Here is a 43,836-nt window from a genome sequence, read left to right as displayed (position 1 = left end):
CTCCCCCGTCTTGCTGCCCCCCGTTTCTCTGCCCGCCCGATCCGCCGTCCCGCCCGGGCGCTGCTGTTGTCGCTGACAGCCCTTGCCGGTCCGGCATTCGCTCAGGACGCGTCCGAACCCTTCGTGCTGGACGAAATCGTTCTGGTCACCTCGGCCTCGTCGATCGCCACGACCATTCAGGACGCGCCCGCCTCGATCACCGTCATAGACCAGTCGGCCATCGAGGCCAGCGGCGCGCGCAATCTGAACGACGTGCTGCGCACCGTGCCGGGCCTGAACCTGACGCGCGGCAATGACGGCACCTCCGGCGTCTCGTTCCGGGGCCTGTCCAGCAGCCGCACCCTGACGCTGATCGATGGCAAGCGGGTCAGCACCCGCAACACCTTTGCGCGCCATTATCAGGGCGACCTGCAGATCGTGCCGCTGGACGCCATCGAACGGATCGAGGTCGTGCGCGGCCCGATGTCCACGCTTTACGGATCCGATGCGATGGGCGGGGTGATCAACATCATCACCAAGAAATCCAGCGACGTCTGGTCCGGATCGGTCACCACCGATTTCGGGATCGGCGATGCGAACACGACCGCCGACAGCCGCTCGATCTCGGCCTATCTGTCTGGGCCGCTTGGCGAAAACCTGAATCTGGCGGCCTGGGCCAAGCTGGCCCAGACCGACACGCCCGACGCGCCCTATGCCATCTCATCCGTGCGCGGGGTCGATACGCCGCTTTACGCCTCGAACGGGGTGCGCACCCGGACGCTTGGCGCCCGCCTGACATGGACGCCGGACGACGCGATGGAATGGGGGGTCGAGGCGCAGAGTTCGGTCGACGATTATCTGGCCCCCGACAATGGCCCGGATGAAAACGAGGTGACCAAGCACAGCCTTGCCCTGACCCATGAATGGGACCTGGGGGCGGGGCAGCTGTCCAGCTATCTGCGCCATGAAACCTCGGGCAACAAGACGCGCAACGGCGACACGGGGGGCTGGAACCCGGCCATCGATTACGACACCACGGTGCTGGAATCGCGCTTTACCAGCCAGACGGCTTTGGGCGAACGCCATGTCGATTATACCCTTGGCGGCCTGATCTCGCATGAGAAGCTGAACGATCCCAACACCACGGCGGGCGCGCTGATCGAAGGTTCGGCCACGACTGCCGCGCTTTACGGCGAAGCCCGGATCGAGCTGAACCCCGATCTGTCGCTGACCGGCGGTCTGCGCGTCGATCACCACGAGGATTTCGGCACCAATGTGACGCCGCGCCTTTACGCCAATTACCGCCTCAGCGATGCGCTGATGCTCAAGGCCGGATATTCGCAGGCCTTCGTCGCCCCCGATCTGCGCAACCTGAACCCGAACTATCAGATGGGGTCGCGCGGGAATGGCTGCAAACCCTATCAGGGCCCCTGCACCATCATCGGCAATCCCGATCTTCAACCCGAAACCTCGGACAATTACGAGATCGGCCTGAACTATCAGGGCAACCGCACCAGCTGGGAGGTGACGGCCTTTTACAACGATGTCGACAACATGCTCAGCGCCCGGCGCACGGGCCTGACCACGCCCGAAGGCACGCCGATCTTCCAGCGCGACAATTTCGACTATGGCAAGACCGCCGGGATCGAGGCGGGGTTCGAGACCGCGCTGACCGACGATCTGATCTGGTCCACCTCGGCCACCCATATCGCCAAGTCGGAATTCAAGTATGGCGATTTCGACACCGCCTATCCGATGGCCACCACGCCCGAATGGAACGTCACCACGGGGCTGGCCTGGCAGGCCGCAGCCCGGCTGAACCTGTCGGGTCAAATCACCTATGTCGGCAAGCAGGCGGGCTATGTGATCGAGGACGGGCTGGTCGTGGGCGGTGACGAACAGGCCTCGGTCCCGGCGGGCCAGAACAGTGACGCCTATTATCTGGTGGATGTCGCGGCGGCATATGACCTGTCGGACAGCGCGACGCTGAACCTCGGCATCGACAATCTTTTTGACCGGCAGCCGGATGCGGATGTCGATTACCGCGAGGATGGCCGCCTGTTCAAGATCGGCCTGACCACCCGCTTCTGACACGGACGGGCGGCAAGTCGCGCAGGACGTGGACATTGCCGCCCGCACACCCCCAAATGGGCGGACCGAAACCAAGGCCGGAGCCGCCCATGACCCATTGCATCCTGATAGGCGCCCCCGTGGACGAGGGGCAGCGCCGCCCCGGCTGTCTGATGGGCCCAGCCGCCTATCGCACCGCCGGTCTGGCCGCCACGCTGACAGCCCTTGGCCACAGTGTCGAGGATCGGGGCGACGTGACCCCCGCGCCCCCGGGCACCGAACGTTGCGCCAACCCGGCGGTTCATCACCTGCCCGAAACCATCGCCTGGACCCGGGCCCTGACGGAGGCCACCCGCGCCGCCCTGCCCCATGGCATGCCCATCATCATGGGCGGCGACCATTCGCTGGCCTTGGGCACCGTCGCGGGCGTCGCCGCCCATGCGCAGGCGCAGGGCCGGGCGCAATTCGTCATCTGGCTGGACGCGCATAGCGATTTCCACACCGTCGCCAGCACCACCTCGGGCAATCTGCATGGCACGCCCATGGCCTATGCCAGCGGTCTGCCCGGCTTCGATCCCTTCCCGCCCTTCCCCGCCCCGATCCCCGGCGAAAACATCTGCATGTTCGGCATCCGCAGCGTCGATCCCGCCGAACTGGCGCTGATGCAACCGACCGAGATCACCGTGAACGACATGCGCGTGCTTGACGAACAGGGCATCGTGGCGCCCTTGCGCGCCTTCCTCGACCGGGTCCGCGCCGCGGACGGGCTGCTGCATGTCAGTCTGGACGTGGATTTCCTCGACCCCTCGATCGCGCCCGCCGTCGGCACCACCGTCCCCGGCGGCGCCACCTTCCGCGAGGCGCATCTGGTCATGGAACTGCTGCACGAATCGAACCTCGTGACCTCGCTGGACCTCGTCGAACTGAACCCCTTCCTCGACGAACGGGGCCGCACCGCGAAACTGATGGTCGATCTGGTCGGCAGCCTGATGGGCCGCAAGGTCTTCGACCGTCCTACCCGCAGCTACGGATAAGGGCGGACCCACCGGCCCGCCCCTTTCACTCTGAAACCACCGGGACAATAACGCCGCCCCTTCTTCTTCATAAAAATATCCCGCGGGGGTCCGGGGGCGCGAAGCCCCCGGCTGCCTCACCAGACCTTGGCTTCGCGGTCATAGAACCGCTGCCCCGCCGCCTTCACGAAAGCTGCCGGATCCAGCTTGGTGACGCCCGCATCGGGCACCACGCCCGCCGCCGCCAGCAGCTTGGCCGAGGCATCATCCGCCCCGATCGCCTTGAGATGCGCGAAGGCATCCGAGACGAAATCCACCGCCGGCTTGAATTTGGCCATTCTGGCCGCATCCTCGGCGCCCAGAACCAGCGCCACGGCGTCGAACAGGACCGAGGGCGATCCGGCCAGCTGCGCCTCGGCGCGACCGCGTTCCTTGGCGATCAGGACGACCGATCCGCCATCGGCCTCGACCGCGGCCTTCAGCGCGTCGACCTTGGCCGCATCACCGCCTTCGCCGACCAGAATGCCGACCTTGCGGCCCGACAGCGTGTGCTTGGCGCGCTTCATGATCGACAGCGCGTCCGAGGGCGCCATGTCGATGGGTTCGCGCATCGGGGTGGCGGCATCGGGCAGATCCTCGGCCAGACCTTCGGCCACGGTTTCGGCCAGATCCTCGTCGATGACCCGCAGATGGCCCAGCACGCGCTGGATCACATGGCCCAGACCCACCTTGGACAGCTCGAAGGTGATCGCGTCCGCGATATGGGTCTGCTCGGTCTCGGTCTGGCTGCGATAGAACAGCCGCGCCTGACTGTAGTGGTCGCCGAACAGCTCGGCCCGCACGCGCAGCTTTTCGTCAGGCTGGTTGCCCAGTTCGGTCATGGATGCGACCGTCGCAAAGCCCTGTTCGCTGGCGCGGGGACCGGGATCCTCGCCGACCTCATGCAGGCTGTTGGGCTCGTAATTGGCGCGTCCCTTGGGAACGGCCATCTGCATCATCCCGTCGCGCTGGAAATTGTGCATCGGGCATTTCGGCGCATTGATCGGGATCTGATGGAAATTCGTCGTCCCAAGCCGCGATTTCTGCGTGTCCAGATAGCTGAACAGCCGCCCCTGCAGCAGCGGGTCGTCCGAAAAATCGATGCCGGGCACGATATTGGTGGGCAGGAAGGCCGCCTGTTCGGTCTCGGCAAAGAAATTGTCCGGATTGCGATCCAGCACCAGACGACCGATCACGCGGACGGGGATATCCTCTTCCGGGATCAGCTTGGTCGCGTCCAGCACGTCATAGGGCTGCTTGGCCGCCCATTCGGCGTCAAAAGTCTGGATGCCCAGATCCCATTCGGGGAAATCGCCAGCCTCGATGGCCTCCCACAGATCCTGCCGGTGGTAATCCTGATTGGCCCCGGCGGTCTTGACGGCCTCGTTCCAGACCTGACTTTGCAGGCCCAGCTTGGGCTTCCAGTGGAATTTGACAAAGGTCGATTTGCCTTGGGCATTCACCAGCCGGAAGGTGTGGACGCCAAAGCCCTCGATCATGCGCAGGCTGCGCGGGATGCCGCGATCCGACATCGCCCACATGACCATATGCATGGATTCGGGCATCAGCGACACGAAATCCCAGAACGTGTCATGCGCGCTGCCGGCCTGAGGATAGCCCTTGTCGGACTCCATCTTGACCGAATGGATCAGGTCGGGAAACTTGATCGCATCCTGAATGAAGAAGACAGGGATATTGTTGCCGACCAGATCCCAGTTGCCTTCCTCGGTATAGAACTTGACCGCGAATCCGCGCACGTCGCGGGGCGTGTCCACGCTGCCCGCGCCACCGGCGACGGTGGAAAAGCGCGTGAAGACCGGCACCCGGGCGCCGACCTTGGAAAACAGCCCCGCCCGGGTCAGTTCGGGAATCGCCTCGGTGCATTCGAAATAACCGTGCGCGCCCGAGCCGCGGGCATGGACGATCCGCTCCGGGATCCGCTCGTGGTCAAAATGGAAAATCTTTTCGCGCAGAACGAAATCTTCCAGCAAAGTCGGCCCGCGGGCCCCCGCCTTCAGGCTGTTCTGATTGTCGGAAATGGGAACACCGTGATTGGTGGTCAGGGCATCTCCGCCCGTCTGATGGGTTTCCCCACCCTTGCCGCGTGTCTCGCTGATATGGGCCATGACGACCTCCTGTTGCTGGCGCGTTGCCCCCCAACGGGGCGCTGGCCCGCAAGTTCCGGCTATGAATTGTTCATCGGCTTGCCCTGACGCGTCCGGCCTGCGATATGCAAAGGGTTGGTGATGCGGACGTGGCGAAATCGGTAGACGCAGCAGACTTTGACAATTGGAGTGCCCGTCGGGAAACCGGCGGTGCAGAACCGCTCAAATTCGGGGAAAGCTGTGGGTTCGCCCGTGCCGATCCCGAGCCAAGCCCCTGTTTTCGGGGGAAGGTGTAGAGACTAGACGGGCGGCGCCTAAACCCTTTTGCGGGGGCATGGCGAAGGGATAGTCCAGACCACGAACGGGGCCCTGCCCCGGCGGCGAAAGTCGAAGTGGTACGAAAATCTGTTTTCTTCGGAAGTGCGGGTTCAAGTCCCGCCGTCCGCACCAACACCCCCTTGGGCGTCTCAGCGACGCCCGCCCGACAGCTGCGCGGCCTGCGGCAGGGCGCGCAGGCGCAGCATCGCCCAGACCCCCAGCACCGGGCCGGGCAACAGCGCCAGAAACACCCACCGCCAGCTGCCCAGAAGATCCGCAACCTGCGGCAGCAGCCAGATCGCCACCACCGTCAGCGCAAAGCCGAACGCCAGCTGCAGGGTCAGCGCGGTGCCCACAAGGTGCGGGTCCGACAGTTCGGACACGGCGGCCGAAAATTGCGCGCTGTCGCCGACGATGCTGATCCCCCAGACCAGCGCGATCAGGCCCAGCAGCCATGCCGGGCCGCCCCATGCCAGCCCGATCAGCCCCGCGCAGGCCCCCGAGACCGCCATCATCCCCGCCGTGGTCAGGCAGCGCCCGATGCGGTCCGACAGCCAACCGCCAAGCGCGCAGCCCAAAAGCCCGCTGGCGATCACCACGAATGTCAGGATCGAGGCATCGCCCAAGGGCAGCGCCCCCGCCTGCCCCGCCGCCAGCGCATAGGCCAGAAACCATGCCCACATGGCGTAAAGCTCCCACATGTGGCCCAGATAGCCCCATGTCGCCAGACGCAGGGGTTTGTCGCGCAGCACGCGCAGGGTCTGGCGCGGATCGAACCGGGCGCGGGCAAAGCCGTGCGGACCCTCGGTCACCGCGCCCGCAAAGATCGCGGCCGAGATCAGCGCCCCAAGGCTGGCGCCCGCGACCACCCATCGCCAGTCCAGATCGCCCCCCAGACCCCGCAGCAGATGCGGCAGGGCCGAGCCAAGCGTCAGTGCGCCGACCAGCAGCCCCATCGCCAGCCCCCGGCCCGCGACGAACCATGTCGCCATCAGCTTCAGCGCCGGGGGATAGACCCCCGCCAGCGCCACGCCCGTCGCCAGCCGCGCCAGCAGCAGGCCGCCAAAGCCCGGTTCCAGCAGCACGCAGGCATTGGCCATCGCCGCCAGCAGGGCGGCGATGGTGATCAGCCGCGTCACCGGCATGATATCGGGCAGATTGACCACCGAGGCCGCCAGCGCGCCCAGCACAAAGCCGATCTGAACCGCATTGGTCAGCCATGCCGCCTGCGATCCCGACAGATCCCAGTGCCCGGCCAGATCGGGACCGATGGCGGTGGTGGAAAACCAGCAGGCCATGGCGCCGATGACGCCGGCGCAGATCAGCGCCAGCGCCCTCCAGCGGCCCGTGGCGGGCTGGGTCAGGTCTCGACCTGCTGCGGCTCGCGCGGGGGGCGGCCGATGATGTCGCGCAGGGCGTCCAGCTCGATGAAATTGTCGGCCTGCCGGCGCAGATCATCGGCGATCATCGGCGGCTGGCTGCGGATGGTCGAGACGACCGACACCCGCACCCCCTGCCGCTGCAGAGCCGCCACCAGCGGACGGAAATCGCCATCGCCCGAAAACAGCACCGCATGATCCAGATGCGGCGCCAACTCCATCGCGTCGACGGCCAGTTCGATATCCATGTTGCCCTTGATCTTGCGGCGACCCAGAGCATCGGTGTATTCGCGCGCCGGTTTGGTGACGACGCAGAACCCATTGTAATGCAGCCAGTCCACCAGCGGGCGGATCGGCGAATATTCATCGCCTTCGATCAGGGCGGTATAGTAATAGGCGCGGGTCAGCTTGCCGCGACGGTCGAATTCCTGTCGAAGCAGCTTATAGTCTATGTCGAACCCCAGAGATCTGGCCGCCGCATAAAGATTGGCCCCGTCTATGAAGATCGCCAATCGGTCGTCTTTGTAAAACATCGGTGTTGCCTTTGGTGAAAGGGCTCTGCGGTGCGGCTGCGGATCAGGGTGAGGGGCCTGAAGCGCGTCGGACCATGATGAGAACCTGTAGGAAATGAGGGAAGCGTGGTTAACCTGTCTTTTGGTATCGTTGCTTTGGGGGCCAACCTGCCCCTGTCGCAGCAGGATCCGGTATCGACCCTGCATTCGATCAGCAGCATTCTGCATACCGCACCGGGCATTTCAATCATGTCGATCAGCCGCATCTGGCGAACCCCCGCCGTCCCGGCAGGATCGGGGCCGGATTACGCCAATGCGGTTGCGCTGATAGAAACCGAACTGTCTTCTTTGGAACTTTTGGCGCTGCTGCATCGGATCGAAGCAGATCATGGCCGCGATCGCAGCGGGGATCGCTGGTCGGCGCGGGTGCTGGATCTGGACCTGATCGCGCTGGACGATCTGGTTCTGCCGGATGCGGACCACCTGCGGGACTGGATGGCGCTGCCCCCCGACCTGCAGCAGGTCCGCACGCCCGACCGGCTGATCCTGCCGCATCCGCGCCTGCAGGACCGCGCCTTCGTGCTGGCCCCTCTGGCCGAGATCGCGCCGGGCTGGTGCCACCCGCTGACCGGGCGCAGCGTCGCGCAGATGCTGGCCGATCTGGGACCACAGGCGCTGGACGGAATGACCCCTGTCGCATGGGGGGAACGGCCCGGTGCGGCTTGACAAGCGGCCCGATGCCGGTCAGGTGTCCTTTTTCGCCCCGAATGTCCGATTCGCAACTGCACAGGTAGATCCATGGCCCGCGTAACGGTTGAAGACTGCGTCGACAAAGTTCCCAACCGCTTTGACCTGGTGATGCTCGCCTCGCATCGCGCCCGCGAGATCACGGCCGGCTCTGCGCCGACCGTGGACCGCGACAATGACAAGAACCCGGTGGTCGCCCTGCGCGAAATCGCCGAAGAAACCCAGCCCGTCGATGATCTGCGCGAGCGGATGATCGAATCGACCCAGACCCAGATCGAGGTCGACGAGCCCGAAGAGGACGCCATGGCCCTGCTGCTGGGCGCCGAGGTGGACCGTCCCAAGCCCGCCGACGAGGAATCCGAGGAACGGATGCTGCGCATGATGCTGGAAGCCAACCAGCGCGCCTGATACGGTCCTGACATGCACGACAAAAGGTCTTCGGCAGCATCATGATTGACGTCGAAGACCTTCTGGCATTGGTCCGGAATTACAACCCGCGCAGCAATGCCGCCCTGATCCGCGACGCCTATGAATATGGCATGCGGATGCACGAGGGGCAGTTCCGCCATTCGGGCGAACCCTATTTCACCCATCCCATCGCCGTCGCCGCCATCCTGACCGAGATGCGGCTGGATGACGCGACCATCGTCACTGCCCTGCTGCACGATACGATCGAGGATACGCGGTCCACCAAGGACGAGGTCACGGCGATGTTTTCCGCCGAGATCGCCGAGCTGGTGGACGGGGTCACCAAGCTGACCAATCTGGAACTGTCCAGCGCCCAGTCCAAGCAGGCCGAGAATTTCCGCAAGCTGTTCATGGCCATGTCGCGCGACATGCGGGTCATTCTGGTCAAGCTGGCCGACCGGCTGCACAACATGCGCACGATCCGGTCGATGCGCCCCGAAAAGCAGGTCCGCAAAGCACGCGAGACGATGGACATCTATGCCCCGCTGGCGGGGCGGATGGGCATGCAATGGATGCGCGAAGAGCTGGAGGATCTGGCCTTCAAGGTCATCAACCCCGAGGCGCGCAGCTCCATCATCCGGCGTTTCGTCAGCCTGCAGCGCGAAAGCGGCGACATCATCGGCAAGATCACCGCCGATATCCGCACCGAGCTGGAAAAAGAGGGGATCGAGGCCGATGTCTTTGGCCGCGCCAAAAAGCCCTTCAGCGTCTGGCGCAAGATGCAGGAAAAGCAGCTGGCCTTTTCACGCCTGTCCGACATCTATGGGTTCCGCATCATCACCCGGTCGGAAATGGACAGCTATCGCGCGCTTGGGGTGATCCATCACCGCTGGCGCGCTGTGCCGGGCCGGTTCAAGGATTACATCAGCCAGCCGAAATCGAACGGCTATCGGTCCATCCATACCACCGTGTCGGGCCGCGATGGCAAGCTGGTCGAGGTGCAGATCCGCACCCGTCAGATGCACGAGGTCGCCGAGGCGGGCGTGGCCGCGCATTGGGCCTATCGCGACGGGGTGCGCACCCGGAACCCGTTCGCCGTCGATCCCGCCGAATGGATCGCCCAGCTGACCGACCGTTTCGACACCGAGGATCACAACGAATTCCTCGAACATGTCAAAATGGAGATGTATCAGGATCAGGTCTTCTGTTTCACCCCCAAGGGCGATGTGATGCAGATGCCGCGCGGCGCGACGCCCATCGATTTCGCCTATGCGATCCACACGAGGCTGGGCAATTCCTGCGTCGGCGCCAAGATCGACGGCATTCGCGTGCCGCTGTGGACCCGGCTGAAGAACGGCCAGTCGGTGGACATCATCGCAGCCTCGGGGCAGCGCCCGCAGGCGACGTGGCTGGACATCGTGGTCACGGGCCGCGCCAAGGCCGCGATCCGGCGCAGCTTGCGCGAGGAGGACCGCGACCGCTTCATGCGGCTTGGACGCGAGCTGGTGCGGGTCAGTTTCGAACATGTGGGCCGCAAGGTCACCGACAAGGCGCTGCGCACGGCGGCCCGGCAGATGGGCATCCCCTCGGCCGAAGAATTGCTGGCCCGGATCGGCAGCGCCGAAAATTCGGCCAAAGAGGTTCTGGGCATCCTGTATCCTGAACTGGTCGATCACCATGACGAGATCGACGGCCAGCGCCCCTTTGCCGGGCTGGAGGCGGATGCGAATTTCAAGCGTGCGCCCTGTTGCAACCCGCTGCCCGGCGAACGGATCATCGGCATCACCTATCGTGGCGCGGGCGTGGTCATTCATGCCATCGATTGCCCGGTTCTGGCCGAATTCGAAGAGAGCCCCGACCGGTGGGTCGATCTGCAATGGCGCGAGGGTCGCCACCCGGCGGCCTATTCGACCGTGCTCAATCTGACGATCCGGCATGATGCCGGGGTGCTGGGACGCATCTGCACCTTGATCGGGGCGCAAGGGGCGAATATCTCCAACCTCGAGTTCATTGCGCGCAAGCCCGACTTTTACCGTATCGAGGTCGAGGTCGAATTGCGCGATCATGAACATCTGCACAACCTGCTGACCGCGCTTGAGGCGGAAAGCGATGTGGCGCAGGTCTCGCGCGTGCGCGACCCGGCGCTGAAACCTTAAGGCGGCACAGACGCAGCCTTTGACGGATCGGACGATCTTCGTGTTCAAACGCCGCAAACCTCGCAGCTATGGCCAGATCGCCAGCGACATGATCTATCCGCGCGGCGGCTGGCGGCGGGCCGGGGCCTATGTGGCCCATCGGCTGCGTCGCCTGCCCGATCAGCCGCATCGCATCGCCCGCGGCGTGGCGGCAGGCATCATGGTGAATTTCACGCCGCTGTTCGGGTTTCATTTCCTGTCGGCGGCGGCGGTGGCCTGGATCATCCGCGGCAATATCCTGGCCGCCCTGCTGGCGACATTCGTCGGCAATCCGGTGACGCTGCCGTTTATCGCGCTGATCTCGGTCGGTCTGGGACGCGAGATCCTGGGGCTGGAGGGCGATCTGTCGCCGCAATTCATCTTTCACGAATTCTCCAAGGCCACCGGAGAGCTGTGGCACAATGCCCGCGCCATCTTTGGCCATGGCGAGATGCATTGGTACAATCTGGGCGATTTCGCGACCCAGGTCTTTTGGCCCTATATGGTGGGCGGAATCATTCTGGGCACCGTGGCGGGGATCATCACGCATTATCTGACGGTGCCGATCTTTCTGGCCTATCAGCGACGGCGCGAAAAGAAGATGGCCGACCGGATCGCCCGCGCCTCGGCACTGGCGGCGGAAAGAGCGGCGGCGCGCGGCGCGACCCTGTCCGGCGCCGAGGGGGGCGCTGCCCCCCGTCCTGCGGACTCCCCCCGGGATATTTAGGGACCGTTGCAGGGGGCCTTTCTTTGCGGGTCAGTATCCGCGGGCGCGGTCGACCAGATGGCGGACGGGCTGGCCCGCCATGGCGCGGCGCAGGTTGTCGGCCGCGACCGGGGCAGCGGTGGCGGGGCGCGTCTCGGCGGCGATATGGGGGGTGACGGTGATGCCGGGATGGGCCCAGAAGGGGTGATCGGCGGGCAAGGGCTCGGCCCGGAAGACATCCAGAACGGCATGGGCGGGGCGGCCCTGATCCAGCGCCCTCAGCAGGGCCTGATCGTCGATCAGGGTGCCGCGACCGGGGTTGATGATCCATGACCCCTTCGGCAGGCGCGACAGGCCGCGCGCGTCCAGAAGGTTGCGGGTGTCGGGCGTGTCGGGCAGCAGGCAGATCAGGATCTGGGTTGTGTCCAGCACCTGATCCAGCGCGGTGACCGGTTGCACGGTCACACCGGGCACGGGCCTGCCCGAGGCGCTGATGCCGGTGACGGAGAAGCCGATGGCGGTCAGCATGGCGGCGGTGGCGCGCCCCAACTCTCCCATCCCCAGAACGGTCACCGGGCGGGCGGGCGCCAGCGGCGGGATCTGACCGTGGCGCCAGACGCCGTCCTGCGCATAGCGGTCCATGCCCAGATGCGCGCGCATCGCCCAGCCCGTGCAATATTCGGCCATGCCCTGCGCCAGCCCCGGATCGACCATGCGTGCCAGAGGCTGGGTCAGGGTCGGGTTCGTCACGATCCGTTCGACCCCGGCCCAGAGGCTTTGGACCAGCCGGACATTGCGATAGGGGGTGAAATCGGTGATGTCGCCGCCCGGCGCATAGATGATCGCATCGAAGCGGGCCGGATCGCCGTCGCGCGACAGCCTCATTCCCGGCAGAGCGGCCTGCAGGGCGGGGGCCCATGCGTCCCATGCGCCCTCGCTGGCGGAAAAGCGGACGGTCAGCGGCAGATCAGGCATGGCGGGGTCGGGCATGTGGAGGTCACCTTGGTCTGTGGACATGGGCGGATTGCACCAGGCCAAAGCCCAGCATCAGGATCATCAGCGAGGTGCCGCCATAGCTGACCAGCGGCAGCGGCGATCCCTTGGCGGGCAACAGCCCCATGACCGTCGCCATATTGATGGCGAAATACAAAAAGAACGCCCCCGAGATGCCGATGGTGATCAGGCTGGCAAAGCGGTCGCGATTGGTCAGCGCGGAATAAAGGCAAAAGCCCAGGATCAGCATATACAGCGCCAGCAGGGACGAGGCGCCGATGAAGCCGAATTCCTCGGACAGGACGGTAAAGATGAAATCGGTGTGCTTTTCAGGCAGGAAATTCAGCCGCGATTGCGTGCCCTGCATGAAGCCCCGCCCCGACATTCCGCCCGAACCAAGCGCGATCTGGCTTTGGATGATGTTGTAGCCCGCACCCAAGGGGTCGGATGTCGGATCGAGGAAGGTGTCGATGCGCCGGAACTGATAGTCGCGCAGCAATTGCCAGTCGGTGCCCCGGCTGCGCAGCACCGCCACGACCAGACCCACGGCGGCGGCGATCACCACGCCGAAATACCACAGCGACACCCCTGCCGCGAACATCACCACCCCGCCGCCCGCGACCAGCATGATCGAGGTGCCCAGATCGGGCTGGATCAGCACCAGCGCGGTCGGCGCCAGAATCAGCAGCACCGGCAGGATCACCCACAAGGGCCGCGACACCCGGTCCAGCGGCAGCCAGTCGTAATAGGCCGCCAGCAGCAGAACCAGCGCGATCTTCATCAGCTCGGACGGTTGCAGGCGGATTGGGCCGAAGTCGATCCAGCGCTGCGCGCCCATGCCGATGGTGCCGAACAGATCCACCGCGATCAGCAGCAGAAAGCAGACCGCATAGGCCGCGACCGAGATCCCGCGCCAGAACCACATCGGCACGAAGGCCAGCCCCAGCATCAGGACCATGCCGATGGCAAAACGGACCATCTGGGGTTCCGCCCAGGTGTCCATCCGACCACCGGCCACCGAATACAGCATCAGAAACCCGATGCAGGCCACTGCCGTGATCAAAAGGACCAGCGGCCAGTTGATATACAGGATCTTGCGAAAACCGGTCGGAACCTGGGCTGTCTGATAATCCAGATAGGACATGGCTCAGGCCCTGCTGCGGCCGGGGCGCGGAGCCTCGGGGGTGTACAACTGCATGGCCTGATGACGTTCTTCCATCGCGTCGCGCTGGTCCGAGGGGACGGCGTCCAGCGGCGGCACCCCGCCATTCAGCGCAAACAGCAGGATGTCGCGGGCAACGGGCGCCGCCACCGCCGAGCCGCCGCCGCCATGTTCCACAACCAGCGAAACGGCGTATTTCGGCGCGTCGTAGGGGGCATAGGCCACAAACAGCGCATGGTCGCGCCGAGCCCAGGGCAACTGGTCGTTCGAGATGACGCCGCGCGCGCGTTCGGCCACGGTGATGTTGCGCACCTGACTGGTGCCGGTCTTGCCCGCCATGCGCCAATCCTCGCGCAGGATGCGGGCGCGCCGCGCGGTGCCGCGGGCGCTGTTCATCACCGCATCCATCCCCAACCGCGCGACGCGCAGCGAGCTTTCGGAAATGTCCAGCACGGCTGCCTCGGGGACCGGTTGGCGGACCCCGTCGATGGATCGGATCAGCTGCGGCGCGATTGCCCGCCCCGAGGCGATCCGCGCCGTCATCACCGCCAGCTGCAAGGGCGAGGCCAGCACATAGCCCTGCCCGATCGAGGCGTTCAGGCTGTCGCCCACCTGCCAGCTTTCGCCATAACGTGCCTGTTTCCATGCGCGGTCGGGCGCGATGCCTTCGGCCACTGCCGACATGGGCAGATCGTGGCGCACGCCCAGACCCAGCTTGCGGGCCATGATCGCGATGCGGTCGATGCCCACCCGCTGCGCCAGTTCATAGAAATAGACGTCGCAGCTTTCTTCCAAGCTTTTGATCGCATTGACCGATCCATGCCCGCCCCGGCTCCAGCAGTGAAAGCGGCGGTTGCCAAGGGTGGTATAGCCGGGGCAATAGAAATTGGTTCCCGCGTCGATCACGCCGGACTCCAGCCCGGCCATCAGCGTGACCATCTTGAAGGTCGAGCCGGGGGGATAGACGCCCTGCACGGTCTTGTCGGCCAGCGGGCGATGGTCGTGATCCATCAGCGCGCGGTATTCGGGACTGCTGATCCCGCGCACGAATTTGTTTGGATCAAAGCTGGGCGACGAACAGATCGAGACCAGATCGCCGGTCTGGCAATCCATCACCACGGCGGCGGCGCTTTCAGAGCCCATCCGCTGCGCGGCATAGTTCTGCAGGGCCGCGTCCAGGGTCAGCTGGACGGTGGCGCCCTGTTCGCCCTGCTGGCGCGACAGCTGGCGCATCTCGCGGCCGGCGCTGTTCACCTCGACCCGGCGGGCGCCGGCCTTGCCGCGCAGCACCGTCTCCAGCCGGCCCTCGACGCCGATCTTGCCCAGCTGGAAATCCGGCAGGCGCAGCACCGGATCGGGATCCTCGATCCGCGACAGGTCGTAATCGCTGACCGGGCCGACATAGCCCATGACATGGGCGAAATCGCCCGCCCGCGGATAGGCCCGCGACAGGGCCGATTCGGGCGTCACGCCGGGCAGGGACGGCGCATTGACGGCGATGGCGCTGAACTGTTCCCAGCTCAGGCGGTCGGCCAGCACGATCGGGGTGATGGCGCTGCGGCGGGAAAATTCATCGACCAGCTCGGCGATGCGATCCTCGGTCGTGGGGATCAGATAGGACAGGCGGCGCAGGACGGGTTCGACATCGCCGCCCGCCTCTTCGCGGGTCAGGGTGACGCGGTAATTCTGTTCGTTGCCTGCGATGATGATGCCGTTGCGGTCCAGAATCAGCCCGCGCGAGGGCGGCAGCAGGCGGATCTTGATCGAATTGCCATCCGCCAGCGTGCGGTATTCCTCGGCATGATCCAGCTGCATCGACCGCATCTTCAGCGCCAGGGTGGTGACGGTGGCGATCTGGATGCCCGCCAGCATCAGCCCGCGCCGGGTGATCTGGCGGGTGCTGTCGATGATCTCGCGTTGGGATTTCTTCATGCCATCCGCCCTCGTGTCTATGTCGTCTCGCCATGCCCGCTGCGGCGCAGCCCGATCAGCCAGCGCGCCCCGAACACGACCAGCGGATAGGCCGCCACCGTCGCCAGATATTGCAGGATCACCTGACCAAGGGCCGCCACCGGCAGCATGAACAGGATCTGAGCCAGCCGGTATCCCAGCATCATCACCCCGATCAGGATACCCGTGCGCAGCCATTCAACCATGAATGGCTGGTCGCGCCAACGGGGCTCGCGCAGGCGTGCGGCCTCGGACCCGATCAGCACGATGGCGGCCCACAGGCCCAGAGGGCGCATCAGCAGCACATCCTCGATCAGCACGGCCAGCACGATGACGGGGGCGGCAAGCTGATCGGGGCGGCGCAGCACCCATGCAAAGATCAGCGCCAGCCCCAGATCGGGTCCGGGCCAGCCCATGATGCCTTCGGACAGAGGCAACAGGCGCAGGAACAAAAGCACCCAGACCGAGGCCAGAAAGGCGAGCGTTCCCAGCACGAAGCTGCGGCTTGGGGCCTGAATCACGGCGCGGTTCCCGGGTTCAGCGGATCGGTGGCGCGGGCCGCATCGACGGGCGATTGCGGCAGCTGCGGCCCGATGAATCCGGCCCGCCCGCCGCGAATCACCGCCTGACTGTCCACCACATCCTCGGCCGGGTGGGATCGCAGCACGCGCAGAAATTCCAGCCGTTCGTAATCGGCGGCCATGCGCAGGCGCAGGCGCCCGTCGCTGCCCTGCGCGACCTGTCCGACCAGCAGTCCCGGCGGGAACACCCCGCCATCGCCCGAACTGACCACCCGGTCGCCCGGTCGCACATTGTCGCCCTGTTCGACGAAATCCAGCAGCGGCAGGGGCGTGTTGTCGCCCGTCAGCAGCGCCCGTTCCCCGGTCGGCTGCACCGTCACCGGCAGGCGCGAGGAGGGATCGGTCATCAGCACGACCCGGCTGGTGCGCTGGCCCACGCCGGAAATCCGGCCCACCAGCCCCAGCCCGTCCATCGTGGCCCAACCCTCGACGATGCCGTCCTGCGCGCCCACGTTCAGCAGCACCGACTGACGAAAGGCCGAGCCGCTGTCGACCATCACCACGCCCGTGACGCTAGTCAGGGCCGGATCGATGCGGACATTGTTCTGGGCCAGCAGCTTGGAATTTTCCTGCTCCAGCTGGACGGCGGCCTCTTTCCAGGCGGACATGCGCTGCAATTCGCGGCGCAGTTCCTGATTTTGCTCATAAAGGCGGGCATAGCTTTGAAACCCCGCGACCATCTGCGTCAGCCGCGTCGCGGGCACCAGAGCCCATTCGAACCGTGGCACGATGCGGTCGATCATCGCGGTGCGCATCTGTTCGGCGCGGGGGCTGTCGATGCGCCAGAACAGGAACAGCCCAAGCAGCAGCAGCGCCAGAACAGCGATCAGCACGCGCCGGACGGGCGTGGCGAAATCTGGACCCTTCTGCGCCATTCAGCGCCTCCTGCCGTCAGGCCGGATCAGCTGTCATAGTCGATGACGTGCCGCAGCTGCTTTTCGAATTCCAGCGCCTTGCCGGTGCCAAGCGCCACGCAGCTCATCGGCTGGTCGGCCAGACTGATCGACAGGCCGGTCTGTTCGCGCAGCGCCAGATCCAGCTCGCCCAGCATGGCGCCGCCACCGGTCAGCATCACGCCCCGGTCGACGATATCGGCCGCCAGATCGGGCGGCGTCGCCTCCAGCGCGACCATCACGGCCTCGCAGATGGCCTGAACCGGCTCGGACAGCGCCTCGGCCACCATCGCCTGAGAAATTTCGATTTCCTTGGGAATGCCGTTCAGCAGATCGCGGCCGCGCACCATCAGCGTGGCACCCCGCCCGTCATCGGGCATCCGCGCGGTGCCGATGCTGGTCTTGATGCGTTCGGCGGTCGATTCGCCGATCAGCATGTTCTGATTGCGGCGCAGATAGTTGATGATCGCCTCGTCCATGCGGTCGCCGCCGATGCGGACGGACCGCGCATAAACCACGTCGCCCAGGGACAGCACTGCCACCTCGGTCGTGCCGCCGCCGATATCGACGACCATGCTGCCGGTCGGTTCGGTGATGGGCATGCCCGCGCCGATGGCCGCCGCGATCGGTTCCGCGATCAGGCCCGCTTTGCGCGCACCTGCCGACAGGACCGACTGGCGGATCGCGCGTTTTTCGACCGGCGTCGCGCCATGGGGCACACAGACGATGATCTTGGGCTTGGAAAAGGTCGTGCGCTTGAACACTTTCTTGATGAAATGCTTGATCATCTGTTCGGCGCTGTCGAAATCGGCGATGACGCCTTCGCGCATGGGCCGGATGGCCTCGATGGACCCGGGCGTGCGGCCCAGCATCAGTTTCGCATCCTCGCCCACGGCCAGAACGACGCGCTTGCCGTCCTTGACGTGATAGGCCACGACCGAGGGCTCGTTCAGGATGATGCCCTTGCCCTTGACATAGATCAGCGTGTTCGCCGTCCCAAGATCAATTGCGATGTCGGTCGAAAACAAACCGCCGAATGCCATGCCCTGTATCCTTTCGCGCCGGTTACCCCGGCCTGCCCTGTTCTGATGTCAGCCAAGGGGGCCTGGCCCCCGCCGCCCCTACAGGCGTGGCCCCGTATAGAGCCACGCCGCCCACCCGAAAAGCCCCGATGCGCGCCCGGCGCCGCGAAAGCGGCATCTTGCGCGTCCTGCGGGCGCCAGATCGGCCGCACTAAACCTGGGGGTTCAGTGCGAATACATGGTGATTTGCCGGGCATCGCTGTTCTGCCCGGTCATCGCGCGGCGCAGGATCAGCCGGTTCAGCGCCCCCACATAGGCCTTGACCGATGCCAGAATCGTGTCCGTGTCGGCGGCCTGACCGGTGACGATGCGGCCCTCTTCCTCCATCCGGACGCTGACGGTGGCCTGCGCGTCGGTGCCCTCGGTCACGGCATGGACCTGATACAGCAGCAGCCGCGCCTCGTGCGGAAAGATCTGGCGCACGGCGTTGAAGCAGGCATCGACCGGACCGTCGCCGGTCGTCTCGGCGCGCATTTCCTGACCGCCCACGGTCATGGTCAGATCGGCGGATTGCCCGTCGCTGCCGCAGATGACGCGCAGATGCGTGACCTGCAGATGATCTTCGGCAGTATTGGCGGCGGCGTCCAGCACCAGCGCGATGATGTCGTCGTCATAGACCTCTTTCTTGCGGTCGGCCAAAGCCTTGAAGCGCACGAAGATGTCCTTCAGCTGGTTGTCGCCCACCTCGTATCCCAGATCGGCCAGCTTGGCGCGCAGCGCGGCGCGGCCCGAATGCTTGCCCATGGCGATGTTGTTTTCGGTCAGGCCGATATCGGCGGGGCGCATGATCTCGAAAGTCTCGACGTTTTTCAGCACGCCATCCTGATGGATGCCCGATTCATGCAGAAAGGCGTTCTTGCCGACGATGGCCTTGTTGAACTGGACCGGAAACCCCGACACGGCGGCCACGCGGCGCGAGATGCCCATGATCTTGGTGGTGTCGATGCCTGTCTGATAGGGCAGGATGTCGTTCCTGACCCGCATCGCCATCACCACCTCTTCCAGGGCGGTGTTGCCGGCGCGTTCGCCAAGGCCGTTGATCGTACATTCGATCTGCCGCGCCCCCGCCTCGACGGCGGCCAAGCTGTTGGCGGTCGCCATGCCCAGATCGTTGTGGCAATGCGTCGCAAAGATGATGTCGTCCGCGCCCGGCACCCGTTCCAGCAGCATGCGGATCAGGGCGGCGGATTCGCGCGGCGCGGTGTAACCCACCGTGTCGGGGATGTTGATCGTGGTGGCACCCGCCTTGATGGCGATTTCGACCACCCGGCACAGGTAATCATGTTCCGTCCGCGTCGCGTCCATCGGCGACCATTGCACATTGTCGCACAGGTTGCGGGCATGGGTCACGGTCTGGTGGATGCGGTCTGCCATCTGGTCCATGTCCAGATTGGGGATCGCCCGGTGCAGCGGCGAGGTGCCGATGAAGGTGTGGATGCGGGGGCGTTTTGCGTGCTTCACCGCCTCCCAGCAGCGGTCGATATCGGGGATCTGGGCGCGGGCGAGGCCGCAGATCACGCTGGTCTTCGCCAGCCGGGCGATTTCGGACACGGCGGCGAAATCACCTTCCGAGGCGATGGGAAAGCCCGCCTCGATGATGTCCACGCCCATCTCGTCCAGCATCTGGGCGATTTCCAGCTTTTCGGCATGGGACATGGTGGCGCCGGGCGATTGTTCGCCGTCGCGCAGGGTGGTGTCGAAAATCACGACGCGGTTCTGATCGGTCATCTGTGCAGTCTTTCTTACGAGGCCGTGGGAAAAGGTTCTCCGGGCGCTGACCTGACTGAGCGGTGGCCCGGAAGACCCGCTCAGCGCAGCGTAAGAAGCAGCAGCAGCAGCAGACCACGGGACGGCACGGCCGGACGCGCGCCATGGGGCACGGTCGGGGCAACGGCAAAGGGCATCATCCGGGTCATGGGGCGAATATGCCTCCGCGCGCGACGCTTGAAAAGCCCTGATCTTCACCGCCCGCGAACGAGGCAGTTCGGACGCAGTCCTGCGCCCCGTCATTGTAACGACACATTTTTGCTGGCCCCACCCGCCAAGCCTGCCTATCCTTTCAGCACGACAACCAGAAACGACAACCAACAGATGAGGGAACGATGTCACGCAAGATCGTCGTGGGCTTCGACGGCAGCGATGCCTCGAAACGCGCCCTGGACTTTGCCATCACCCGCGCGCAGGCGCAGGGGGACAATATCCTGATCGCCCATGTGCTGGAGTGGTCGCCCTACAGCTTTCTGACCGCCGCCGAGGTCGAGGAACGCCACCGCCGCCGCAAAGAGGAATTGCAGCGTGCCGAAGCCGCCATCCTGACCCCCATGGTCAAGCGCGTCGAGGATGCGGGCATCCCCTGCACCACCACGCTGCGCTATGGCCATATCGCCGAAACGCTGTGCCGCATCGCGAAAGACGAAGGCGCGGCGATGATCTTTATCGGCCGGATGGGCAATTCCGGCTTTGCCTCGCGCATCTTCGGATCGGTCGCCGCCACGCTGGCGCAGGTCGCGCCGGTGCCCGTGGTGATCGTGCCATGATCCGCGCCGCAACAGGGACAAGACATATGAACAAAGCATCACTTGCGGCGCTGGCCGCGCTGATCGCCAGCCCCGCCGCCGCGCAGGGCATCGACGAGACGATCAACCAGATCTTTGCCAGTTCGACCGGATGGTTCGTCACGCTGATCTTTTCCAACTTTCCGGGCACGACATTTCCCTGGATCGTCGGCTGGCTGGTGATCGCAGCGACCATCTTTACCATCTATTTCGGCTTCATTCAGATCCGCGCCTTTGGCCATGCCCTTGCGCTGGTGCGCGGCGATTATTCGGACCCCAATGACGCGGGCGAGGTCAGCCACTTTCAGGCGCTGACCACCGCCCTGTCGGGCACGGTGGGTCTGGGCAATATCGCGGGCGTCGCGGTGGCCATCGGCATCGGCGGCCCCGGCGCGACCTTCTGGATGATCGTGGCGGGCTTGCTGGGCATGGCCTCCAAGTTCACCGAATGCACGCTTGGCGTCAAATACCGCAATGAATATGCCGACGGCACGGTGTCGGGCGGCCCGATGTATTACATGACCAAGGGTTTTGCCGAACGCGGCCTGCCGGGCGGCAAGTTCATGGCGGTGCTGTTCTCGATCTTCTGCATTCTGGGATCCTTTGGCGGCGGAAACATGTTCCAGGCCAATCAGGCCCATGCCCAGATCACCAATGTCGTGGGCCCCTATCCCGGCTGGATCACCGGCCTTGTGATGGCGATCATCGTCTTTCTGGTCATCGTCGGCGGTCTGAAATCCATCGCCAGCGTGACCGAAAAGATCGTGCCCTTCATGGCTGCGGTCTATGTCGGCACGGCGCTGATCATCATCGGCATGAACTATGACATGATCGGGACCGCCTTCGGCCAGATCTTTGCGGGCGCCTTTACCAATGACGGCGTCGTCGGCGGGGCCATCGGCGCGCTGATCCAGGGCTTTCGCCGCGCGGCCTTTTCCAACGAGGCAGGCGTCGGATCCGCCGCCATCGCCCACAGCGCCGTCCGCACCAAAGAGCCGGTGACAGAGGGCGTGGTATCCCTGCTGGAGCCGTTCATCGACACCGTGGTGATCTGCACCATGACGGCACTGGTCATCATCATCACCGGCCAGCTGATTCAGGATCCGACCACCGGCCTGTTCCTGATCAACGAGGCAGGCGACGGCATCCAGACCGTGACCGGCAACAGTGGCGTGGCCCTGACCTCGGACGCGTTCAGCAGCGCCTTTGGCTGGTTCCGCTATATCCTTGTGCTGGCCGTGGTGCTGTTCGCCTTTTCGACGATGATCTCGTGGAGCTATTACGGCCTCAAGGCCTGGACGTTCCTGTTCGGCGAGGGTCAGACCAAGGAACTGATCTTCAAGGTCATCTTCTGCCTGTTCGTCGTCATCGGCGCCTCGGCCGGGCTGGGCCCCGTCATCGACTTTTCGGATGCGGCGATCTTTGCCATGGCGGTGGTCAACATCCTGGCGCTGTATCTGCTGATGCCGATCGTCAAGGTCGAGATGAACCGCTATCTGTCCCGCCTGAAATCCGGCGAGATCCGCAAGTTCGAATAGACCGGACGGACCCACGCGACAGGGGCGGGCGCGATGATCGCGCCCGCCCCTTTTTGCGTCTTATCGATTGGACAGGATCAGGCCCGGCGCCGGGGCAGCGGGATCAGCTGTTGCGCCGCCCCCGCGAACAGCAGCCACAGAGAGGTTACGACCAGCCCCAGTGTCGCCCAGCTTTCGGGATGGAAATCCACCAGCGCCGCCCAAACCGCAAAGACCACCCATGCCAGCGACATGGGCAGCGACACGAGCCGCCACCGCTCGGTCCGGACGGGGTGGATGAATTTGATGTTGGTGAACATCGCGATGCTCAGCGCGATGACGATCAGCAGGATGACCGTCCAATGCGGCTCGACCGCGAACAGGACCAGCACGACCATGTTCCAGCAGCCGGGAAAGCCCGCAAAGGAATTGTCGCGCGTCTTCATCCGGGTGTCGGCGAAATAGACGACGCTGGCGAACACGATGACGATGATCGCGAACCAGCCCGTCCAGCCCGACAGCAGCCCCGACTGGAACAGCGCAAAGGCGGGGATGAACACATAGGTCAGATAATCGATGATCAGGTCCATCAGCACGCCGTCATAGGCGGGCCAGTTGCGCTTGACCTCGTATCGCCGGGCCAGAGGGCCGTCGATGCCATCGACGACAAAGGCCACGACCAGCCACAGGAACATCATCGCCCAATCGGCTTGAACGGCGGCCAGCATGGCCAGCATGGCAAGGACCGCACCGGTGGCGGTCAGAAGATGGACGGCAAGGGCCTTGTGACGCAACTGCATGGCGGGTTTGTCGCAGGTTGATGACGGCTTCGCAACCGCACTTGGCCCCGTTTAGCGCAGGATCGGCGGACGATCCGGGCGGGAAGCCGGCTCTTCAGGCACGGGTGCGGACAGATCGAACAGCAGCGCACCGGGGGGCGGAGCGGTCTGGGCAAAGGTGATATCGACCCCGCCGGGCTGGGCGGGCAGAAAGGCCAGCGCCTCGGACAGGGCCTTGGCGATGGCGGGCTGGCGATCGACCGGCGCGCCCGCGATCATCACCGCATGGCCCGCGCCCTGAACCCCGACCAGCGCCGCCCCGGCCACCATCCCGCGCAGATCGGCCAGACGTTCGGCCAGCGGCGCGGCCAGCGCATCGGCCACGTCGCGGTCGGGGGCGGAGAGCTGCAGATGCGCCTCGTCCGCCTCGGGGGCAGCCTGCAGGGCGCCGGTCAGCCAGTCCAGCATGGTCGCATCCAGCAGCATCTCGGACGGGTGGCCGGGATTGACCAGCAACCCCGCACCGTCCGATTTCAACAGCCCCGCCAGAATCCGTCCCGGCAGGGCGGCATAGGCCACCGGCTTGCCAAAGAAATCGGCCAGCCGATCCTCGGCATCGCAGGCCAGCGCCGTGCGGACGCCGTCCAGATCAAAGATCTGCAGCTCGACCTCGTCATGGACCGGCTCGCGCAGCAGGGCGACGGACAGCTGGGTATCGGCCAGCCGCGACAGCATCCGCGCGCGCTGCGGCGCATCGGCATCGTGGAAGGGGACCGGGGCAAGATCGTCCAGCGCGCTCATGTCGGGGGGCCTTTCGGGGCAGGATGCGTCCTTGCGTAATGGTCGCACCCGCCCCACGCAAGCGTGATTGCCCCTGACGCGCGCGCCGCCCCATATTGGCGCCATGATGAAACGTCGCACCCTGATCCTGACCGCCGCCGCCACGCTGCCTTTGCTGGCCGCCCCCCGTCTGGCGCAAGCCAGCCTGCAGCCCCTGCTGACCCAGGCCCGGCAAATGGCACCCCTGCGCGCCATCACGCTGTGGCGCGATGATGGCGCGCAGGGGGTCGAATTGGCCGCCCAAGGCTATCACGGGTTCACCCCCGACAGCTCCACGAACATCAAGTCGGCCTCGAAATCGGTGGTCTCGGCCCTGACCGGCATCGCCATCGCGCAAGGTCTGCTGGAGGGCGCGGACCAGCCGATCGCCCCCTTGCTCAGCGGCGATCTGCCCGGCAACCCCGATCCCCGGCTGAACCGCATCACGCTTGGCAATCTGTTGTCGATGCAGGCTGGGCTGGAACGGCAGTCGGGCCAGAATTATGGCCGTTGGGTCAGCAGCCCCAACTGGGTGCGCAGCGCGCTGGCCGCGCCCTTCACGCAGGATCCGGGGACGCGGATGCAATATTCCACCGCCTCGACCCATCTGGTCGCGGCGATCCTGACCCGGGTGACGGGCAGGCCCTTGCTGGATGTGGCGGGCGACTGGCTGGGGCCGGTCCCCGGGTTCCGCATCACCGGATGGGACCGCGATCCGCAGGGCATCTATCTGGGCGGCAATCAGATGGCGATGACCACGCGATCCCTGCTGGCCTTTGGTGCCATGTATGCGCGCGGCGGACAGGCCGGCGGGCGCCAGATCGTGCCCGAGCGTTGGATCGAGGAAAGCTGGCAGTGCCGCACCGCCAGCATCTTCAGCGGGCAGGGCTATGGCTATGGCTGGTTTCTGGGCCAGATGAACGGGCGCGACGTGCGCTATGGCTGGGGCTATGGCGGGCAGATGGTCTATGTCTTTCCCGCGACGCGGCGGCTGCCCGCGATGGCCATGGCGATGACCTCAAACCCGGACCTGCCGTCGGGGCGGACCGGGCATCGCGACGATCTGCACCGGCTGGCAGCCGAGCTGGCAGCCGCAGCCTGAAAAGCGCCGTCTGACAGGCGCGGTACAAAGCGTCAGGGGATGCGGCCCGACGGTCGCATCCTCTTGTTTCAGGCGTCAATCGATCAGCTCGCCCGCCTGGAAGTTCCCCAGATTGCCCAGCAGCTGCCCGATCAGAGAGATTTCGGTCACGCTGCCTTCGGTCACGCGGCGCGACAGGGCGACGACGCGGCCCTGCTCGAGACCAAAGGTCTCGACATTGCTGACCACGCCCGAGGGCGCGAACGAGATGGCGACGACCGTACGGTCAATTTCCTGCGGAGCGGCGGCGCCCATGCGGCGCCAGCGCGATCCGACATAGTACCATCCCGACCCGGTCAGCAGCCCCTGTGCCGAGGGGCGCCCGATCAGCGCGGGAAGATCGTCGATGGTCGTCTGGCCGGGCACCACCTGCGCCAGTTCCAGCGCGGGCGGCACATAGCCGTGATTGCGATAGATGGGTGCACAGGCGGCAAGCCCGAGGACAGCCAGAAACGCCAGTGTCATCAGGGTTCTGATGGCGGTCATGGGCGGGTTCCCTCCTTGGGGCGGTTGACGCGGCCCGCCCTGCCTAGCAAACTCGGGCACCCTGCTCAAGAATATCAATCCGATGCCGGGCGGCTGCTTTCGGGCCGCCCCCCGCCCTTCTTTCATGCGCCAGACCGATCGAGGCCCCGATGACCGCTCCTGACAAGCACCCGCAGCGTTTGCGCACCGCGCATCTGAACCCCAATGCGGTGACCCCCTTTCACCTGCGCCCGGCCGAGGATGTCCGCACCGCCATGGCGGCCGAACTGGGCATCGACGCGCTGTCCAAGCTGGATTTTCAAGGCAAGCTGCGCGGCCATGGCACGGATGGTTGGCTGCTGACCGGCACGCTGACCGCCCGCGTGACCCAGCCCTGCGTGGTCACGCTGAAACCGGTGCGCACCGATATTTCCGAACCCGTGCGCATTCAGTTCACCCCCTGCCTGTCCACCCCCGAGGGCGAAGAGGTCGAGATGCAGGACGAGACGCTGGAACCTCTGGGCGCCTTCATCGACCTCAGCGCCATCATGGTCGAGGCGCTGTCGTTGGCCCTGCCGGAATATCCCCGCGCCAAGGGCGCCGCGCTGACGACCTCAGCCCCTGCGCCCGAGGCGTCCGAAGATGGCGACACCCGCCGCCCCTTTGCCGGGCTGGACAAGCTGCTGGGCGGAGGTCCGCGCGAATCCTGACAGACGCCGCCCCGGCGGCGCTGACAGAATCGGGGCTGCGGCGGACATTGCCGGGCATAAAACCGCCCCGGCCCTTGCATCCATGCCGCAACAGGGCGAAAATCATGGCATATCGGAAGGCCGCCGGGTGCAATCGGGGCCTTCGGGGCTTGCGGGCCAAGGATGGATCGCGTATCTGCGCGGTTCATTTACGAATTCAAATCCAGGGTGCATCTGCGTCGCGGCGCAGCACCCCTCCAAATCAGGTGGTGACATGGCTGTCCCTCAGAATCGCGTAACCCGGTCCAAGCGCAACATGCGCCGTGCGCATGATGCGCTGGTCGCGGGCAACCCGAACGAATGCTCGAACTGCGGCGAGCTGAAGCGTCCGCACCACGTCTGCCCGTCCTGCGGCCATTACGCGGACCGCGAAGTGATCGCGCAGGCGAAAGAGATCGACCTGGACGACGACGCGGCCTGATCCCGGCTCGCAGCGTCCCGTGATGACCGTCTCCTCCGCGAGCACACCGGCACCGCGCGTCCCCGATCAAGGGGGCAGCGTGGTGATATCGGTTGACGCCATGGGGGGTGACCGTGGCCCTTCGGTCGTGGTCGCCGGCATGGCCGAAAGCGCCGAAAAGAACCCCGAGATCCGCTTTATCGTCCATGGCGACGAAGCGCAGCTGACGGGTTTGATCGCGCGCCGCAAGGTGCTGGCCGGACGATGCGACATCCGCCATGCGGGGGGCGTCGTCACCATGCACGACAAGCCCAGCCAGATCATCCGCAAGGGCGAAGGCACGTCCATGTGGTCCGCCATCGAATCGGTCCGTCAGGCCGAGGCGCAGGTGGCCGTGTCCTGCGGCAATACCGGCGCGCTGATGGCGCTGTCGATGCTGCGCCTGCGCAAGCTGCCGGGCGTGAACCGTCCCGCCATCGCCTGCCTGTGGCCCTCGCGCGGTCCGCAGGGGTTCAACATCATGCTGGATGTGGGCGCCGATATCCGCGCTGACGCGCATGATCTGCTGCAATATGCGCTGATGGGCGCGTCCTATGCCCGCAACGGCATGGGGATCGAGCTGCCGCGCGTCGGCCTGCTGAATGTGGGCACCGAGGAACACAAGGGCCGCGCCGAGCTGCGTCAGGCCCATGAGATGATCGAACAGGCCGCCCCCGGCAGCTATACCTATGTGGGCTTTGTAGAGGGGGGCGATCTGCCCTCGGACCGCGTGGATGTGATCGTCACCGACGGCTTCACCGGCAATGTCGCCCTGAAGACCGGCGAGGGCACCGCCCGGCTGGTCGGCGATTTCCTGAAAGAGGCGTTCTCGAATTCGATCATGTCAAAATTCGCGGCACTGGTGGCGATGACCTCGTTGAAGCGGCTGCAAAAGCGCATCGACCCGCGCCGGGTGAATGGCGGCATCTTTCTGGGCCTGAACGGCACGGTCGTGAAATCGCATGGCTCGGCCGACGCGACCGGCGTGTCGGCGGCCATCAAGCTGGCCTTCACCCTGGCCAAATCCGGCTTTCAGGACCGTCTGGCCGCCCGCGTGGCGCAAGGCACGGCGGCAGCATCCGCAACCACAGGCGGAACAGGAGAGCCCTCGTGACCCGACGTTCCGTCATCCGTGGCACCGGCCATTACCTGCCCGACCGCGTCGTCGAGAACAGCTGGTTCGAGGGGCGTCTGGACACCACCGACGAATGGATCCGGTCACGCACCGGGATCGAGCGGCGCCACTTCGCCGCCGAAGGGCAGATGACCAGCGACCTGGGCCTGCGCGCCGCCCAAGCCGCGCTGCAGCGGGCCGGGATGGTGGCGGACGATATCGACGGCATCGTGCTGGCGACATCGACCCCCGATTTCACCTTTCCAGCCGTGGCGACGATGGTTCAGGCGGGTCTGGGGATGACGCGCGGCTTTGCCTATGACGTGCAGGCGGTTTGCGCGGGGTTCGTCTTTGCGCTGGCCAATGCCGATGCAATGATCCGCGCCGGACAGGCCGACCGCATTCTGGTGATCGGGGCCGAGACGTTTTCCCGTATCATGGACTGGACCGACCGGGGCACCTGCGTGCTGTTCGGCGACGGGGCCGGTGCCGTGGTGCTGGAGGCGCAAGAGGGCGCGGGCACCAGCGACGATCGCGGCATCCTGTCCAGCGATCTGAACAGCGACGGCAAGTATCGCGACCTGCTGTATGTCGATGGCGGCGTGTCCTCGACCGGGACTGCGGGACAGCTGCGCATGCAGGGCAATCTGGTCTTTCGCCATGCGGTCGAGAAGCTGGCCCGCACTGCCCATACCGCGCTGGACAAGGCCGGACTGACCGGCGCGGATGTCGACTGGCTGGTTCCGCATCAGGCCAATCTGCGCATCATCACCGCGACCGCCCAGAAGATGGGCCTGCCCCTGGACAAGGTCGTGCTGACCGTGGCCGATCACGGCAACACCTCGGCGGCATCGATCCCGCTGGCGCTGTCTGTGGCGGATGGTCAGGGGCGGTTCACCCCCGGACAGGTTCTGGTGGCCGAGGCGATCGGCGGCGGGCTGAGCTGGGGTGCGGTCGTTCTGCGCTGGTGACGGCTGCGGGCGACCTAGGGGGCGCGCTGCCCCAACCCTCGACTTCGCCGCTGAAAAGATCCATCGGACCTTTTTCCGGTGCCGCTCAGCCCCGGAATATTTTCGCCAGAATGAAAGACCGGGTTATTTGAGCAGCGCGTCCTTGCTGGCGCGGCGGTTCGGGCCGGTTGCGGGGCGTCGCGTGCGGTCGTGACCGGATTGGCAGGCCACGCACAGCTTGACGCCGGGCTGGGCCAGGCGCCGCGCTTGCGGGATCGGTTCGTCGCATTCGGCGCAATGGGTGGCGCTGTCGCCTTGGGCCGCGCGGCGGGCGGCGGTCTGGCGGGCGCGGGCGATCGCCTCGGCCGTGGAAATCTCGATCTGGTCGTTGACCGCATCGTCGCGGGCCCATCCGCCTGCCATGGCATTCTCCTGTTCCTGTCCTGACCAAGATGGGGGTGCCGCAGAGCTTTGCAATGACCGGCCCCAAGGGGGGACGGGCGCGATCCCGCCGGAATGTCGGGACAAGTGTCGGGCGGGGAACGATTTCCCGCCCTTCTCGTTGACAGGCAACAGAAATCAAATCATCCTTCCAGCAGCGAAGAGGAACCACCATGGGCGACAAGACCTTGACCCGGATGGACTTGGCAGAAGCGGTTTTCCGCGATGTCGGTCTGTCCCGCCATGAATCGGCGCAACTGGTGGAAAGTGTTCTTGACCATATTTCGGACGCGCTTGTCCGGGGCGAACAGGTCAAGATTTCATCCTTTGGCACGTTTTCGGTGCGCGACAAAAACGAACGCATCGGTCGCAATCCCAAGACCGGGGAAGAAGTCCCGATCACCCCACGTCGTGTGCTGTCCTTCCGCCCCTCGCATCTGATGAAAGATCGCGTGGCGGACGGCAACAAGCGATAAGGCCGCAACCCGGGCATGGCCAAGGGCGCAGAGGCATTCCGGTCGATCGGAGAGGTGGCCAAGCTGATCGGCGTGGCACCGCATGTCCTGCGCTATTGGGAAACCCAGTTCACCGCCCTGAAACCGATGAAGCGTCCCGATGGGCGGCGCTATTACCGCCCCGCCGATGTCGATCTGGCGGCGGGCATCTGTGCGATGCTGCGCGATGACGGGCTGACCATCCGGGGCGCGCGCAAGCTGATTGCCGATGACCGGGGCGAGGCCGTGCGCAGGCGCGGCGTCGCGCATCTGGAAGGCCGGATGGCGACCCATTCTGACGCGGGCGATCAGGACGCGATGTTCAGCCCGCCCGTGTCGGATGTCGCATCCGAGGGTTCGCCGCAGATCGTGCCGTCACAGGCCGATGCACCGCTGGCACAGGCCGATGCTGCCCCGCATACCGCCCCTGCCCCGCATCCCAGCATGGCTCCGGTCGCCCCGCTGGCGCTTTTTCCCGAAACCGGACCGGCGCCGCAGACGATCGTCTGGCTGGCCCGGCTGACCGATCTGGCGCAGCATCTGCGCCAGATCACCCCTGCCGATCCGCGCTGGTCGCGGGTCCGGCCCGCAGCGCTTCGCCTTGGACAGGCGATGTTGCGGCTTGTGTGACGGGTCATTGCGATTTGACGCAGATTTCCGCCGCCCGGCCCTTGTGCTTGTCCGCCGGATCGCACTATAGGGTGCTCGTCGGGCCGTGGCGCAGCCTGGTTAGCGCGTCCGTCTGGGGGACGGAAGGCCGAGAGTTCGAATCTCTCCGGCCCGACCATTCCGAAAACGCCCATTCCTTTGCGGGGGTGGGCGTTTCCCTTTCCCCCCATCCCTTGCAGGAGAGTTCAGGATGAACGGCGTTCTGCCCGACAGCCAGATCCGCAGCCTGATCGCGCAGGGCACGATCCGCGCCGATCTGCCCGTGACCCCCGAACAGATCCAGCCGGCCAGTCTGGACCTGCGCCTTGGCGCCACCGCCTATCGCCTGCGCGCCAGCTTTCTGGCCGGGCGGGGCCGGACCATCGCAGCGCGGCTGGACGATTTTTGCATGCATCAGATGGATCTGACGGCGGGTGCTGTGCTGGAACGGGGATGCGTCTATCTGATCCCGCTGCAGGAACGCATCGCGCTGCCCGCCGGGATGTCGGCGGTGGCGAATGCCAAATCCTCGACCGGGCGCCTGGATCTGTTGACCCGGCTGGTCACCGATGACGGCACCGAATTCGACCGCCTGCCCGAGGGGTATGACGGCCCGCTTTATGCCGAGATCTGTCCGCGCAGCTTTTCCGTTCTGGTCCGGCCCGGCATGCGGCTGAACCAGCTGCGGCTGCGGCGCGGGCAATCGGTTCTCAGCGATCCGCAGCTGGTGGCCCTGAACGAGGCGCAGCCGCTGGTCGGAGGGGCGCCTGCGCTGATCGATCAGGGTCTGGGATTTTCGGTCGATCTGCGCCCGGCCTCGGGCGATCTGGTGGGTTATCGCGCGCGCCCGCATAGCGGCGTGATCGATCTGGACCGGATCGGCGAATACCCCGCCGCCGAATTCTGGGACGAATTGCGCACAACCGAAGGGCGGCTGATTCTGGATCCCGGCGCGTTCTATATCCTCGTCAGCCGTGAATCGGTGGCGATCCCTGCCGATTATGCTGCCGAGATGGCCCCCTATCTGGCGATGGTGGGCGAATTCCGGGTCCATTATGCCGGGTTCTTCGATCCGGGTTTTGGCATCGGGGACAGCGGCGCCGGCGCACGCGGCGTGCTGGAGGTGCGCTGCCACGAGGCACCCTTTGTGCTGGAACATGGCCAGACGGTCGGGCGGCTGGTCTATGAACGCATGAGCGCCCGGCCCGAGCGGCTGTATGGCGAAGGGATCAAGTCCAACTATCAGGGGCAGGGCCTGAAACTGGCCAAGCAGTTCCGCTAAAGCGGTCCGGTCTGCCACAGGCGGACCTTCAGCCCGCCATGCGCCACGATCGGCCCCGGTGCCTGCCACGGCAGTCCGGTGGCCTTGGCCAATCCCGCCTCGCTGGTGACGATGCCGATGCGCCAGCCTCGAAAGCGGCTGCGGAACACCTCTCCCATCCGGGCATGCAGGCCGAACAGCGGGCCCTTGCCACCGATCCGCGCACCATAGGGCGGGTTGACGATGACGATGCCCGGGGCGCAATCGGGGCGCTGCAGATCGGCGATCTGGCAGGGCTGGAACTGCACCGCATCGCTGACGCCCGCGCGGGCGGCGTTGGCAAGGCTCATCCGGATGGCGCCCGGGTCGCGGTCGCTGCCGATGAATGGCCCGCTGGCCGCGCGCGGGTGGACCGCGGCCTTCAGACGCGCAAAAGCGGCCTCGTCGTAATTGGCCAGTTGCTGGAAGGCAAAGGACCGGCTGCGCCCCGGCGCCAGCCCAAGCGCCATGTCGGCGGCCTCCAGCACGAAGGTGCCGGACCCGCACATCGCGTCCAGAACCGGCTGGCTGCCGTCGAATCCCATCTGGGCCAGAAACATCGCCGCCATGGTCTCGCGCATGGGGGCCTTGGCGACGGCCTCTTTATGGCCGCGCTTGTGCAGCGATTCGCCGGTCGTATCGATGCTGAAGGTGACCAGATCATCCTCGATCCGGGCCTTGACGGTGATCTTCGCATCATCGGCCAGGGGCGCGCCCAGTTCTTCGGTGATGGCGCGCTCGATGCGCTGCGTGGCCGCACCCGCGTGATAGATCTTGGACGCGCGGCAGACCGAATCGACCTTGATCGCCAGATCGGGGCGCAACAGGTCGGCCCAGGGGAATTTGCGCGACCGCTTGTCCAACTGGGCCAGATGCATGGCGCGAAAGCCGCCGATGCGGGCCAGAACCCGGGTAGCGCCGCGCAGATGCAGGTTCGCGCGCCATACATCGGGCCAGCCGCCCCGGATGGTGACGCCGCCGGGCTGAACGACCGGAGTCCAACCCAAGGCCACGGCCTCGGCCGCCAGCGGCGCCTCAAGACCCGGAGTGGCGACCAGAAAGATGTCGAAATCGGAATTGTCCATGGCGCAGCCCTAGCGCGGGCTGCGCGACAAGGCCAGAGCCGCCGCGCGGTGGCGGGCGGCGTCAGCGCCTCAGCGGCGGGTCAGACGGCTGAGCGTGCGCATCTTCTTGGCCAGATCGGCGGTCTGGTTGGGGCGACGCTGGCCCGGCTGACCTGCGACGGGCGGCTTGCCCTTGCCCCGCGACATCTTGCCCACGCCCTTGTTGATCCCCCAGTTCATCGCCCGCCGCATGACGATCCGGGTAAACATGTTGAACAGCATATTCATATTCATCGTCGTACCTTTTCACTCGTCGTCGAACAGACCTCCGGGAACGGCGTCCGGACCCTCTGGTTCCATATCATCATCGTCACCGGTCCCCGCAAGGGGCAGGCCCAGCCCCTCGGCAGGCGGACGCGATTCCAGCAGGCCCGCCGCCCGCAATTCGGACAGACCGGGCAGATCGCGCGCAGATTCCAGCCCGAAATGATCCAGAAACGCCTCGGTCACCACAAACGTCGCGGGGCGTCCGGGGCTGAGCCTGCGGCGGCCCATGCGGACCCAGCCCATCTCGATCAGCTGGTCCAGCGTGCCGCGACTGACCGCGACGCCGCGGATCTCTTCGATCTCGGTGCGGGTGACGGGCTGATGATAGGCGATGATCGCCAGCGTCTCGATGGCGGCGCGCGACAGGCGGCGGGTCTCGACCGTCTCGGACTGCATCAGGAAGGACAGATCGGGCGCGGTACGAAAGGCATAGCCGTCGCCGATCCGCTCCAACACCACGCCGCGTCCGGCGTAAAGGCGGCGCAGCCCGGCCAGCGCCTCGGCGGGATCGCAGCCATGGGGCATCCGGGCGGCCAGATCGCGCACCGTCAGGGGCGTGGTCGCGGCGAACAGGATCGCCTCGACCATCCGTTCCTGCTGGGACAGGGGCTGCGGGACGAAATCCCGGACGGGGTCAGCGGCGGTCGTCATAAGGGCGCGTCATCGGATCGGGACCGGTAATGGATGGGGGCGAACATGCCCGCCTGCCGTATCTCCAGCCGGCCCTGTCGCGCAAGCTCCAGCGAGGCGGCAAAGGTCGCCGCCGTCGCGCTGCGCCGCCGCTTGGGGTCGGCCTGCCAGCCCTCGGGCAGAAAGACCGACAGATCAGTCCAGCCGCCGGTAAAGCCGATCAGGCGGCGCATCCGTTCCAGCGCCTGTTCCATGGTGAAGACATCGTGCCGGTCGAAAGCATAGGGGCGGAATTCGTCGCGCGTCTTCAGCCGGGCATAGGCGCGCATCAGGTCGATCAGCCCCGCCTGCCATTCAGTGCGCCGATGGCTGGCGACGACTTCGGGGGCGCCGCGCGCAAAGCGGCTTTGGCCAAGCCGGTCGCGGCCCATCAGCCGGGCGGCGACCTGGCGCATCGCAGCCAGCCGTTCCAGCTGAAAGGCCAGATGCTGGGCCATATCCTCGGCGGACGGCCCCTCGGCCTGAGGGTCGGGGGGCAGCAGCAGGCGCGATTTCAGAAAGGCCAGCCAGGCGGCCATGACCAGATAATCCGCCGCCAGTTCGATCCTCAGCGCGCGGGCCTCTTCGACAAAGGTCAGGTATTGTTCGGCCAGATCCAGCACGCGGATCTTCATCAGATCGACCTTTTGCGTGCGCGCCAGCGTCAGCAGCAAATCCAGCGGCCCCTCGTACCCGTCCACATCGACGATCAGCGCCTCGTCCGCGCGGCGCTGCGCCACGTCGGTCGCGTCGAAGCCGCCATCCGGCACCGCCGACAGCGTGGGCTGAGGCGACAGCGGGGCTGGGGGCGACAGCGGGGCTGGGTCGTCGGGTCGGGTCACCGGCTATCCTTGACTGTGATAGGTCAGAGTCCCGCCCGCAGGCCGCCCTGTCAAGCGACCAGCGCCTGCCATTCGGCCCGCAGCGCAGCGATATCGGCGGGCGCGGGTTCTGTGCGCAAGGCCAGCGCCGCATCGGCGCGGCGGATGGCGTCGGCGTTCATCGCGCCTGCCGCATGCACCACAGGCCCCATGCTGGCGATCGTCCCGTTGCAATGCAGAACCAGATCGCAGCCCGCCGCGATCGAGGCAGTGGCCCGCTCCGCCTCGGTTCCCGACAGGGCATTCATGGTGATGTCATCGGTCATCAGCAGGCCGTCGAAACCGATCCGGTCGCGGATCAGCCCGATCATCCGGGCCGAGGCCGTGGCGGGCGCATCGTCCAGCGCGGTAAAGCGGATATGCGCGGTCATGCCCATCGGCAGATCGGCCAGCGCGCGGAAGGGGGCGAAATCCAGCGCGTCCAGATCGTCCAGAGCCGCGTCCACCACCGGCAGGCCGTGATGGCTGTCGGCCTGCGCCCGGCCATGGCCGGGCATGTGCTTGACGACCGGCAGCACCCCCGCCGCCAGCAACCCATCGGCTGCCGCACGGCCCAGTTCGGCCACCCGGGCCGGATCGGTGCCCAGACAGCGGTTGCGCAGGAACGGATGGGTCGCGTCCTGCGCCACGTCCAGCGTGGGGGCGCAATCGCTGTCGATGCCCACCGCGCGCAATTCCTGTCCGATCAGGTGATAGCGCAGCCACATCGCGCGCGGTCCCGCCGCCGCCTGATCCAGCGGCGCGGGCCAGTCGGCCCAATGCGGCCCGCGCAGGCGCTGGACGCGCCCGCCTTCCTGATCGACGGTGATGACCGCGTCGCGCCCAAGCGCGGCGCGCAGATCGCCGGTCAGGCGGCGCAGCTGGTCGGGGCTGTCGACATTGCGCCCGAACAGGATAAAGCCCCAAGGGTCAGCCTCGCGAAAGAACGCGGCCTCGTCAGGGGTCAGCGTCAGGCCGGCGATGCCGCCCAGGATCGTCGCGCCATGGGCCATTGGGTCAGCCGCCAAGCGCCAGACAATCCGTTCCCGACGATTGCAGCGCCGAACAGAACTGCCGCGCCTCGGACAGCGAATCAAAGCCCGCCACGCGCAGCCGCCAGAAGGTCCGGCCATTCGACTGGTGTTCCTGAATGACCGGCGACTTGCCCGAGAACAGGCCGCCATTGCGCCCGGCCAGCCGCTGCCATTCGCCCGTGGCAATGGCGTTGCTGTCAAAGGCGCCGACCTGAACAAGGGCACCACCGGCACTGCTGGCGGCGGCGACAGGCGCAGGTTCCGGCGCGGCGGGTGCCGCGGCCAGGGTTTCGGGCCGGGCCGCAGGGGCCTCGGCCACGGCGGATTGTGCCACGGCGGGCTCGGCGGCGGCGGCGGCGGGCGCTGCGGCAACGCGGGTCACACGCGGACGCGGCGCCGGACGGGTCGAGGCGACCAGCATGCCCGGGGTGGCCTCGGCCTGAGCCAGAGCCAGCGCTTCGGTGATGGCGGTGGCCTGTGCGGGCACGCCGTTCTCATCCGTGACGACCTCGGTCACCGGACCCTCGCTGGCGGGGGCGTCGATGATCGCGGCCTCGCTGACGGCCTGATCGGCCAGCGCGCGTTCGGATGCAGCGGCGGCTTCGGCAGCGGCCAATGCGCGCGCCTCGCTGTCCGACAGCGGCACGATGGGCTCGCCCGCGAAGGTCAGCGGCGTTTCCGACGGGTTCGAGGGTTCGCGGGCCAGCGCGCCAAGGCTGCCCATCGGGACGTCATCGTCAGTCAGACCGACGGGGGCGGGGGCGATGGCGACTTCCTGTGCGGGGGCCAGCGCCTCGCCTCCGGCGACCGAATTCACGGCCAGACCGGTGTGGTTGGTCAACTGGCCGCCGGGATTTTCGGGGGTGGTGCGGGCGTCGCCCTGAATGGCGCGGATGACCGGCACACCGGACACGTCGCGCGACACCATCTGCCAGCCCCAGGCCAGCAGCCCGACCATCAGCCCGACCGAAGCGACGGCGCCGACATAATGCGTCAGCCGCGCCAGACGGGCCGAAAACCCGTCATTTTCGGCCAACCCACCGGGTTGCGTCTGCGCGCCCGACCCGTCCGGCTGGCCGTTCCAGCCCGCCTGATCGTAAGAGAATTCACGCTTCACCTTGTGACGCGAGAACACATAGCCGCCTTCGCGGAAATCCATCACTGCCATATTCGCCTGCCCGCCGGTTGTTCCGGATTACGTTTTGCCTGCTACTCACCTCTTCCGGCAGCGACGCGTTCAGTCAGCGCATTTCTTCTGCCGGAGTGACGCCGAGAATAGCGAGACCGCTTGAAATAACAACGCCAACCGCCCGGACGAGCGCAATTTTTCCCTGACTTGTGACCGTGTCACCATCCTGAATGAAGCGCAGCGAGGCGTCTTCATTGCCACGATTCCACAGCGAATGCAGGTCGGATGCCAGTTCATACAGGAAGAAGGCGATGCGATGCGGCTCGTGCGCGCGTGCCGCATGTTCGACCAGACGCGGCCACCCGGCGACCTTGCGGGCCAGTTCCAGTTCCGCCGGATGCGCCAGAACGGACAAATCGGCAGAGGCCAGCGTCGAATCGCCGACATCCATCCCGGCCTCGGTCGCGCGGCGCAGAACCGAATTCACCCGGGCATTGGCGTATTGCACATACCAGACGGGATTGTCCTTGGACTGTTCCAGCACGCGGGCAAAGTCGAAATCCAGCGCTGCGTCGTTCTTGCGCGTCAGCATGATGAAACGGGTGACATCGGCCCCGGCCTCTTCCACCACATCCCGCAGGGTGACGAAGGTGCCCGCGCGTTTGGACATCTTGAACGGCTCGCCGTTCTTGTACAGCTTCACCAACTGGATCAGCTTGACGTCCAGCGGCACGCGACCGTTGGACAGCGCCTTAACGGCGGCGTTCATCCGCTTGACGTAGCCGCCGTGATCGGCGCCGAACACGTCGATCAGCTGATCGAAGCCCCGGTCGATCTTGTCCCAATGGTACGCGATGTCGGGAGCGAAATAGGTCCACGCCCCGTCCGATTTCTGGATCGGGCGGTCCACATCATCGCCATGCGCGGATGACCGGAACAGCAGCTGTTCGCGCGCTTCCCAATCCTCGGGGAGCTTGCCCTTGGGGGGCTCCAGCGTGCCGCGATAGATCAGGCCCATCGCGTCCAGCCGGGCGATCGCGGATTCGATCCGGCCGGTACCATACAGCGCCTTCTCGCTGGAATAGACATCCATCTGCACGCCCAGAATGGCCAGATCGCCGCGGATCTGTTCCATCATCTGTTCGGTGGCGAAATCGCGGATGTCTTCCAGCCAGTCGGCCTCGGGGCGGTCCAGCAGGCTGTCGCCGTATTTTTCCTTCAGCGCCTCGCCCACCGGGATCAGGTAATCGCCGGGATACAGCCCCTCGCGGATTTCCGGCTCCAGCCCGTTCGCCTCGCGGTAACGCTCATAGGCGGACCGGGCCAGCACATCGACCTGCGCGCCGCCGTCGTTGATGTAATATTCGCGAGTCACGTCATGGCCGGAAAAGGCCAGCAGCCGCGCCAGCGCATCGCCGAAGACCGCGCCGCGCACATGGCCCACATGCATCGGCCCGGTCGGGTTGGCGCTGACGAATTCCACGTTGACCTTGGACCCCGCGCCCATGTCGGACCGACCGAAATCCGGTCCCGCCTGCAGCGCGGCGGTGATCACGCCCTGCCAGACGACCGGCGACAGGCGCAGGTTCAGAAAGCCCGGCCCCGCGACGTCGGCCTTGGCGATGCGCGGATCGGTCAGGCGGGCGACCAGAGCGTCGGCGATCGCGCGCGGCTTCAGGCCGGCGGGCTTGGCCAGCACCATCGCGGCATTGGTGGCCATGTCGCCATGCGCCGGATCGCGCGGCGGCTCGACCGTGACATTGCCATAATCGAGGCCCGCAGGCAGTTCGCCCGCCGCCACCATCTGGTCCAGCGCCGCGACGACGACCGAGCGGAGATCCGTGAAAAGGTTCATCATGAGCTTCCTGATTGACCCAAAGGGGTTAACGCCCAAGGTCGGTCAAGGTCAACACATAGCCCCCGCCCGCGGTCCGATTCCCGCCTGTGGGGCCGCTTTCGGGCAGGGTTGGGCCAGCCCGGAGGCGACCGGGGTCGTCGGACCGGCGCCTTGGCGTCGCGGATGGCGCGACAAGGTCCGCGCGGGGGTGGCGGGTTCGGCACCGGCGCGATCGGGCCCCTTCCAGCAAAAGATTGACGCGGCACGCCAATTGGTCTAGGCGGTGCGGGCCTGCATCCGGCAGACATCAAGGCGGGGCGTCCGTGACTGCGTCCCAACTTTGCCGCTTTGGCGCCCCGACAGGCGCGCGGCATGGAACGCAACGTGCCCGTGACGGGCGCGGCTTAATGGAAAGCCCCGAATGACCAAATTCTCCGATCTGAAGCTTGACCCCAAGGTGCTGCAGGCCGTGCTCGAGGCCGGCTATGAAACACCGACGCCGATCCAGATGGGCGCCATCCCGCCCGCGCTGGAAGGCCGCGACGTCCTTGGGATCGCGCAGACCGGAACCGGCAAGACGGCGGGCTTCGTGCTGCCGATGATCACGCTTCTGGGTCGCGGACGGGCGCGCGCGCGCATGCCGCGCAGCCTGGTTCTGTGCCCGACGCGCGAACTGGCCGCCCAAGTGGCCGAGAATTTCGACACCTATTCCAAATATACCCGCCTGAACAAGGCGCTGCTGATCGGCGGCGTCAGCTTTGGCGAACAGGACAAGCTGATCGACCGGGGCGTCGACGTGCTGATCGCGACGCCGGGCCGTCTGCTGGATCATGTCGAACGCGGCAAGCTGCTGCTGACCGGCGTGCAGATCATGGTCGTGGACGAGGCCGACCGCATGCTGGACATGGGCTTTATCCCCGATATCGAACGCATCTTCCAGCTGACGCCCTTTACCCGCCAGACACTGTTCTTCAGCGCCACCATGGCGCCGGAAATCGAGCGGATCACCAACACCTTCCTGCATTCGCCCGAACGGGTCGAGGTCGCGCGTCAGGCCACCGCCAGTGAAACCATCACACAGCGTCTGGTCGAGATGGCGCCCGCGCGCCGCGACGTGGCCGCCCGCCAGAAACGCGATCTGCTGCGCGCCCTGATCGATGCCGAGGGCGATCTGCTGACCAACGCGATCATCTTCTGCAACCGCAAGACCGATGTGGATATCGTCTCCAAGTCGCTGGTCAAATACGGCTATGACGCGGCCCCCATCCATGGCGATCTGGATCAAAGCCAGCGCACCCGCACGCTGGAATCCTTCCGCGACGGCAAGCTGCGGCTGCTGGTCGCGTCGGATGTGGCGGCACGCGGGCTGGATATTCCGGCGGTCAGCCATGTCTTCAACTTCGACATGCCCAGCCATGCCGAAGATTACGTCCACCGCATCGGCCGCACGGGCCGTGCCGGGCGCCTTGGCACCGCCGTCAGCATCTCGACCCCATCGGACGAGAAATATCTGGCCGCCATCGAACAGCTGGTCAAGCAGACCCTGCCCCGTGTGTCGATGCCCGAAGGCTATGCCGTGTCGGATGCGCCCTCGGCGGATGACACCGCAGCGCCCAAGGGCCGCGAAGGCCGGGGCCGCGGGGATCGCAAGTCCGATGACCGCAAAACGGACGACCGCGCCGGCGAGGATCGCAAGGGCGGTTCGCGCGAACGCAGCCGTCGTCGCCGCGACGCCGAGCCGCAATCCATGACCCCCATCGCCCCCGTGGCCGAGGCGCTGCCCGAGGCCCGCGCAGCCATCCACGCCGAGGCCCCCCAAGAGGTTCACGAGATCCGTACCGAAGCCCCCCAGGCCGAAACCCGCGCCGACGCCCTGCCCAACGCCCGTCACGAACCGCGCCCGGAACCGAGGGCCGAACAGCCACGCCGCGAAGAGGCCCGCCGGGACGAACCCCGTCGCGAAGAACCCCGCCGTGATGAAGCCCGTCGTGAAGAGCCGCGCCGCGATGACCGCCGGGGCGAACGCCGCGACGGACGCCGGGGCCGCGATCAGGATGGCCGCAGCAACGAAGGCCGCAATCACGAAGGCCGGGGACATCAGGTGATGGGCATGGGCGATCACGTCCCGCCCTTCATGCTGGTCGAATTGCGCAGCATCGGCCTGTCCGATGATGTCGCCCCCAAGGCCGCGCCGGATGCTGCCGCCCCCGCCGCAGCCGAGCCGACCCCGGTTTCCGAAGCCAAACCCGCCCGCCGCAGCCGCGGTCGGGGCCGTGGCAAGGCGCAGGCCGATCCCGAGGCGCAGCCCACCGCCCTGACCGATGGTCCGGCTCAGGACACCCCCGCACCCGACGCTGCGGTGGCCGAGACCCCTGCCGCCAACACCGCCGTGGCCGAGGCTCCTGCCGAACCCGTGGCAGAGGCCGCTCCGGCCAAGCCCAAGCGCAGCCGCAGCCGCAAGACCCCCACAGCCGAGGCAGAGGCCGCGCCGGTTGCTGAAGCCGAGGCACCCGCCGACAAACCCAAGCGCACCCGCCGCAAGGCCGCATCCGCCGACGCGGCCCCCGCCCCGGATGCCGGGACCGAGGCGCCCAAGCCCGCACGCCGCCGCCGCAAGGCCGCCGACGCCGAGGCCACCCCCGAGGCGGCCTCTGCCGACGCCGCCCCTGGGGACAAGCCCAAGCGGACCCGCCGCAAAAAGGCCGACGCCGCCGTCGACGAACCCAAGGGTGCTGACGCCGGGGCGTGATGCGCAAGGCTTTGCGACCTCCGATTCTGACGCGCAGGGGCCGACCGCCCCTGCGCCGTCTGTTTCCAGACCTGATCCTTGGCCTGATCGCCGCCCTTGGCCTGGCGCCCTTCGGCCTTTGGGCCGCGACCCCGCTGGCGCTTGGTGTCCTGATCTGGCGGCTGGCCCGCGCCCGCCCGGCGGCGGTCTTCTGGCACAGCCTTGCGGCGGGCTTCGGCTGGTTCGCCCTGTCGCTGTCATGGATCGTAGAGCCGTTCCTTGTCGACATTGCCCGCCACGGCTGGATGGCACCCTTTGCGCTGATCCTGATGGCGCTTGGCGGCGCGTTTTTCTGGGCGCTGCCCGCATGGATGGCCGCCCGGCTGGCGCAGGGCTGGCGACGCCAGGCGGCAGCGATCGCGGCTGCGCTGATCCTGTCGGACTGGCTGCGCGGCTGGATCTTCACCGGCTTTCCCTGGGCGCAGATCGGCCATGGCTGGATCGGCACCCCGGTGGCCCAGACCGCCGCCCTGACGGGCGCGCTTGGCCTAGGCAGCCTGACCATGGCAATGGCCACCCTGCCCACCCTGCTGTGGCGCCCGTCGCCTGTGGGCCAGCCCCCCCGCCTTCCCGCCCTGCTGCCCGGCATCGCCGTCGCACTGGCGCTCCTGTCGGCAGCTTGGGCGGGCGGGCTGGCCCGCCTTGCAGCGCCGATGCCCGCCGATACCGATCTGACCCTGCGCGTGGTCCAGCCCAACGCCGCCCAGCACCTGAAATGGGATCCCGACTGGTCCGCCGTCTTCTTCCAGCGGCTGCTGGATCTCTCGGCCGAGCCGGGACCGCGCGATCTGGTCATCTGGCCCGAAACGGCGGTGAATTTCCTTCTGGAAGACGCCGGCCCCGTCCTGCCCCGGATATCACAGGCCGCAGGCGCCCCCCTGATCATGGGCATCCAGCGGCGCGAGGGCAGCCGCTTCTTCAACAGCCTTGCCAGCATCGCACCGGGCGGGCAGGTCACCGACATCTATGACAAATTCCATCTGGTCCCGTTCGGCGAATATATCCCCTGGGGCGATGCGCTGGAACGGATCGGCATCACCGCCTTTGCCGCCCGTCAGGGCAACGGCTATTCCGCCGGGCCGGGACCGGCGATCCTGTCCGTCCCCGGCATCCCCGATTTTCAGCCGCTGATCTGCTACGAAGCGATCTTTCCCCAGCACCTGCGCCATCTCGACCAGCGCCCCGACTGGCTGCTACAGGCCACCAATGACGCATGGTTCGGCGCGATCTCGGGCCCCTATCAGCATCTGGATCAGGCCCGCCTGCGCGCGATCGAAACCGGCCTGCCGCTGGTCCGCGCCGCCAATACCGGCGTCAGCGCCGTGATCGACGCAAGGGGCAGCCTCCGCGCCTCCCTGCCGCTGAACGAGGCGGGCCGCATCGACGCCCCCCTGCCCGGCGCCTTGCCCCCGACCCCATGGCTGCGGACGGGCAATGCCCCGATCCTGATCCTGCTGGCCCTGATCCTGACCGCCACCGCATGGCCCTGCCGCCGCAAAAACGGCTGAGACCCCTTTCATCTTGGCGCAAATATCCGCGGGGGGCCGCCGCAGGCGGCGGGGGCGGCAGCCCCCTGCCACGCGCGCCACCAGACGCCCAGCCCTTCTGCAAGTCGCCCTGCTTGGTCAGTCGCGGATAAACCGGCTGTCCTTGATCTGATCCCAAGCCCAGACCACCTCGGACAGGCGATCCTCGTCGGAGCGGTCGCCGCCATTCATGTCGGGATGCAGATCCTTGACCAGCGACTTGTACTGCTTGCGGATCTCGGTGCGGGTCCAGTGATCCTTGGCCTCGAGGATGTCCAGCGCGCGACGCTCGGTGGGGGGCAGCTTGCGGGCGCTGGACTGCGCGCGCGATTCCGGGGCGGTGCCATTGGCGCCCAGAATCTCCAGCGGGTCGCTGACGCCGTGACGGGCCCATTTATCCTCGGCAGCGGCACGACCGAAGGGCTTGGTGGGACGTTCCCACACGGTGGCATTGTCGATGAACTGCTGGAACTCTTCCTCGGACTGGCCCTGAAAATAATTCCAGTTGGCGTTGTAATCGCGGACATGCTCTTTGCAGAACCAGAAGTAATCGTCCAGATTGCGGGGATTCTTGGGGGCGCGGTACTGGCCGGGCTCGTTGCAGCCCTCTCGCTCGCAGATGCGGGTCGAGGTTTCGAACGCCCCCGACATGCCACGCCGCCCCTTGGTCTTGCGCTTCTTGTCCTTGGCGGCGGATATATCGAAACCAAACGGGTCGTTCTTGCTCATTGTCGGGCACCTTTGCGACTCGGAGGCGGCAGTCTAGGCTATTTGGCGCCACATGAAAGGCCTTGACGAAAGGATATGCGGATGATCGCGGACAAGATGACCACGCGCCTTGGGGCGCTGACCCCCACCCGGCTGGAGGTGGTTGACGAAAGCGAGGGCCATCGCGGCCATGCGGGCTTTCGCGAGGGTGGCGAAAGCCATTTCCGCATCCGCATCGCCAGTCCGGCCTTTGCGGGCCTGTCGCGGATCGAACGGCACCGGCTGGTCCACCGCATCCTGGGCGACATCGTGCCGCAGATCCACGCATTGGCCCTGGAGCTGTCCGAAAGCTGACCCGTTAGCGCCCCCACC

General features: G+C 66.3%; 40 protein-coding genes, 1 tRNA gene and 1 pseudogene. 20 read left to right on the top strand and 22 right to left on the bottom strand.

Annotated features, from left to right (window positions below; all coding sequences use genetic code 11):
* Together EG885_RS13365 and rocF are read left to right on the top strand one after the other, a co-directional pair.
* Positions 1 to 2,070 (top strand): TonB-dependent receptor plug domain-containing protein (locus tag EG885_RS13365; RefSeq protein ID WP_341352763.1); only part of this gene is annotated, 2,070 nt, incomplete at its 5' end.
* Between the two features lie 89 nt (positions 2,071 to 2,159).
* Positions 2,160 to 3,083 carry an arginase gene (gene rocF, locus EG885_RS13360; RefSeq protein WP_131575368.1) on the top strand — a complete coding sequence of 308 codons (924 nt, stop codon included), beginning with the start codon at positions 2,160 to 2,162 and terminating at the stop codon, positions 3,081 to 3,083.
* Positions 3,084 to 3,199: 116 nt separating this feature from the next.
* Here rocF and EG885_RS13355 read toward each other — a convergent pair whose 3' ends face one another.
* The 3 genes from EG885_RS13355 to EG885_RS13345 form a co-directional block, all read right to left on the bottom strand.
* Positions 3,200 to 5,227, bottom strand: a complete 2,028-nt coding sequence (locus EG885_RS13355; RefSeq protein ID WP_131575366.1) for a catalase — start codon at positions 5,225 to 5,227, stop codon at positions 3,200 to 3,202.
* Positions 5,228 to 5,673: 446 nt separating this feature from the next.
* Complete coding sequence (locus tag EG885_RS13350) at positions 5,674 to 6,846, bottom strand: MFS transporter (protein WP_278248482.1); 1,173 nt, start codon at positions 6,844 to 6,846, stop codon at positions 5,674 to 5,676.
* A 38-nt stretch (positions 6,847 to 6,884) separates the two neighbouring features.
* The gene (locus EG885_RS13345) at positions 6,885 to 7,436 is read right to left on the bottom strand and encodes a LabA-like NYN domain-containing protein (protein WP_131575362.1); all 552 of its coding nucleotides are present in this window, start codon (positions 7,434 to 7,436) and stop codon (positions 6,885 to 6,887) included.
* A 105-nt stretch (positions 7,437 to 7,541) separates the two neighbouring features.
* Here EG885_RS13345 and folK point away from each other — a divergent pair, with 105 nt between their 5' ends.
* The 4 genes from folK (at position 7,542) to EG885_RS13325 (ending at position 11,471) form a co-directional block, all read left to right on the top strand.
* A complete protein-coding gene (folK, locus tag EG885_RS13340) occupies positions 7,542 to 8,141 on the top strand; it encodes a 2-amino-4-hydroxy-6-hydroxymethyldihydropteridine diphosphokinase (protein WP_131575360.1) in 600 nt (199 codons plus the stop codon).
* 72 nt (positions 8,142 to 8,213) lie between these two features.
* Positions 8,214 to 8,570, top strand: a complete 357-nt coding sequence (gene rpoZ, locus EG885_RS13335) for a DNA-directed RNA polymerase subunit omega (RefSeq protein ID WP_131575358.1) — start codon at positions 8,214 to 8,216, stop codon at positions 8,568 to 8,570.
* 41 nt (positions 8,571 to 8,611) lie between these two features.
* On the top strand, positions 8,612 to 10,726 hold the full coding sequence (locus EG885_RS13330) for a RelA/SpoT family protein (RefSeq protein WP_131575356.1): 2,115 nt from the start codon (positions 8,612 to 8,614) through the stop codon (positions 10,724 to 10,726).
* A gap of 40 nt (positions 10,727 to 10,766) precedes the next feature.
* Positions 10,767 to 11,471 carry a DUF2062 domain-containing protein gene (locus tag EG885_RS13325; RefSeq protein WP_242679650.1) on the top strand — a complete coding sequence of 235 codons (705 nt, stop codon included), beginning with the start codon at positions 10,767 to 10,769 and terminating at the stop codon, positions 11,469 to 11,471.
* Between the two features lie 30 nt (positions 11,472 to 11,501).
* On the opposite strand, the gene EG885_RS13320 is transcribed toward EG885_RS13325, so the two are convergent.
* The 7 genes from EG885_RS13320 to EG885_RS13290 all read right to left on the bottom strand — a co-directional run bounded on the left by EG885_RS13320 (position 11,502) and on the right by EG885_RS13290 (position 19,839).
* Positions 11,502 to 12,440, bottom strand: coding sequence for a 2-hydroxyacid dehydrogenase (locus EG885_RS13320; RefSeq protein ID WP_242679649.1), 939 nt, complete (start codon positions 12,438 to 12,440; stop codon positions 11,502 to 11,504).
* A 7-nt stretch (positions 12,441 to 12,447) separates the two neighbouring features.
* Entirely contained in the window at positions 12,448 to 13,587 is a 1,140-nt protein-coding gene (rodA, locus tag EG885_RS13315; RefSeq protein ID WP_131575354.1) for a rod shape-determining protein RodA, read from the bottom strand.
* Between the two features lie 3 nt (positions 13,588 to 13,590).
* Positions 13,591 to 15,537 carry a penicillin-binding protein 2 gene (gene mrdA / locus EG885_RS13310; protein WP_131575352.1) on the bottom strand — a complete coding sequence of 649 codons (1,947 nt, stop codon included), beginning with the start codon at positions 15,535 to 15,537 and terminating at the stop codon, positions 13,591 to 13,593.
* 17 nt (positions 15,538 to 15,554) lie between these two features.
* Entirely contained in the window at positions 15,555 to 16,076 is a 522-nt protein-coding gene (locus EG885_RS13305; protein ID WP_131575349.1) for a rod shape-determining protein MreD, read from the bottom strand.
* A complete protein-coding gene (mreC, locus tag EG885_RS13300) occupies positions 16,073 to 17,011 on the bottom strand; it encodes a rod shape-determining protein MreC (RefSeq protein WP_131575347.1) in 939 nt (312 codons plus the stop codon). Before mreC ends, EG885_RS13305 begins: the two co-directional genes overlap by 4 nt.
* A 26-nt stretch (positions 17,012 to 17,037) precedes the next feature.
* Positions 17,038 to 18,072 (bottom strand): rod shape-determining protein, encoded by a 1,035-nt coding sequence (locus EG885_RS13295; protein ID WP_045982734.1) that lies wholly within the window; start codon positions 18,070 to 18,072, stop codon positions 17,038 to 17,040.
* Between the two features lie 204 nt (positions 18,073 to 18,276).
* Positions 18,277 to 19,839 (bottom strand): 2-isopropylmalate synthase, encoded by a 1,563-nt coding sequence (locus tag EG885_RS13290; RefSeq protein ID WP_131575345.1) that lies wholly within the window; start codon positions 19,837 to 19,839, stop codon positions 18,277 to 18,279.
* Between the two features lie 374 nt (positions 19,840 to 20,213).
* Here EG885_RS13290 and EG885_RS13285 point away from each other — a divergent pair, with 374 nt between their 5' ends.
* Both EG885_RS13285 and EG885_RS13280 read left to right on the top strand, forming a co-directional pair.
* Entirely contained in the window at positions 20,214 to 20,648 is a 435-nt protein-coding gene (locus tag EG885_RS13285; protein ID WP_131575343.1) for a universal stress protein, read from the top strand.
* A 26-nt stretch (positions 20,649 to 20,674) separates the two neighbouring features.
* Positions 20,675 to 22,204 (top strand): alanine/glycine:cation symporter family protein, encoded by a 1,530-nt coding sequence (locus tag EG885_RS13280; protein WP_131575341.1) that lies wholly within the window; start codon positions 20,675 to 20,677, stop codon positions 22,202 to 22,204.
* Between the two features lie 77 nt (positions 22,205 to 22,281).
* Here EG885_RS13280 and EG885_RS13275 read toward each other — a convergent pair whose 3' ends face one another.
* Positions 22,282 to 22,983, bottom strand: a complete 702-nt coding sequence (locus tag EG885_RS13275; RefSeq protein ID WP_131575339.1) for a CDP-alcohol phosphatidyltransferase family protein — start codon at positions 22,981 to 22,983, stop codon at positions 22,282 to 22,284.
* 51 nt (positions 22,984 to 23,034) lie between these two features.
* A complete protein-coding gene (locus EG885_RS13270) occupies positions 23,035 to 23,763 on the bottom strand; it encodes an SseB family protein (protein WP_131575337.1) in 729 nt (242 codons plus the stop codon).
* A gap of 106 nt (positions 23,764 to 23,869) precedes the next feature.
* On the opposite strand from EG885_RS13270, the gene EG885_RS13265 reads away from it, so the two are divergent.
* Positions 23,870 to 24,883, top strand: a complete 1,014-nt coding sequence (locus EG885_RS13265; protein WP_131575376.1) for a serine hydrolase domain-containing protein — start codon at positions 23,870 to 23,872, stop codon at positions 24,881 to 24,883.
* Between the two features lie 75 nt (positions 24,884 to 24,958).
* Here the strand turns inward: EG885_RS13265 and EG885_RS13260 are convergent, their stop codons facing one another.
* Complete coding sequence (locus EG885_RS13260) at positions 24,959 to 25,408, bottom strand: outer membrane protein assembly factor BamE (RefSeq protein ID WP_131575335.1); 450 nt, start codon at positions 25,406 to 25,408, stop codon at positions 24,959 to 24,961.
* A 149-nt stretch (positions 25,409 to 25,557) separates the two neighbouring features.
* On the opposite strand from EG885_RS13260, the gene EG885_RS13255 reads away from it, so the two are divergent.
* The 4 genes from EG885_RS13255 to EG885_RS13240 all read left to right on the top strand — a co-directional run bounded on the left by EG885_RS13255 (position 25,558) and on the right by EG885_RS13240 (position 28,660).
* Positions 25,558 to 26,097, top strand: a complete 540-nt coding sequence (locus tag EG885_RS13255) for a YceD family protein (protein WP_131575333.1) — start codon at positions 25,558 to 25,560, stop codon at positions 26,095 to 26,097.
* Between the two features lie 253 nt (positions 26,098 to 26,350).
* The gene (rpmF, locus tag EG885_RS13250) at positions 26,351 to 26,557 is read left to right on the top strand and encodes a 50S ribosomal protein L32 (RefSeq protein WP_131575331.1); all 207 of its coding nucleotides are present in this window, start codon (positions 26,351 to 26,353) and stop codon (positions 26,555 to 26,557) included.
* A gap of 22 nt (positions 26,558 to 26,579) precedes the next feature.
* On the top strand, positions 26,580 to 27,689 hold the full coding sequence (gene plsX, locus EG885_RS13245) for a phosphate acyltransferase PlsX (protein ID WP_131575329.1): 1,110 nt from the start codon (positions 26,580 to 26,582) through the stop codon (positions 27,687 to 27,689).
* Positions 27,686 to 28,660, top strand: coding sequence for a beta-ketoacyl-ACP synthase III (locus EG885_RS13240; RefSeq protein ID WP_131575327.1), 975 nt, complete (start codon positions 27,686 to 27,688; stop codon positions 28,658 to 28,660). The genes plsX and EG885_RS13240 overlap by 4 nt, the downstream gene beginning before the upstream one ends.
* Before the next feature lie 123 nt (positions 28,661 to 28,783).
* Here the strand turns inward: EG885_RS13240 and EG885_RS13235 are convergent, their stop codons facing one another.
* Complete coding sequence (locus tag EG885_RS13235; protein WP_131575325.1) at positions 28,784 to 29,062, bottom strand: DksA/TraR family C4-type zinc finger protein; 279 nt, start codon at positions 29,060 to 29,062, stop codon at positions 28,784 to 28,786.
* A 191-nt stretch (positions 29,063 to 29,253) separates the two neighbouring features.
* Between EG885_RS13235 and ihfA the strand changes: the two genes are divergently transcribed.
* The 4 genes from ihfA (at position 29,254) to EG885_RS13215 (ending at position 31,504) form a co-directional block, all read left to right on the top strand.
* Entirely contained in the window at positions 29,254 to 29,556 is a 303-nt protein-coding gene (gene ihfA, locus EG885_RS13230; RefSeq protein WP_131575323.1) for an integration host factor subunit alpha, read from the top strand.
* A 15-nt stretch (positions 29,557 to 29,571) separates the two neighbouring features.
* On the top strand, positions 29,572 to 30,204 hold the full coding sequence (locus EG885_RS13225) for a MerR family transcriptional regulator (RefSeq protein WP_131575321.1): 633 nt from the start codon (positions 29,572 to 29,574) through the stop codon (positions 30,202 to 30,204).
* 79 nt (positions 30,205 to 30,283) lie between these two features.
* Positions 30,284 to 30,361: transfer RNA gene (locus EG885_RS13220), tRNA-Pro, on the top strand.
* A gap of 72 nt (positions 30,362 to 30,433) precedes the next feature.
* Positions 30,434 to 31,504, top strand: coding sequence for a 2'-deoxycytidine 5'-triphosphate deaminase (locus tag EG885_RS13215; protein WP_131575319.1), 1,071 nt, complete (start codon positions 30,434 to 30,436; stop codon positions 31,502 to 31,504).
* On the opposite strand, the gene EG885_RS13210 is transcribed toward EG885_RS13215, so the two are convergent.
* The 7 genes from EG885_RS13210 to argS all read right to left on the bottom strand — a co-directional run bounded on the left by EG885_RS13210 (position 31,501) and on the right by argS (position 38,460).
* Complete coding sequence (locus tag EG885_RS13210) at positions 31,501 to 32,607, bottom strand: THUMP domain-containing class I SAM-dependent RNA methyltransferase (RefSeq protein WP_131575317.1); 1,107 nt, start codon at positions 32,605 to 32,607, stop codon at positions 31,501 to 31,503. The genes EG885_RS13215 and EG885_RS13210 overlap by 4 nt on opposite strands.
* A gap of 69 nt (positions 32,608 to 32,676) precedes the next feature.
* Complete coding sequence (locus EG885_RS13205) at positions 32,677 to 32,880, bottom strand: hypothetical protein (RefSeq protein WP_131575315.1); 204 nt, start codon at positions 32,878 to 32,880, stop codon at positions 32,677 to 32,679.
* A gap of 12 nt (positions 32,881 to 32,892) precedes the next feature.
* Positions 32,893 to 33,564, bottom strand: coding sequence for an SMC-Scp complex subunit ScpB (gene scpB, locus EG885_RS13200; RefSeq protein ID WP_131575312.1), 672 nt, complete (start codon positions 33,562 to 33,564; stop codon positions 32,893 to 32,895).
* Positions 33,561 to 34,379, bottom strand: a complete 819-nt coding sequence (locus EG885_RS13195) for a segregation and condensation protein A (RefSeq protein ID WP_379106280.1) — start codon at positions 34,377 to 34,379, stop codon at positions 33,561 to 33,563. Before EG885_RS13195 ends, scpB begins: the two co-directional genes overlap by 4 nt.
* Before the next feature lie 95 nt (positions 34,380 to 34,474).
* Positions 34,475 to 35,455 (bottom strand): glycoside hydrolase family 3 N-terminal domain-containing protein, encoded by a 981-nt coding sequence (locus EG885_RS13190; protein WP_131575372.1) that lies wholly within the window; start codon positions 35,453 to 35,455, stop codon positions 34,475 to 34,477.
* A gap of 4 nt (positions 35,456 to 35,459) precedes the next feature.
* Positions 35,460 to 36,644 (bottom strand): SPOR domain-containing protein, encoded by a 1,185-nt coding sequence (locus tag EG885_RS13185; protein WP_131575310.1) that lies wholly within the window; start codon positions 36,642 to 36,644, stop codon positions 35,460 to 35,462.
* Between the two features lie 73 nt (positions 36,645 to 36,717).
* A complete protein-coding gene (gene argS, locus EG885_RS13180) occupies positions 36,718 to 38,460 on the bottom strand; it encodes an arginine--tRNA ligase (RefSeq protein ID WP_131575370.1) in 1,743 nt (580 codons plus the stop codon).
* A gap of 403 nt (positions 38,461 to 38,863) precedes the next feature.
* Here argS and EG885_RS13175 point away from each other — a divergent pair.
* Positions 38,864 to 40,405, top strand: a pseudogene (locus EG885_RS13175) (DEAD/DEAH box helicase); the annotation flags it as partial.
* Between the two features lie 797 nt (positions 40,406 to 41,202).
* A complete protein-coding gene (gene lnt, locus EG885_RS13170; protein WP_341352762.1) occupies positions 41,203 to 42,738 on the top strand; it encodes an apolipoprotein N-acyltransferase in 1,536 nt (511 codons plus the stop codon).
* Positions 42,739 to 42,855: 117 nt separating this feature from the next.
* Here lnt and EG885_RS13165 read toward each other — a convergent pair whose 3' ends face one another.
* Positions 42,856 to 43,485, bottom strand: a complete 630-nt coding sequence (locus EG885_RS13165; protein WP_131575304.1) for a J domain-containing protein — start codon at positions 43,483 to 43,485, stop codon at positions 42,856 to 42,858.
* A gap of 81 nt (positions 43,486 to 43,566) precedes the next feature.
* On the opposite strand from EG885_RS13165, the gene EG885_RS13160 reads away from it, so the two are divergent.
* Positions 43,567 to 43,818 (top strand): BolA family protein, encoded by a 252-nt coding sequence (locus EG885_RS13160; RefSeq protein WP_131575302.1) that lies wholly within the window; start codon positions 43,567 to 43,569, stop codon positions 43,816 to 43,818.
* Positions 43,819 to 43,836: the final 18 nt, after the last annotated feature.

The sequence above is a fragment of the Paracoccus nototheniae genome (assembly GCF_004335005.1).
GTDB classification, from domain to species: Bacteria; Pseudomonadota; Alphaproteobacteria; order Rhodobacterales; family Rhodobacteraceae; genus Paracoccus; species Paracoccus nototheniae.
Note: the sequence above shows the minus strand (reverse complement) of the source record. Positions and strands in the feature narration are given on the sequence as shown.

Bases quoted from the DNA above. Each gene is read 5' to 3' on its own strand.
- rocF (WP_131575368.1), top strand. From the start codon at position 2,160: ATGACCCATTGCATCCTGATAGGCGCCCCCGTGGACGAGGGGCAGCGC.
- EG885_RS13355 (WP_131575366.1), bottom strand. From the start codon at position 5,227: ATGGCCCATATCAGCGAGACACGCGGCAAGGGTGGGGAAACCCATCAG.
- EG885_RS13345 (WP_131575362.1), bottom strand. From the start codon at position 7,436: ATGTTTTACAAAGACGACCGATTGGCGATCTTCATAGACGGGGCCAAT.
- rpoZ (WP_131575358.1), top strand. From the start codon at position 8,214: ATGGCCCGCGTAACGGTTGAAGACTGCGTCGACAAAGTTCCCAACCGC.
- EG885_RS13330 (WP_131575356.1), top strand. From the start codon at position 8,612: ATGATTGACGTCGAAGACCTTCTGGCATTGGTCCGGAATTACAACCCG.
- EG885_RS13320 (WP_242679649.1), bottom strand. From the start codon at position 12,440: ATGCCCGACCCCGCCATGCCTGATCTGCCGCTGACCGTCCGCTTTTCC.
- rodA (WP_131575354.1), bottom strand. From the start codon at position 13,587: ATGTCCTATCTGGATTATCAGACAGCCCAGGTTCCGACCGGTTTTCGC.
- mrdA (WP_131575352.1), bottom strand. From the start codon at position 15,537: ATGAAGAAATCCCAACGCGAGATCATCGACAGCACCCGCCAGATCACC.
- mreC (WP_131575347.1), bottom strand. From the start codon at position 17,011: ATGGCGCAGAAGGGTCCAGATTTCGCCACGCCCGTCCGGCGCGTGCTG.
- EG885_RS13295 (WP_045982734.1), bottom strand. From the start codon at position 18,072: ATGGCATTCGGCGGTTTGTTTTCGACCGACATCGCAATTGATCTTGGG.
- EG885_RS13290 (WP_131575345.1), bottom strand. From the start codon at position 19,839: ATGACCGATCAGAACCGCGTCGTGATTTTCGACACCACCCTGCGCGAC.
- EG885_RS13285 (WP_131575343.1), top strand. From the start codon at position 20,214: ATGTCACGCAAGATCGTCGTGGGCTTCGACGGCAGCGATGCCTCGAAA.
- EG885_RS13280 (WP_131575341.1), top strand. From the start codon at position 20,675: ATGAACAAAGCATCACTTGCGGCGCTGGCCGCGCTGATCGCCAGCCCC.
- EG885_RS13275 (WP_131575339.1), bottom strand. From the start codon at position 22,983: ATGCAGTTGCGTCACAAGGCCCTTGCCGTCCATCTTCTGACCGCCACC.
- EG885_RS13270 (WP_131575337.1), bottom strand. From the start codon at position 23,763: ATGAGCGCGCTGGACGATCTTGCCCCGGTCCCCTTCCACGATGCCGAT.
- EG885_RS13265 (WP_131575376.1), top strand. From the start codon at position 23,870: ATGAAACGTCGCACCCTGATCCTGACCGCCGCCGCCACGCTGCCTTTG.
- EG885_RS13260 (WP_131575335.1), bottom strand. From the start codon at position 25,408: ATGACCGCCATCAGAACCCTGATGACACTGGCGTTTCTGGCTGTCCTC.
- EG885_RS13255 (WP_131575333.1), top strand. From the start codon at position 25,558: ATGACCGCTCCTGACAAGCACCCGCAGCGTTTGCGCACCGCGCATCTG.
- rpmF (WP_131575331.1), top strand. From the start codon at position 26,351: ATGGCTGTCCCTCAGAATCGCGTAACCCGGTCCAAGCGCAACATGCGC.
- plsX (WP_131575329.1), top strand. From the start codon at position 26,580: ATGACCGTCTCCTCCGCGAGCACACCGGCACCGCGCGTCCCCGATCAA.
- EG885_RS13235 (WP_131575325.1), bottom strand. From the start codon at position 29,062: ATGGCAGGCGGATGGGCCCGCGACGATGCGGTCAACGACCAGATCGAG.
- ihfA (WP_131575323.1), top strand. From the start codon at position 29,254: ATGGGCGACAAGACCTTGACCCGGATGGACTTGGCAGAAGCGGTTTTC.
- EG885_RS13225 (WP_131575321.1), top strand. From the start codon at position 29,572: ATGGCCAAGGGCGCAGAGGCATTCCGGTCGATCGGAGAGGTGGCCAAG.
- EG885_RS13215 (WP_131575319.1), top strand. From the start codon at position 30,434: ATGAACGGCGTTCTGCCCGACAGCCAGATCCGCAGCCTGATCGCGCAG.
- EG885_RS13210 (WP_131575317.1), bottom strand. From the start codon at position 32,607: ATGGACAATTCCGATTTCGACATCTTTCTGGTCGCCACTCCGGGTCTT.
- EG885_RS13205 (WP_131575315.1), bottom strand. From the start codon at position 32,880: ATGAATATGAATATGCTGTTCAACATGTTTACCCGGATCGTCATGCGG.
- scpB (WP_131575312.1), bottom strand. From the start codon at position 33,564: ATGACGACCGCCGCTGACCCCGTCCGGGATTTCGTCCCGCAGCCCCTG.
- EG885_RS13190 (WP_131575372.1), bottom strand. From the start codon at position 35,455: ATGGCCCATGGCGCGACGATCCTGGGCGGCATCGCCGGCCTGACGCTG.
- EG885_RS13185 (WP_131575310.1), bottom strand. From the start codon at position 36,644: ATGGCAGTGATGGATTTCCGCGAAGGCGGCTATGTGTTCTCGCGTCAC.
- argS (WP_131575370.1), bottom strand. From the start codon at position 38,460: ATGAACCTTTTCACGGATCTCCGCTCGGTCGTCGTCGCGGCGCTGGAC.
- EG885_RS13165 (WP_131575304.1), bottom strand. From the start codon at position 43,485: ATGAGCAAGAACGACCCGTTTGGTTTCGATATATCCGCCGCCAAGGAC.
- EG885_RS13160 (WP_131575302.1), top strand. From the start codon at position 43,567: ATGATCGCGGACAAGATGACCACGCGCCTTGGGGCGCTGACCCCCACC.